This window comes from Phyllobacterium sp. TAF24 (assembly GCF_052113785.1).
Taxonomy (GTDB): domain Bacteria; phylum Pseudomonadota; class Alphaproteobacteria; order Rhizobiales; family Rhizobiaceae; genus Phyllobacterium.
Genome location: NZ_JBFRDN010000035.1, coordinates 1 through 53,519, shown reverse-complemented (window position 1 = coordinate 53,519; position 53,519 = coordinate 1). Strand labels below are relative to the sequence as shown.

The window sequence follows — 53,519 nt, the reverse complement described above, 5'->3', positions numbered from 1 at the left end:
CCACCCATCTCCCTCATGGTGAGCCTGTCGAACCACGAACCAATAGTATTGCAGCCCAATTTTACCGAAAAACACACCACCAAAGTCTAGTGTTGCAATCGCGCCGCACCCGTTCTCCAAAAACGCTTGCACAAAAAACAGGCGCTTGGCGATCGGACACGATTCACCTATAGCTCGACGTTCCGGCAATCATGCCCGGGAGGTTTAGAATGGCAGCTTTTTCAATGTCCCCTCGGGGCGGCGTCCGTTCCTGACATGTGATGATGAAAAGCCCTGATGGCTTTTCAATTGACTTCACCGGTCAAGAACTATCATCGCCGACCTTGGCCTTTCCTGTATTCAGGCAAGTCGCCAAACCAAATATGCCGTATTGAGTCCCTGATACCGTTACGCGGCATTCTCGTCTGAAATTTATTATGAGGCCGGTGTGTTTTGCACCGGACGATTGTCATGGCATTTTTACGTATAGCCTTGCGCGGCGGAGCTTTCCGCAGCGTTCTCGGATTCACTTGGGTTCACTGGCAAAAACAGCCGGTGCGCGTGGCCCTTATTCTTGGTGCAGTGTTGATTTCGACGCTGGCCGACGTGTTGACACCGCTCTATTCCGGGCGGCTGGTTGACGCGGTGGTCAATGGCGCGGCAACGGAAACCGTTGTCTGGGATGCCGCAATGGCGGCGTTCTCGACCCTCATTGCCTTGTCACTGGGGGCGATCATCCTGCGGCACATCACCTTCATGGCGATCGTTCAGCTGACGTTGAAAATGATGTCGGAAATCGCATCGGACGCGTTTTTCCGCGTTCAGCGGTTCTCGACGGACTGGCACGCCAACAGCTTTGCCGGTTCGACCGTGCGCAAGATCACGCGTGGCATGTGGGCGCTTGATCTGCTCAACGATACGCTGCTTCTGGCGCTGTTTCCGTCTGTCGTCATGCTTGTCGGCTCGACTGTGCTGATGGCCTGGTACTGGCCCATGATGGGCGTCATTATCGGTCTGGGCTCGCTTGTTTTCGTCGGTGTCACGGTCATGATGTCGCTTGGCTATGTCGCGCCGATGGCAAGCCTTGCCAATCGCTGGGACACAAAGCTTGGCGGTTCGTTGGCTGATGCGGTCAGCTGCAACATGGTGGTGAAGGGCTTCGGTGCGGAAAAGCGCGAGGATGCACGGTTGCTGAAAGTCTTGTCGAAGTGGCAGGACCGGACACGGCGGACGTGGATTCGCGGCACGCGCAACGGCACCACACAGGGCTCGATGCTGCTCATTCTGCGGGCGGCGGTTATCGGCTTTGCCCTGTGGCTGTGGTCGAAGGGGCAGGCCAGTGCGGGTGATATTACCTTCGTGCTGACATCGTTCTTCATCCTGCAGGGCTACCTGCGCGAAGTCGGTATGCACATCCGCAATTTGCAGCGTTCGATCAACGACATGGAAGAGCTGGTTGACATCCAGAGTCAGCCGCTTGGCATTGATGACCGGTCCGACGCAAAGCCGATCCAAATCACCAATGGTAAGATCGTCTTCGACAATGTGACGTTCCACTACGGGGCACATCGGGCACCGCTTTATGACCGGTTCTCGGTAACGATCCGGGCAGGCGAGCGGGTTGGTCTTGTCGGCCATTCCGGCTCGGGCAAGACGACGTTCGTCAAGCTGATCCAGCGTCTGCACGACGTGAAGGCAGGGCAAATCCTGATCGACGGTCAGGACATTGCTTCTGTCACACAGGCATCCCTGCGCCAGCAGATTGCCATCGTGCAGCAGGAGCCGATCCTGTTCCACCGGACGCTGGCCGAGAACATCGCCTATGCGCGGCCATCAGCCACACAAAGCGAGATCGAGGAAGCGGCTCGGCAGGCCAGTGCGCATGACTTCATTATGGCTTTGCCAAAGGGGTATGGCACATTGGTGGGCGAACGCGGTGTCAAACTCTCCGGTGGTGAACGCCAGCGTGTGGCCATTGCCCGGGCTTTCCTTGCGGATGCTCCGGTTCTGATTCTGGACGAGGCAACGTCGAGCCTTGATTCCGAATCGGAAGTGCTGATCCAGCAAGCCATGGAACGGCTGATGCTGGGCCGGACGACATTGGTGATTGCTCACCGACTGTCCACGGTGCGGGCGCTCGACCGGCTGCTGGTGTTCAGCCACGGCCAGATCGCGGAAGAGGGCAACCATGAAGCGCTGATCCGCCTGAATGGCGGCATCTACCGCAGCCTGTTCGAACGGCAGGCTCTGGAGTTGACCAAGGGCCTTGTTCTGGCGGATGACTGATAGAGTGGTTTCTCCTCGCCGGGTTTTAACTCGGCGGGRAGGTTGTAAAAGATGTGTGGTGCGTGGTTCGTGGTTCGTGGTTCGACAAGCTCACCATGAGGGAGAGGGGTGATGAAAGGGAGCCAAGTTCTGCAAGCTTTGTGATCTGCGATCTTTGCGATTATCGTTGCATCCACCCAAGCCCCTCATGGTGAGCTTGTCGAACCACGAACCATGAACCACCACCCAAGAACCACACACGATAGTCCCGCAACGACCCCATTCAATTTGAACATATTGATCTTCACGCCTCGTTCCGATATGCCCGAGGCATGACCATTACCGTCCGTTTTGCACCATCTCCGACCGGCTATATTCACATTGGCAACACGCGCACAGCCCTGTTCAACTGGCTGTTTGCGTTGAAGAACAATGGCCAATTGATCCTGCGTTTTGACGATACCGACGTGGAGCGTTCAAAGACTGAATATGCCGAAGCTACAGCTGCTGACATTGCATGGCTGGGTATCAAGCCTGTTCGGGTCGAGTACCAGTCAAAACGCTTTGCCTTTTACGATGCTGCCGTCGAGAAGATGAAGGCGTCGGGCGTGCTTTACCCCTGCTACGAGACAGCGGAAGAGCTGGAACGCAAGCGCAAGCTGCGCCTCGCACGCCGTTTGCCACCTGTCTATGGCCGAGATGCGCTGAAGCTGACGGCGGAAGACCGGGCGAAGCTGGAAGCGGAAGGGCATCGCCCGCACTGGCGTTTTCTCCTGCCGAACTTCAAAAGCGATCCGTTTGCGCCTGAGCGTACCATTGTCGAATGGGACGACATTGTGCGCGGGCCTGAGCATGTTGATCTCTCATCGCTTTCCGATCCGGTGCTGATCCGTGAGGATGGCACCTATCTCTATACGCTGACCTCGGTTGTCGATGATATCGACATGGGTATCACGCACATCATTCGCGGCGATGATCATGTCACCAATAGCGGTGTGCAAATCTCGATTTTCGAAGCGCTGGGCGCGAAGGCGCCAGAACTTGGCCATCACAATCTGCTGACCACCGTTTCGGGCGAGGGGCTTTCCAAGCGAACTGGCGCTTTGTCCGTTGGCAGTCTGCGCCGCGATGGATACGAGCCAATGGCTGTCGTTAGCCTTGCCGTTTTGACCGGCACTTCCGAAAATGTGGTGGCGATGCCCGATATGGCAGCGCTTGCCGCAATATTCGATCCGAAAGCCACGTCGAAATCATCCTCGAAATTTGATCCGGCGGAACTTGATACGCTCAACCGCACGATCATCCATGCGATGCCATTTGAAGTCGCAAAGGACCGTCTGCAGGAGATGGGTATCACCGGCGATAAGGCTGAAGCTTTCTGGCTGGCGGTGCGCGGCAACCTTACCCGTGTTGCCGATGCGGCACTCTGGTGGAAGATCGTTCAGGAAGGCCCTGTTGGTGACGAGCCTCTGGCCGCAGAGGATCGCGACTTTGTTGTTGCCGCGTTCGATCTCCTGCCACAGGAGCCGTGGAGCCGCGAGACCTGGAAAGAGTGGACCGAAGCCGTGAAGGCGCAGAGTGGGCGCAAGGGCAAGCCTTTGTTCATGCCGCTGCGTATTGCCCTTACTGGGCTGGCTTCTGGCCCGGAACTCGCAGATTTATTGCCCCTTCTTGGTCGGGAAGGAACGTTGGCCCGACGACCCTGACTTTGCGGTTGGGGTCAATTGGCTTGTCCGGCGTCAGTGGTTTTGGCTGTTCCGCTTCGACTTTCGGTACCGCCGGTTCTCCAAGCTGAATAATTGATGACGGCTTTTTCTCTGTTGCCACCGGTGCCGGAGCTGGTTCGACCTTGGTTTCAATTGGCTTGACCGGTTGCGCAGGTTCAACTTTTGTCCGTACCGGCGCTGCAGGCTTGGTTGGCTCGGTTGTATTGCCCGCAGGCGGCAGCGGTTCAGCCGTCACAGGGGCGACGGGCTTGATTGGTTCGGCTGGCGCGAGGGTTCCTGCCGGTTGAGTAGGCTCGCCGGGTTGTGCAGGTTCAGCCGTTGGCGCTGTCAGCACTTGCGGCGCCGGTTTGGCCGGTTGCTTGGCAATGTCCTTCGGATTTCCCAAGGTGGTGTAGTTTCCCGCTGTTCGCTGGCAGGTGCATTGCGGGGTGCCGTTCGCGCCGACTTTGCGGAATTTGAAAGCGTAAGGCATATCCGTATAGGCCTGCCCCTGCAGGGAGGTCATCTGGTCGACAGTTTCGCCGCGTGTTGAGTGATAGAACAGTTTTGCACCGGGGCACTGCGCCTGACATTGTGCTTCGTCGCGACCAAAGTTTTCGGCACCGGTCGCATAGGAAATGGGGAAATAGTAGCCGTCACAGGTGCGCACGCACAGTGTCTGGTACTGTCCGCCATAAACGGGTGCGTTGCTTTCCTCAGGCTCGGACTGTTCCGGTTGTTCATTGCCGAGGATTTCGTAAGGCCGCCGCCGCGGTTCCTGTTCGTGTGGCCGGATAACGCGGTCATAGTCTTCGGATGATGGGCAATTATTGGCATCCATTGCTGCTTCCACCCGGTCGCGGCGCAGGCTCACCTCATATTCATCGCTAACAAAATCATTGTTGATTTCACGCAGCCGCTGCTCCATGCGGGCGCAAGCGTCCGATTGAGCCGCCGCAAACTGCGGCGTCAGCAGAAGTGCGCCTATGGCCAACGCCGCAAATTGTATGAACCGTTTCATATGGTGCCCAAGCCCTGCAAGATCATGCGCAGCCAAACTGGCTGATTGCGCATGAACCATCCATGAACGTGCGGCAGCAATAAGACGGCAGCGCGCTATTCGACGCGCTGCGAAGCCTCAACCACCGCCAGAGCCGTCATGTTGACGATACCGCGCGATGTCACCGATGGCGTCAGGATATGCGCCGGTTTGGCCGCACCAAGCAGAATTGGCCCGACATGCAGCGCATCCGTGACTGACTTCACCACGTTGAGCGTAATGTTGGCCGCATCGAGATTGGGGAAAACCAAAAGATTGGCTTCACCGCTCAGGCGGGAATGCGGCAGAACACGCTCGCGCAGCATTTCCGACAAAGCGGAGTCGCCATGCATTTCGCCGTCCTGTTCCAGATCCGGCGCCTTTGCCCGCAGGATTTCCGAGGCGGCGCGCATCTTGGCGGCACTGTCGGAATCGCGCGAGCCAAAATTGGAGTGCGAGAGCAGGGCGGCCTTAGGCTCGATGCCGAAACGGCGGATTTCATTGGCGGCAAGCACTGTCTTTTCCGCAATCTCTTCCGCCGTCGGATCGATGCTGACATAGGTGTCTGTCAGGAACAGAATGCCGCGCTGGGAGATCAGCAGGCTGAGGGCCGAGAAATTGCGGATACCCTCCAGCTTGCCGATGATCTGGTCAACATTACGCAAATGACGTTCGAAACGACCTTCGAGGCCGCAGATCATCGCATCAGCCTCGCCGCGAACAAGGGCGAGTGCCGCAATCACCGTACCGCTGGCGCGGACCATGGTACGGGCAACTTCCGGTGTCGTACCGCGGCGACCGGTCAGGTTAACCAGCAAATCCACATAATCGCGATAGCGCGGATCGTCTTCCGGATTGATGATGTCGAAATCGGTGCCGAGCTTGATTTTGAGACCATAGCGCTTCAGGCGCGTTTCGATAACCTGCGGGCGGCCGATCAATGTCGGGATTGCCGTGCCTTCTTCAAGCACCACCTGAGCGGCGCGCAGAACGCGTTCGTCTTCACCATCCGCATAGATAACCCGCTTCTTCTCGGCTGTGCGTGCTGCGGTGAAGATCGGCTTCATGATGAGGCCGGAGCGGAAGACAAAGCGGTTCAGCTTGTCGAGATAGGCGTCGAAATCCTCGATGGGACGATCAGCGACGCCGGTTTCCATGGCGGCTTTGGCCACAGCCGGAGCGATACGCAGGATCAGGCGCGGGTCGAACGGCGAGGGAATGAGATAGTTGGGTCCGAAGGTCGGCGTTTCGCCTGAGTAGGCACGTGCGGCGACATCAGATGGCTCTTCGCGAGCCAGCGAAGCGATGGCCTTGACAGCCGCCATCTTCATTTCTTCGTTGATCGCCCGCGCACCGCAATCAAGCGCGCCGCGGAAAATATAGGGGAAGCACAGAACGTTGTTGACCTGGTTGGGGAAATCAGACCGTCCGGTGCAGATCATCGCGTCAGGGCGGGCGGCGCGCGCCTCATCGGGCATGATCTCAGGATTGGGATTGGCTAGCGCCATGATCAGCGGGTTCGCCGCCATCTGCTTGAGCAGTTCGGGCTTTAGAACTCCGGCAGCTGATAGGCCGAGGAACACGTCGGCACCGCCAATGACATCGGCCAGCACACGTGCATCGGTCTTCTGGGCGTAGACGGACTTCCAGCGGTCCATCAATGTGTTGCGGCCATCATAGACCACGCCGTCAAGATCGCAGACCCAGATGTTCTTGCGGTCAGCACCGAGCTTGACGAGAAGATTGAGGCAGGCAAGCGCTGCGGCACCCGCGCCTGATGCAACGATCTTGACCTTCGATAAGTCTTTGCCTGCCAGTTCCATGCCGTTGAGAATGGCCGCAGCGACGATGATGGCTGTGCCGTGCTGGTCATCATGGAAGACGGGGATATTCATCTTGGCACGGAGGATTTCCTCCACATCAAAGCATTCCGGCGCCTTGATGTCTTCGAGGTTGATGCCGCCGAAGGTGGGTTCGAGCGCGGCAACGACGTCAACGATCTTGTTGATTTCCTGCGCATCGATTTCGATATCGAATACGTCAATATCGGCGAACTTCTTGAACAGAACAGCCTTGCCTTCCATGACGGGCTTGGAAGCGAGCGGGCCAATATTACCGAGGCCAAGAACCGCAGTGCCGTTGGATATAACCGCTACGAGGTTGGCGCGGCTGGTATAGTCGGCTGCTGTCGCCGGGTCGGCGTGAATGGCAAGGCAAGGTGCAGCGACACCGGGGGAATAGGCAAGGGCAAGGTCGCGCTGATTTCCAAGCGGCTTGGTCGCCTGGATTTCCAACTTACCCGGCTGGGGAAAGCGATGGTAAAACAGGGCGCTTTCGTCAAGGTCAGATAGGTCGGGCGTGGTATCCTTGGCCATAGATCATATCCTCCGGAAAATTGGCTTGTCGCATCTTGGGATTTGCGATTCAATCTTTTTAGCATGCATAAATGACATGAAGAGCCATAAATGAAGTGCATTTTGTTACAAGTGTTTATCTTTAGAAATCATATACTTTTTACCTACGTCATAAGACTGTGACATGAATCAGGTTTCTGTCAGACCAAAGGTACCCTCGTGTACCGGTGCTGAACGGAGATCAGCCTCATGGATGAGCCAGAGACACGTAAGTTTCGCACGCTCTTTTTGTCCGATGTGCATCTTGGTTCCAAAGGCGCCAAGGCGAACTTCCTGTTGGACTTTCTGAAGTACCACGATGCCGACACCATCTATCTCGTCGGTGATATTGTTGATGGATGGCGTCTGCGCCGCAGCTGGCACTGGCCGCAAGAGCACAATGATATCGTGCAGAAGCTTTTGCGCAAGAGCCGCAAGGGCGCACGTATCCTTTACATTGCCGGTAACCACGACGAGTTTCTGCGCGACTTTCAGGGTACGCATTTCGGCGGCATCGAGGTTATGGACCGCACGATGCACGAAACGGCCGATGGCCGCAAATTTCTGGTGATCCATGGCGATCAGTTCGACGTTGTTGTGCGCAATGCGCGCCATATCGCCTATCTCGGCGACTGGGCCTATGACGCGGCACTGGCGATCAACACTGTCATGAACAAGGTCCGGCGCATGCTTGGCCTGCGCTATTGGTCATTCTCCGCCTGGGCAAAGTTCCGGGTGAAGAAGGCCGTCAACTTCATCGGCTCGTTCCAGACTGTCGTTTCCGAGGAAGCCCGGCGCATTGGTGCGGATGGGGTTATCTGCGGCCATATCCACCACGCAACGATCGAGCAGATCGACGGCATTGAATATATCAACACGGGCGACTGGGTTGAAAGCTGCACGGCCATTGTTGAACATAATGACGGCAAGATGGAGCTTATCTCCTGGACGCACCTGATTGGCGAGAATGCGGGCTTTGCACCAGTGGTCAAACTTGAAGACAAGCGCCCGAAGGCGGCGAATGCAGCCTAAGTGGATTTCCGCACAGGGATTGATCCAATGAAAAGGCTCGTTATCGTTTCGGACGCCTGGCATCCGCAGGTCAATGGCGTGGTGCGCACCCTGACCAAATTGCGCGAACAGATGGAAGCGCGCGGTGTCGAGGTGACTATTATCTCGCCCGCCGACTACCGCTCTGCACCGTGTCCGACCTATCCGGAAATCCGTTTGGCACTGACCCATCCAGCTGCGGTCAAGGCTCGGATTGAGGCATTACAGCCCGCCTTCGTGCATATCGCCACCGAAGGCCCACTCGGTATCATGGCGCGGCGCGCCTGCCTGAAGAACAAATGGCGCTTCACCACCAGCTTTCACACGCGCTTTCCCGAGTACTTACGTGAGCGCCTGCCTGTTCCGCTTGGCTGGACCTATGGTTTTCTGCGCCGCTTCCACAATGCCGCCGAAACCTGTCTCGTTCCGACGCAATCGATCTATGATGAACTGACCGAGCGCGGTTTCGATACTTTGCGGGTGTGGACACGCGGCGTTGATCGCGACCTGTTCCGCCCGCAAGCGGATGTTGATCTCGGCCTCGCGCATCCGATCTTTCTCTGCGTGGGCCGCGTTGCACCGGAAAAGAACCTTGAAGCGTTCCTTTCGCTCGATCTGCCGGGAACCAAGCTCATTGTCGGCGATGGTCCTGATATGGAAGCGCTGAAACAAAAGTTTCCCGCCGCTGTCTTTGTCGGCAAGAAAGAAGGCGAGGAACTTGCCCGCCACTATGCGGGGGCCGATGTTTTTGTCTTTCCGAGCCGCACCGATACGTTCGGTCTGGTGCTGCTTGAAGCCATTGCCTGCGGGCTTCCGGTTGCCGCCTATCCGGTTGCCGGACCAAAGGACGTGATCGGCGCAACAGGTGCCGGGGTTCTGTCAACCGATCTGCAGGAGGCAGCGCTTGGCGCGCTTGCCATGGGCCGCGTCGATCCTGATACCACGCTGGAAGGTTTCAGCTGGGAAGCATGCGCCGACATTTTTGAGGAAATCCTCACGGCAATTGTCGGCGCCAAGCAACAGATCAGCCACCAGGCGACGGCAACGCGGGCGGTATCTGCGCGCTAGGGTCTTCAGGCCCCGTCCGGATCACTGCTGTTCCAGCCAAGCGGTCATAGATGGGGTCGCGTTTCTGGGAAACTGAGATAGTGATCCAGATAAGCCATGCGATGCTGATGGCGGCCGCAATAACCAAGGGAAGGATCAATCCTGAAGCGCTGGGATCGGATCGCGTGCTTTCGGCATAAACGAGCCCCCAGACGACCAAAGCCGGTATGAAACCAATCCACATGGCCAAGTTCCGTATAAGGGCCTTACGGAAGGGCAGACCCGTCTGAGAAACATTATCCCTATCGATGCACCGTATTTTTACGGCGCGCTTTCCATAGGTGGAGCCGGTACGATGTTCCATGAAAACAAGATAGGCCAACAATAACAAGTTAGCCGGAATGTCCGTTGAAAATGCAGACCGAGCCTGACCCTCTGGCGAGAGTGAATAAGTCAACTCGAAGATCGTTGACGCCGATCCGTCCTGGGTGCGTTTGCCTGCCGTCAACGTTCGGGCCATGTTAAAACCAAGCACGCCAACATTGCATTGCTTGAATGTATTGAAACCAGCGGATAGCGGCGGATCAAGGATCATGCCTTCCGGCAAAACAGGCACGTCCTGACAAACATTGGTCGTAAATCCGAAGGTTCCCTGAACCGCGCCATTGGTTTGCGCGTAGAGCACGATAACCAGTATTTGTAGTGGCAGGAAGACGATTGCGCTGTCGAAGAATAATGCCCAGACGCGCCGCCAGAAACCGGCCCGTCTCGTTTGAGTATCTTCATGCATATCGGTCATTTGTGATCTTGCCCCCGCTTGATCGAATTGATTTGATCCTGACGGGCTCACGCAAGAAATACAATTCGACCAAAGTATATAATTGTGCATCAACCCCATTTGTCAGTCGTTGATGGCAATGCGCTTGAGATGGAGACTAAAATCAGCCCTGCAATGGTTTGATCACAAGAAAAACCCCTTATGTTTCTAGGCAGTTGGGGCAAATCATGATATTTGGGGAGACGGCTAGTTGATATATTAGTGCGCCGTTCCTCGATCTTCCGAAAGTCCCTCCATGACAGCCGCTACAGCGGACACTTTTCAGGACAATCCGTCTCGTTTCGAGGTGCGGCTTGCACTGGCTTATTTTGCGATATTCATCTCAAGCGGTCTGCATCTGCCATATTTTCCGCTGTGGCTGGAGTTTCGCTCGCTATCGCCGACGGAAATATCAATCGTTCTGTCCATGCCATTGTTTGTGCGCGTTATCGCAGCGCCGCTCGTTTCCATTCTCGCCGATCAGTCGAATGACCGGGCGCATATTCTGACGATTGCCACCATTCTTGCTGTGATCGTGGCGGCGTTTTACTTTCTGCCATTCAATTTTTTCGGCATTCTTATGGTGTCGCTGCTGCTCGCCGCGCCATGGACGGCACAGGTGCCGCTGGCTGATACGATTGCGCTCTCAGGCGTGCGCCGCTATGGCGCTGATTTTGCCAAGATGCGCGTCTGGGGATCGATTGCCTTTCTGCTGGCGTCTTTTGCTGGCGGTGTCCTGATCCAGCACACGGGTGAATGGATCATCCCGACGGTTCTGCTCGGCGCGCTGGTTGCGGCGTGCGGCATGAGTTTTGTCGTACCACGTATCGGCAAGCCGCGCCGCCTGTCGCCACTGTCGGATATCGACATGGCCAATGCGGGCAGGGCACTGCGCCGTCCTGCTTTCGTGACCTTCCTGATTGCCACGGGGATAACGCAGGCAAGCCATGCCTATGGTTACAGCTTTTCAGCCATCTACTGGAAATCCATCGGCATTGAAGAGACGGTGATCGGCGCGCTCTGGTCCATCGCTGTTGTGGCCGAAGTGATCATGTTCACCTGCTTTCGCCGGGTTTTCGGGCGGTTGCACCCGGCAAGAGTGCTGATGATCGGCTCAGCGGTCGCAATATTCCGCTGGACGGTGTTTCCGCTGATCGTACCGGCTGGCCTTGGCGTCATCGGCTTTTTCGTCGTTCAGAGCCTGCATTCCTTCTCGTTTGCCCTGTCATTCCTCGGCATGCAGAAGATGATCGCCATGACTATTCCCGAGGAGAAGGGCGGTACGGCTCAAGGCATCTCGACATTCTTCATCGGCACGTCGCTGGCCATTGTCACCATGGTTTCCGGGCCGCTTTACAGCGCGACCGGCATATATGGGTTCTATGCCATGGTGGTGCTTGCGGCTGTCGGGCTTGTGCTCGCCAATGTTTCCCTGAAGCTGGAACAGCGCGAGCACAAGGTGGTTTAGCCCCAGAGTTGCGGCTCTGGCGGTGATACGAGGCTGCCTTCAAAGACAAGGCCGGGACTGCGGTCTTCTTTCAGAATCAGCGGACCGTCAAGGTCAACAAAGTCCGCATCCTGTGCCACCAGAACAGCCGGTGCCATTGCCAGCGATGTGCCGACCATGCAGCCAACCATGATACCGAAGCCAAGGTCACGCGCGCGTTTCTGCATGCGCAGCGCCTCGGTGAGGCCGCCTGTCTTGTCGAGCTTGATGTTGATGCTGTCATAGCGGCCAAGCAGATTATGCAGATCATCCGTGCCATGGGCGCTTTCGTCGGCGCAAATGGGCACAGGGTGGGGGATGGTCGAAAGGATGGCGTCCTTTCCCGCTGGCAGAGGCTGCTCGATCAGCACAATTCCGGCTTTTGCCGCCGCCAGCATGTGCCTGACAATATTCGCGTCGGTCCAGCCTTCATTGGCGTCAAGAATGATGCGGCTCTTGGGCGCAGCTTCGGCAACTGCGAAAATACGCTCTTCATCGCCCTCGCCGCCAACCTTGACCTTGATCACAGGGCGGTCAGCCATGGCGCGGGCGGATGCAGCCATGGTTGCTGCATCGCCGAAGGAAACGGTGACAGCTGTTGTAAGTGTTTTGAGGGGTGGAAGGTTTAAAAGGTCAGCGACCCGCTTGCCGCTGCGTTTGGCCTCCAGATCCCACAAGGCACAGTCGACAGCATTGCGGGCAGCGCCTTCGCCGATCAAACCAGGCAAATCCTCCCGCGTTGCGCCTGCGGCGAGAGCGTCACGCAGCTTTTCGATTTCAGCGCAAACGGTTTCGAGGCTTTCGCCATAGCGTGCATAGGGCACGCATTCGCCGCGGCCGGTATGGATGCCATCGCGCAATGTGCAAAGCACAACGGCTGCTTCGGTCTTGGAACCCCRTGAGATCGTGAACGTTCCAGCAATGGGCCAACGTTCGACGGTTATCTCTAAAATAGTCATGATATGCGCCTTAATTGCTACAGTGACATCAAGTCAGAGACTCGATATGTGTTGGGGATGTTGACCGATAGAGCAAACAATTCAAGTGCTTCTGTGGTTATGGTACGTCTTGTCGATCTCAACGCGGATGATGATCGCAGGCGAATGAAGTTCAGGGACGTCCGAAGCGAATGAATTCGACAGATACCGGCCAGAACAACGACCAGAAAACCGGCGATGTGCTCCTTTCCGTCAAGGATGTGAGCGTGTCTTTCGGCCGCTCCTCCGTGCTTGAACACCTCGATCTTGATGTCTATCGCGGCGAGATTCTGGGATTTGTCGGAGCATCCGGTACGGGCAAGTCAGTCCTTATGCGGACCATCCTTGGTCTCAATCAGAAACAGCACGGCAAGATCAGCATTTTTGGCCACGATATCGACCATGCGAGCGATCAGGAAAAACTTAGTGTGGACATGCGCATGGGCGTGCTGTTTCAGCATGGTGCGCTGTTTTCGTCCCTGACCGTTCTGGAGAATATTCAGGTGCCGATGCGCGAATATCTCGATATTCCGCATAGTCTTATGGACGAACTGGCGCGTCTCAAGATCGATCTTGTCGGGCTGAAGCCGGATACGGCAGAGAAATTTCCCTCGGAACTCTCCGGTGGCATGATCAAACGCGCGGCTCTGGCACGCGCCCTGTCGCTTGATCCGGAGATTGTTTTCCTTGACGAGCCGACATCAGGCCTTGATCCTATTGGCGCAGCGGATTTCGATGAACTCATTGCAAATTTGCGCGATACGATGGGTTTGACCGTGTATATGGTCACCCATGATCTCGACAGCCTGTTCGCCGTTTGCGACCGAATCGCGGTATTAGGTCAGAAAAGGGTTCTTGTGGAAGGAACCATTGACGACATGCTGGCGTTTGAGGACCCGTGGGTTCAGGAATATTTTCATGGCAAGCGTGCGCGCCAGATTGTGCCTAATGGCAGCAACCGGCGAAAGCCCGATCGTGAGCAAATTGCCGGACTGGCGCTGAAGGGACAGGGTTAGGTGGAATAATCGATGGAGACCAAAGCCAACTACGTTCTGGTCGGGATATTTACGCTTGCGGTGTGCTTTGCTGCGTTCATTTTCGTGTACTGGATTGCCCGTTATGGCGACCGGCAAGAGATGACGACGCTGGAAATCCGCATTGCGGGTTCCGTGACGGGTCTCTCCCAAGGCAGCCAGATTCTGTTCAACGGTATCAAGGTCGGCACCATCCGCCGGTTGAATATCGACAAGACCAATCCTGATGCGGTTATTGCGATATCTGAAATTGACAGCACCACGCCGATCACCCGTTCGACCCAGGCAACTCTCGGCTTTACCGGTCTGACCGGTCAGGCCTTTGTGGAGCTCAAGGGCGGCAAGGCCTATGAGCCCAATCTGCTTGAAGAAGCGGATAAGGATGGCGCTGTTGCGCGTATCGACGCCGATCCATCCGTGGTGAACAACCTTTTGCAGAAGGCGCAGGATATTCTGGAGCGCGTCAATACGGCCATGAGTTCGATTGAGAGCTTCATTACTGAGGTGAAGGGGCCGCTGGTTGATACGGTCAATAATACCAAGAAGTTCACCGATGCGCTGGCCAAGAACTCCGATGTGATCGACAAGTTCAGCCAGAGCGCCGAAGATGTGCAGTCTGTGGTGCGCGAAGCCCGCGAAATGATGACACGGCTTAATGCGGCATCGGTTCGGGTGGATGGTGTGCTGGCAAAGGTCGACAGGCTGGTCTCCGACGATAAGGGCAGCGTTGTTGCCGAAGCACGTCAGACGCTGGAATCCTATCGCGCCGTTGCCGACAATCTGAACACGAAGCTCGGGCCTATCACCGACAATCTCAACCGCTTCTCCGGTCAGGGTTTGCGTGATGTGCAGGCACTCGTCACCGAGAGCCGTCAGTCGGTACAGCGTATTGAACGGGCGATCAGCGACCTTGAGAAGAACCCGCAGCGGGTGATTTTCGGGGGCGGCGGCAATGTCCCTGAGTATGATGGCAGGACACGCCGTTGACTTTGGCAAAACTGCATCGCATGAAGGTTAATGAATCGTGAAGCGTTGCGTGACAGGGAAGAGACCATTGGTGAATTCAAGAACGACAATTGCCGCTCTGCTGATGGCCTTGTCCGTTTCCGCATGCGCGGGAGCCAAGAAGCTTGATACATTTGATCTTTCCAGCCCGTCCCTGTCAGACAGTGCATCCAGAAAGCATGGCAGCCGCCAGATTCTGATCGCTGCTCCGTCTGCTCTCAAGGCGCTTGATGGCGAGAATGTCGTTGTCCGCTCCGGGCCCAATGCGATTTCGTTCCTCAAGGGCGCGCAATGGTCGGATCGCCTGCCGAATATTGTGCAGACACGGCTGGTGCAGGCATTTGAAAGCTCTGGCCGTTTTGGCGGTGTGGGGCGTCCCGGCGAGGGGCTGGCAATCGATTATCAGGTTATCAGCAATATTCGCACGTTCGATATCGATGCCTCGGGCAAGGAAACCGCCGTCGTCGAGATCGCCATCAAGATTCTCAACGACAAGAACGGCACGGTTCGCGCAACGCGCGTGTTCCGCTCAACTTCACCAGTGAGTGGCGGGCAGGGCAACGCGGCCTATATCAAGGCGCTCGATAGTGCGTTTGACAGCGCCGCAAGCGATATCGTCACCTGGACGCTGTCTGTTATTTAAGGTCTACGCGACTTTTTTGAGCGCGCCAGCTTCCGGACCAGTGGCGAAGGGTAGTTCTTCATCAGCCCAGCCGGTTATGCCGCCGATCATGATCTTTACCGGACGGCCAAGTTTCGCCAGCTTTAACGCGGCTTGATCCGCGCCATTGCAATGCGGCCCGGCGCAATAGGCGATAAACAGCGTATCATCAGGCCATTTAGCCATGCGCTCGGCCGATATTTCCCGGTGCGGCAGGTGAATGGCACCTGGTACGTGACGGCGTTCATAGGCTGCGGGTGTACCCACCACATGCAGAAGCACAAAATCCTGTTCACCTGTTTTGAAAGCAGCGGCGACATCCGCGCAATCGGTTTCTAGCGAAAGAAGCCGGGAAAAATGCTCGATGGCGATCTGTGCAGAGGCGGCTGGCGTTTCCGTGACATAGCTCATGGGGGCTCTCCTGTTTTGACGTCAAATCAATAGGACAGGCAACTGGGCACTGGTAGTTGGCAAGATTGCCATATATCGTCGATATCATGTCAAACGCATCTGCTACCGCTCGCCTTGAAAATCCGCTGGTTGTTGCCGTCGCCTATGATGGGCTCTGCACATTCGAATTTGGCCTTGTCGTGGAAATGTTCGGGCTGCCACGCCCGGAGATGGGCGACGATTGGTACAGGTTTGCCGTCGCCAGCATTGAGGTGGGCGAGCTGCGCGCAACTGGCGGTGTTCGCATCATCGCCGATGGCGGGCTTGATCTTTTTGAGCAGGCCGGAACCATTATCATGCCCGGCTGGCGCGGCGTCGAGCATTCGGTGCCTGAGCCGTTGTCGGAGGCACTGAGAAAGGCACATGCTAATGGCGCACGCATTCTTTCCATTTGCTCCGGTGTGTTTGTGCTGGCGTCAGCGGGGCTTTTGTCCGGGCGCAAGGCAACGACGCATTGGCGCTATGCCGACCTTCTGGCTGAACGTTATCCCGATATCGCGGTTGAACCAAATGTCCTTTATGTGGATGAAGGCAGTGTTCTGACCTCGGCCGGCAGTGCGGCAGGGATTGATCTCTGCTTACATTTGATCCGGCGCGATTTCGGCACAGAAGCCGCCAACAAGGTGGCGCGCCGTCTTGTCGTGGCACCGCACCGCGAGGGCGGGCAGGCACAATTTGTCGAACGCGCTGTGCCGCCTGCTCATGAGGGCATTCGTCTGTCCCCGCTGCTGGAGCGAATGCGCAATGAACTTACGACAGATTTTTCCATCGCGTCATTGGCCAAGGCGGCGGGTATGAGCCCGCGCACATTCCTGCGCCGTTTCGAGGCGGCGACAGGCACGACACCAGCCAAATGGCTGTTGTCAGAACGTTTGGCCAAGGCGAGGGAACTGCTGGAGCAGTCCGTGCTTTCGGTGGAGATGATTGCTGAGTCTACCGGTTTTGGCACTGCCGCCACTCTCAGGCACCACTTTCGCCAACAGTTGGCTACGACACCAACTGCTTACCGGGAGATGTTTGGGCGGCAGATGGCTGATTGAGGGTTGGGTTTGATAAGTGGTTTGTGAGTGGTTCGACAGGCTCACCATGAGGGAGAGGGGTGATGAAAGGGAGTCAAGTTCTGCAACATTGGTGATCTGCAACGTTGACGATTATCGTTGCATCCACCCTCTCCCTCATGGTGAGCCTGTCGAACCACAAACCACACCCCCAATGAAAAACGCGGCTCAAAGGCCGCGTTTTTCAGTTCAGAGCGTTCTCAGATCAGCGCAGGCGGTTACTCGCATGCGCAAGCATGGTGTAGACCTTGCCTGTATCCGATGTGAGGTAATTCTGCGTGACGACATTGTCGCGATCGTTACGGGCGACGTCTTCGAGCAGGCGCTCGAAATCGTCCATATAACGGTCAACCGCACGGCGGAACTCGGCATCAGCCTGATATTTGCGCTTGATCTCGTCAAAGGTCTGCTGGCCCTTCAGCGTGTAGAGACGGCGGGTGAACACATTGCGTTCACCGGCGCGATAACGCTGCCAGAGTTCAACAGAAGCCTCATGATCGATCGCACGGGTGATGTCGACTGAAAGTGAGTTCAGCGATTCAACCACCTGACCGGGTGAGCGGGCTTCGGGCGCCTTTGCCTTGGGTTCAGCCGGTGCTTCGTCGCTTGAAGCGCGGCGGAGCAGGTCAGACACCCAGCCATTGCCCTGCTTTGGCTGTTCGGCATTGCCGCGGGCATCGAGACTGCCACGCATGGCCGGTGCCGGTGCAGCCTGAGCAGGAGCTGCTGCGCGAGGAGCGGCGACAGGTTCACTGCGCGGCTGCGGAGCCGGAGCGGCTGCCGCTGCCACGCGGGCAGGTGCTGGTGCGCGGGCTGCCCGTGCTTCGCCAACATCTGTCAGACGTCCGGATTTCTGAACGATTTCCGACAGTTCCTTCAAGGCGTTGATCTGCTCGGAAACCGCCTTGCGCATCTGTGCGGTGGACTGCTTGGCTTCTTCAGGCATGTCCATAACACCGCGCTGCAGTTCCGAACGGGTCTCTTCAAGTTCCGCGCGGATGGCAGCTGAGGAGCGGCGGATTTCATCCGTCGCATTGGCGAACTTCTGCGATGCCTGTTCGACAACTTCCGAGATCGAATTGCGGATCTGTTCGGTTGTCTGAGTGGCACGGCCTTCTGCGCGGTCGAAAGCGGAGGAGACGAGGGATTCGAACGACCGCATGGTCTTTTCGACGCTCTCGGATTTCTCCACAAGACCTGCTGCCAGATTTTGCAAGGCAACCTGACGGTCATCAAAGGTCGATGCGAGGTTCGACTGGGACGAGTTGATCAGTTCGGAGGCGGCACCCAGCATCTTGCCGTGTTCGTCAAAACGCTTGGCGATGGAGGCAATGTCCACAAGTGTCACGTTGGACAGCTGCGAGAGCTTGCCGATATTGCCATCGATGAGGCGTGTCGAGGTCTCGAAGGACTCGGCAGCACGCGTTGCGTTCTCGGCAAAGGTTGTTGTCGTGTCGAGCAGACGTCCGTCAATGTCACCGAGGTTCTTGGTGGCCATATCGATCAGTTCGCCCAGCTTCGCATTGGAAGAGGAAAGGCGGTCGATCAGGTTGCTCACGTCATCGGTGAGGCCTGCCTTGGCCTGCTGAACGGCGGTGATGGTTTCCGCAGTCCGGCTGGCAATGGCATTGATCAGGGCCGCATTTTCCACACGCAGGCGTTCCGTGGCTGCTGTGGTGGCTTCAACAAGCTGTGAAGCCAGTGTGCGGCCATTATCAGCAAGGCTCTCAACCAGCGGCTGTGCCGTGTTGTCGAGAATGCTGATGATTTCCTGCGAGCGGGCAGAAAGCACTTCGTTGAGTTCGCGCGTGCTTTCGGCAAGCTTCGATGCTGTGGAATCCGTGGCGGCCGTGAAGCGGGCTTCCAGAGCTTCCAGATTAGCGGCAGCTTCGGTTGCACGATGACCAAGACGCTTTTCGGTTTCGGCAAGGCTTTCGTTCATGCGCAGGCTGAATGCCTCGCCATGACCGTCAAGCGCTTCACCGGCCTTCTGTGCTTCACCTGTAAGAGTGGAAGCGGCTTCGGTGATCTTTTCGCGCAGGGTGCGGGCAACAACCGAGGCGCTCTGTTCAAGCGACTTGCGGACATTGTCGACACCCATGGCGAGCGCGCTCTGCATGGTTGTGGTGCGTTCGTCGATGGTGCCGCCATGGTTTTCAAAGGCCTTGGCGAGTACATCAGCGCTGTCCTGCAGAACGGCCTGCAAGGCAACAGTGCGATCGGTGATCGCCCCTGCCTGACCGTCGAGGGTCTGGCTGATGATCGCATTGCCCTGTTCCATGGCTGCGCGAATATTGCTGATACGGTCATCCAATACGCTGGCATGGCTGTTCAGCGTATCGCCAATACGGGCATCCGTGTCGGCAAGGGTCGCTGCAATCACCGCTGCACGCTCATCAATCGTGTTGATATGTGCCGCAAGCGTGTCGCTGATACCGGTATTGCTATCGGCAATCGTTGCCTGAATTGCTGCCGCGCGCTCGTCGAGCGTGTTGACATGCGATGCGAGCGTATTGCCGATCTTGGCGTTGCTGTTGGCAAGCGCTGCCGTGACGGCCGCTGCCCGTTCGTCAATCGCACCAACATGCGTAGCAAGTGTATCGCCAATCTGGGCACTGCTGTCATTGAGGGTTGCCCGCAGTGCTGCTGCGCGTTCATCAATGGCGGTAACGTGCGAGGTGAGCACGCTGCCGATCTGCGCATTGCTGCTGTCGAGGACAGAACGGATACCCGCTGTGCGTTCATCGATAACCGAGGCATGACCGGCAAGGGTCTGGCCGATTTGCGCGTGGGTGTTTTCAAGCGCTGCCTGAATGGCTGCCGTGCGCTCATCCAATGCCGAGGCATGGGAGGAAAGCGTATTGCCGATGCGTGTATCGCTATTGGCAAGCGCCTGTTCGATACCCGCTGTGCGGTCCTCAATGGCACTGGCATGGGATGCCAGAACATTGCTGATGCGCTCATCGCTGCCGGTCAATGCGCTTTCGATGCGGCTTGTACGGCCATCAACGGATTCGATGAAGCCGTTGAGCGTGCCATCAATGCGCGCACCGCTGTTGAGCAGGGTTGACTGTATTTCCGCATTGCGGGCGTCGATGGCCTGCGTGTGGGCAGCCAGTGTTTCGTCAAGCTTGGCATCGCTGCCAGCCAGAGCCAGCTGGATGTCCTGATTGCGCTCATCAAGGCTCTTGGCGTGATGGTCAAGAGTCTGGGCAATCTTGGCGTGCGTGTCGACAAAGGCGGCGCGCATACCGGATGTGCGATCATCGATGATCTTGGCATGGGCGTCGAGCGTCTGGCCGATGCGGGCATCGCCAGCCAGGATCGCTGCTTCAACACCTGCACTGCGGGCATCAATGCTGCGGGCATGCTCATCGAGCGTCTGGCGGATCTTTTCGTCCGTATCGGAGAATGCTGCATGCATGCCCGATGTGCGGTCTTCGATTGCCTTGGCGTGGGAATCAAGCGTTGCACCGATGCGGGCATCATTATCCGCAAGGGCAGAGCGCAGGCCAGCCGCACGGTCATCAATTGACGCCGTATGGCCATCAATGATCTGGCCGATGGCCGCCGTGCTGGTTTCGAGAGCGGAACGCAGGCTCGATGTATGATCGCCGAGCTGTCCGGCCTGATCGCGGATGATCGAGGCGGCACGTTCTGTTTCGCCCGACAGGGTTGCGGCGAGGGCATCGCGGCTTTCGGCCAGTTTGTCAGCAAAGGTCGAGGCATTGGCTGACAACAGGCTTCCAACCGATTCCGACAGGCTCGACAGATCATTGCCGATCTTGGCCTTTGTCTCATCGACAATACCGTCAATCGAAGCGCGGCCATCGGTGAAGGTCTTGGCGATGTCGCGGGTACGCTCGATCAGTTGCTCGTTGATCTGGCGCGCGCGGGCCTCGAGAGCCGAATTCAGGCGCTCGGTGCTTGCATCCAGCGACTGGGCGCGGGTTTCGAACTCTGCCAGCAGGGAGCGGCCACGGTCGTTGATCGTGGTGTCCAATCCGGCAAGGCGTGTATCAAATTCACCGACCAGCGTCTGGGTGGCGTTGCCGAGCAGCGAGAGCATGCTGTTGGTGCGGCCATCCAGTGTATCTGCCAGTTTCATCGTGACCGAGTCGGTCTGTTCGGAGAGAGCCGCAATGCGCATTTCCAGAAGATTTGCAAAGGCTTCGCCCGAAGTGGTGATCTTGGCTGAGATGTCGTCGGAACGTGAACCGATGGACTCGGCAATCGTGTGACCACTCTGGGTCAGACGATCAATAAGCGAGTCGCCCGACTGGCTGATCGACATGGTGAGGTTGGTCGAAGCATTAAGCAGATTGTCGCGCAGCGAATCGCCAGCGAGGGACAATTCATCCTTCAACTGCTCATGCGCGCTCGAAATTGAGGCACGAACCCGTTCGGCATGGCCGATCACTGATTCGCGTTCACCACCGAGGCGGTCAACAAGCGTACGGATGCGGTGTTCATTGTCCGTATAGACGCGTTCCAGCTGGTTTACTTCGGTCTGTACAAGCGTTTCCAGCTCGACGGCGCGGGCGAGAGTGCGTTCAACACCTTCGCTCATGGCGGCGACTTCACGGCGAACGGCTTGGCCCAGCGAGGCCACGCGGTCGGAAGAGAGCATTTCCGGCTCGGAGAGACGCATTGCAGCTTCGGCCATGGAACGTGCAGCGTATTGCATTTCCTGTGCGCGGCGGACCATCAGGGCAAAGGCCCAGAACAGCATGATCGGAACGATAATCGCGACCGCAAGCGCAATGGCGTGCGGCGCGGCAGCAAAATCGGCGAAGGAGCGAATCGACCATAGGGACGAGCCGTAAATGGCCTGACCGAGTGCGATAACCCCGGCAGCCCAAAGAATGCTGACGATAGCCGTAACGAGACCATAGGAGCGCGGCGCCTGAAGCGAACCTGTTGCGCGGATGGCTGATTGGGTGTTTTGCAGCAAATCATCATTTGCCGGCTTGAAGGTCTGCGGCGGCACAGCCGGTGCCTTTGGCGGCGCGGGCGGGGCGGCGGGAATCGGGTTGGCAGCCATGATCTGCGGCTTGGGGGCAGGCAGCGGAATCGTGTTCTGCGCGGCAAGGGTTTCCTTGATTTCCACGGGTTTCGCAGGTTCAGGCACCACCGGTGGCGTGTGTTTTTCCGCTGCCAGTTCCTGTGCGGCCTGGGATATCTGCGCTTCCAGATCGTTAAAAGAGATCAGATCGTCGTCGATCGGCGAAAGATCCATATCCATGCCGAGTGTCGACTCATCGAAATCAATTTCTAGAGCCTTTTCAAGAGCTTCACCGAGTTCATCTTCGGCTTTCGCTACTTTGTTCTTCGGGGCTGTGGCCATGTTTACCTCGCAATATTGGGCAGCGACCACATGTGGAGTCGACCGCGCCATACTCTTTACGCCTTAAGTCTATCGTACTGGCACATGGATTGGAAAGAAACAATGGATTCGGGAAATGCTTAAAAGTTTAAACACAAGGTTAATTTTTGAGGGCCAATCCAAATTTTGCCCGAATGCCTGAATTAACCGTTCGTTCACCACGTCAGGCCAATTCGGGGGGTAGCCGCCATGCTTTAACCCAGAATACCAGGCAAGTGATTAAACTTGTGCATTCATTCGAGTCTGTGTTCAGGAGAGTATAATGGCACTGCCACAACAAGCGTCAATGGCATTTGCGTTGCCGGGCGGCGAAACATCCAAACCATCACGCAAGCGACCTATCGATCTCGTACACCTTACCCGCGAAACATTTGGCAACAGGGCGCTTGAGACCGAAATCCTCAGCCTGTTTTCCCGGCAGATTTGCACGATCGTTGATCGGCTTGGTCAGGCAAATGTGGATGAACGCGTTCGTCTTGCCAAATCGCTCAAGGGTTCTGCGCGTGCCGTCGGTGCCTTCCGCGTTGCCGATATTGCCGAATCAATCGAACAATCTCCCGGCAATGCAAAGCTGGTGAACGAACTGCGTCCTGAAATTATCGATGTTCGGGACTATATAGCAGCGATCACGCGCTAGTTAGCAGCGATCACGCGCTAGTTAGCAGCGATTACGCGCTAGATAGCAGCGATCACACGCTAGCAGCCTGACCTTAGCAAGGTCTGGGCTGCGTCAGGGAGTGCAATTGACTTCCCTGTCCAAATCCCTATCTCAGCGGTAACTTTTCTGCTTGGGGCTTTTTTCATGGCAAAGATCACGTTTGTCACTTTCGACGGTGTCCGCTTTGATACGGACGCCGAAAACGGTTCGACAGTGATGGAAAGTGCCATCCGCAATGCGGTTCCGGGCATCGACGCCGAGTGCGGCGGTGCCTGTGCATGCGCCACATGCCACGTTTATATTGATGATGCGTGGAAAGATGTGACCGGCGAGCCTGAGGCCATGGAAGAAGACATGCTCGACTTTGCCTATGATGTACGCCCGAGCTCGCGCCTGTCCTGCCAGATCCGCGTTTCTGATGAACTGGACGGGCTCGTCGTCCACGTTCCGGAACGCCAGGCCTAATATTTAGGCTGATATTTTCTCATCGACCGATTAGAAATGCTCCATTCCCGACCGCAAGCCGGTGTGGAATAGTATGTTGGCATGTCATGAGGAAATATCGATGAGTGAAATGACGAAAACGGATGTTGTGATCATTGGCGCGGGGCCGGTTGGCCTGTTTGCCGTGTTTGAACTTGGCCTTTATGATCTCAAATGCCATCTCATTGATATTCTCGATCGCCCCGGCGGCCAATGTGCTGAACTTTATCCGGAAAAACCCATCTATGATATTCCCGCTTGGCCCGAAATCAGCGGGCAGGGGCTGACCGACAAGCTGATGGAGCAGATCAAGCCATTCGCGCCGCAGTTCCATTTCAACCGCATGGTGACCCGGCTGGAACGCCAGCCGGATGGTCAATTCCATGTGGAGACGGATGAAGGCGAGATTTTTGAAACAAAAGTGGTGGTGATTGCCGCCGGTGGTGGTTCATTCCAGCCGAAACGCCCGCCGGTTCCCGGTATTGAAGCCTTTGAGGGCAAGAGCGTTTTCTATTCGGTGCGCCGCATGGAGGAATTCCGTGATGAAGACGTGCTGATTGTCGGCGGCGGCGATTCGGCGCTGGACTGGGCGCTCAATCTGCAACCCATCGCCCGTAGTCTGACAGTGGTGCATCGCCGTGCCGAGTTTCGCGCAGCGCCCGATAGCGTCAAGAAAATGTTCGAGCTGGTCGAAAGCGGTAGCGTTCGTTTCGAGCTTGGGCAGATTTCAGGCCTGAAGGGTGAGGACGGTCAGCTTTCAAGCGCGACGATCAAGGCCGCCGAGGGCGAAACTGAAATTCCCGTCACACGTCTGCTGCCATTCTTCGGATTGACGATGAAACTCGGGCCTATTGCCGATTGGGGGCTCAATCTGCATGAAAATCTCGTTCCGGTTAATGTCGAGACATTTGAAACATCCGAACCGGGGATTTTCGCCATCGGCGATATCAACTGGTATCCGGGCAAGCTGAAACTGATTCTATCGGGCTTCCACGAGGCAGCGTTGATGACACAGGCGGCCAAGCGGATCGTCAGCCCCGGTGAGCGGGTGGTGTTCCAGTACACGACCTCATCCACAAGCCTGCAGAAAAAGCTTGGTGTGCACTCATAGAATTTGACAACGAACCGGCACAGATGTGCCGGTTCTTTCCTTGATCACTTCTTTTCCATTTGCCGTTGGAGCCGGAATACCAGAAGCCGCTCGAAACGGCGTTCAAAGTTCTTGCCTTCTACCCGGTCGAACTGGACCTGCGCTGCGTCCTGCTGTTGCATCAGCTTGGTCATCAGAGCCGCAGCGTCGTTTTTCATTTCGTCGCAGTTACTGCGCCAAGGCAGGGCTTTAAAGGCCCGCTCCATATCAAATGCCGCTGTGCGGGCGATAATGATATGGCTCTCCTCGTGGCGTTTAATGTCAGCTGAAAGCGTGTCCCAGATCAGCGCAAGGTCGGGCTTGGCCGATGCACGCTGCTTCCAGCGTGGCAGATGCACACGGGCATGGATGGTGATATCAGCCTCGACAACGCGGCAGCTTTTGGCGTCGGAACCATATTTGACTTTGGTATTGAAGCGCATCTGCGTCGCGCCGGGGTGACGCTGCCCTGTTTTGTGTATTTGCGGGCCGCGATGGCTGAGTTCGCGGTCGAGATCAGCAGCGGTTTTGCCCGACAGGGTAAAATACTCATATTTGCGCAGGACCACCGCTGCACTGGCACTTTGCGCCGCAAACAGACATACGAATGCGAAAGCCGCCATTCTCAAGATAGTCTTCATGGGGGATCGGTCCTTCGTTTCTGACGAGCCTGCCTGATCAAGCTTACAACACTCTAGGACCAAAAACGTTGCGGATGAATTGACGCGGCGATTGTTCTGTTCAAAAACAGTTTCTGCATTCATCAGAGGAGCATCCCTATGCAAAGAGAGTGGCGTCTGGCGCATGGACGATCCCTGACCCTCGGGCCAGTGTCCGTCATTATGGGTGTTCTTAACGTCACACCGGATTCCTTTTCCGATGGCGGCCTACATCTTGCACTTGATAAGGCAATTGAGGGCGCACGGGCGATGATTGCCGAGGGTGCTGCGATCATCGATGTCGGTGGTGAGTCGACCCGTCCGGGTGCCACCCGGGTGGATCCCAAAACGGAACAGTCGCGGGTACTTCCCGTCATTGAAGCATTGGCAAAAGAGACCGATGTCCTGATTTCGGTCGATACCTATCGCGAAGAAACCGCACGGCTGGCCGTTGCAGCCGGTGCGCATATCGTCAACGATGTGTGGGGTGTGCAGCGCGAACCGGCGATTGCCGATCTCGCCGCTAAGACGGGCGCCGGACTTGTCATCATGCACACGGGCCGCGAAAGGGAACGTGACCCTGACGTGATCGTCGATCAGTTCGCATTTCTCAACCGGTCACTGGAGATCGCCAAGCTTGCGGGTGTGGCGCATGACCAGATCGTACTCGATCCGGGGTTTGGTTTTGCCAAGGAAACCGAAGAGAATCTGGCGCTGATCCGGCGTTTCGGTGAACTCAAGGCTTTCGGTTATCCATTTCTGGCTGGCACGTCGCGCAAGCGCTTTCTTGGTGCCGTTACTGGACGGGAGGCGGATGAGCGGGATGCGGCAACCGCCGCCACCTCAGCTATTCTGCGATTGGCCGGAGCGGATGTTTTCCGGGTGCATGACGTCAAGACGAACCGGGATGCGCTTGTCATGACGGATGCAATCCTTCAACAGCGGAGCGCTGATTAATGACCATCAGATACAGAACGTGGCTTGGCCTTGGCGGCAATATCGGCGAACCCATACAGGCGATGGCGGAGGCCTTACAGGCGCTGCATGCGCGCGATGATACGCGTGTCGCCGCTGTTTCGCCTGTCTATCGCACCCCGCCATGGGGCAAAACCGATCAGGCATGGTTTCACAATGCCTGCGCGCAGGTGGAAACATCCATGCTGCCGGAGGATTTGCTGGCCGTCTGCCTCGATATTGAGCGCCACATGAAACGTGAACGGATTGAGCGCTGGGGCCCGCGTATCATCGATATTGATGTGCTCGTTTATGAAAACTGGAAACCCGTTGAAAGCCTGAAGCTCACGCTCCCCCATCCGCGCATGACCGAACGGGCCTTTGTGCTGGTGCCGCTCAGCGATATTGCGCCTGATCTTGTGGTCAATGGGAAACGCATCGCCGAGTGGGCAGCATTATGTGATCGCTCCGGCATAGAAAAAGCCCGCGAAGACGCGGGCTGGTGGCTTGAAAGCAGGGCCGAATAGTCAGTTCTTGACGATACTGCCGACGGCGGTGTTGTCGACGCGCTTCAGGGTCATGCCGACGACCGGGATCAGCGTATCCTCAAGCCGCACCGAAATGGTGACGTTCAGCTGGTTGTCACCGGTAAATTTGGCCAGCATGGCGCCTGTCAGCTGCTTGCGGGTGATGTTCAGCACCACGCGGTCGCCGGAGACGCTGCCACCGGTAATATCAAGGCCTTTGCCAGATGCGCCATCGAGGAACGTACCCTTGTAGGTGCCGCCGCTGCGGGCAATGGTTGCTTTCATCGGCTGGTTGAAAATGCCAACGCGGCAATTGCCATCAAGCGTCATGCCAGCGGTCTCGTCAGGCGTTGAGCCATCGAGCGTACAGGTAAATTTCGTACCCTTGTACTTGCCCGCGACGATCTCGCCGGGGCCGACCCACTGGCCTTCCACAGTCTGGAAGAATTCTGCGTCTTTATCCTTGGCTTGTGCTGAAAACGCGAAGAGCGCGCAGGCGAACAAAGACAGGGTAGCGGCAGCTGCGCGTGTTTTCATTGGGGATATACTCAACACAAATCATTGAAATGAYGATRACCGATCATCGGTTGGAATGGTTAACGGATGGTTGCCATTCCTGCCGAAATTGCAACCCCGTCCACAGGATTATTCTTTTTTTGTACCGCCAATGCGGGCGAGGTCCCCGATAAAATCGCCAATTCCCGGCCGCTTTTCCGCATTGAACGGGAAGGGGCGGACCAGATCCATCGCCGAAATGCCGATGCGTGCCGTCATCATCCCGTTGATGACGCCTTCACCCAGACGCGCCGACAGTTTTGCTGCAAGACCATGACCAACAAGCTGCTGGATAATGCTGTCGCCCATGGCAACAGTGCCGGTGACCGCAAGATGGGCAATTACATTGCGGGTCAACTTGAGGAAACCCAGCGTTCCCGGACGTCCGCCGTAAAGTTCCGACAGGCGGCGAATCAGGCGTGCGGATTCAAACATGACATAGCCGATATCAACCAGCGCGCGTGGACTAACGGCAGTAACAACCGAAACGCGTTTGGATGCGGCGAGGATCATTTCGCGCGCCTGTCGGTCGAGCGGGCGCAGCAGCTCGGTTTCCGTCAGTCGGATGAGATCGCGTCCGTCGATCACATCATCGCGCAAATCATGCAGCAGGGCGCGGCCTTTCGCCGTGGCGGGCATGGTTTCGGCGATTGTCACCAGCCGGGCGACGGCGGCCTTGGCCTGCCTTGCATCATTGTCGGTGGCTGCTTTTGCCGCTTCATCGCGCAACGACTGCACGGATGCCAGACGGCGCAGCGCAAGGCCTTCCCGGATAATGATAGCCAGAAGCGAGAGCGCGGCGACAATACCAACGGCAAGCGCTACCCAGCCAAGCCATGGTGCGCGCTCGAACAATGTGCGGATGAGATTGTCGGCCCAAAGGCCAACAGCAAGGGAGACGAGGACACCCAGCGCGCCCGTCAGCACGGAAGCAAAGGAGAGGCGCTTTTTGCGTGGCAAAGCCGGTGGCGGGGTCAAGGCGTCGAGTTCGCCTGCCGCGTCAGTGTCCAGATCGAAGACATCAACCGGCGCTGGCGTAATGACGGCGATATCCTTTATCGCTGTTGGCTTGCGGGCCTCGGGCTTTGGCGCCGCTTCAGTCTTTGCGCGCTGGTTTACAACAGGCGGGTCAATGCGGAAGGCGGCGGGTTTGCGTGGGTTGCTGTCGGTCATGCGAGACGATCTCCGATCAGGAACTGAAGCGCCCGGTCAAGCCGGATATGCGGCAGCGAAAGTGTAAACCCTTCCGCGGTTTTTTCGAGGCTTGGCGGACGGAAGCGGACAAAGCGAATAGCCGGGTCTTCAGAAACTGATTCCGGTCCTTCGAAAATTGAGTCCGGTTTTTCCGGTAAGTCACCGGGAAATATCGCAGTTTCTGTCTTGCCGTCGAAGCGTTCGCCGTCGATGGTTTCGCCTTTCAGCGGTGTTCCGATGATAACGGGCAGGATTTCCTTGCCCTGCGTGACCGTCGCTTCGCGCGTGGTGCGCACGGCTGCCATGGCAAGCACATCAACATTTGCGCCGGAAAAATCGGTACGGCTGACAGCGCGGTCGACGAGACGGCGAACGATCGCCTGCAACCGGTCGTGGCTTTCATGGTGCAGATGATCGGCCTTGGTGGCAGCAATCAGAATGCGGCTGATACGCCGCTGCACAAGCCCGGTGAGAAAATTGGTACTTCCGGGGCGAAAGCAGGAAAGGATTTCCGTCAGGGCGCGTTCAAGATCGGCAATGGCTGATGTTCCGGCATTCATTGCCTGCATGGCATCGACAAGCACGATCTGGCGGTCCAGCCGCGCAATGTGTTCGCGAAAGAACGGTTTGACCACATGGGTTTTGTACGCCTCGTAACGGCGTTCCATCATGGCGGCCAGCGAGCCTGAACGATGTTTGGCTGATCCAAGATCGGGCAATGGTGCAAAGGTGAGAGCGGGCGAGCCATCAAGATCGCCGGGCATCAGGAAGCGACCGGGTGGCAATGTCGAGAGCGCGCGCTCGTCTGCCTTGCCAGCTCTGAGATAACCGGTGAAACTACGGGCGAGGCGTTGGGCCGTCACCTCATCCGCCTGCGCGTCGGGACTGATACTGTCTGCCTCCGCTAGCCATTCGCTTGCCAACTCACGCCGGTTTTCAAGGCGGGCGAGTTCAAATGAGTCCCTGGAGAATTCAGCAAAGCTCTTGTTGAGCAGCGGCAGATCAAGCAGCCATTCGCCGGGATAGTCGACAATATCGACCGAGAGTTTGCCGCCGGAGAACATGCGGTTCCACATCGAGGCGGATTCGTATTCGATGGTCAGCCGCAACTCGGAAATTGCCCGCGTTGAGTCAGGCCAGACACGGTCCTCGATCAGTGCTTTGAGGTGATCCTCATACTGAAAACGCGGTACCGCATCATCTGGCTGTTCTTCGAGATAGGCTTTGGCGATGCGTCCCGACTTCTGCGCTTCGAACAATGGCAACCGGCCACCATGGATGAGATTGTGAACCAGTGCCGTGATGAAAACTGTCTTGCCTGCCCGGGAAAGGCCAGTGACCCCAAGCCGCAGCGAGGGGGAAACCAGCGCCGTGGTGCGATCCGCCAGCGTATCGAGCGCGATCTTTGCTTCGTCGGTCAGTGTGGTCAGTGTTCCCAAGTCAATCGTCCTGCGCTTTCGCCCTGTTACCAATGCAAGTCTGTGGCCGGATATAGGGGCCACATGTCTAATGACAAGAAGTTGGCTTTTTTCAGAGGTGTTCGGAAGGTGAAAGAAACGTCGCCAGCGTGCCAGTTCCCGGACGGATTTCCGCCAATGGACTATCAAAATTGATCACGGCCAGCCCAGCCGTTGGAAAACCGGCGGCAAAGGTGGGGTGGGCAGGCGGATCGCCGCGCCCGGCAAGGGCAATGGCCACATCTTCCATCATCGGATTATGGCCGACCAGCATAACAGAGCCGGCACTTTCATGCTCTAGACCAGCCATGCGGATGGCCATCAGGTAATTGTCTGCCGTGCCGGAATAGAGTTTTTCCAGTTCTTCCTGAACCAGACGCGCTTTCAAATTGATATGTTCGAGTGTCTGACGGGCGCGCACCGCCGTTGAGCAGATAATGATATCCGGCTTCAATCCGGCCCGCTTCATCTCTTCGCCGAGAACTGTTGCCGATTCAACACCTGATGAATCCAGCGTCCGGTCAAAGTCTTTCTGTCCCGGAGATGGCCAGACTGCTTTGGCATGTCGGAGTAAATAGACCTGGCTCATCTTTAACTCCAAGGTGTCGTTATTCCTTTTAGGACACAAATAACGGATAAACCTCTGCGACAAATGACGCAATTCTCAAATAATTGTGCAAAACCGGCCTGTCTTATTTATGGGCGGGCTGCATTTCTGTGAGGCAATAGCCAAATTGCGTCATGCGGGTCGGGCCATTAAAACTGCGGATTAGGGGTGATTTCGGCGCAATTTCCGCTTTTTTGCGTTCAAAGACACTGTATTTGGCAAATTATTTGCCGATTATTTAAGCAAAATGACGTTATTCGAATCCCGCTCTTGCCTGTCGTTTTGTAGTTGTGCCGCCTTGTGACACAACCTATATAGGCCTCCTCGCGTCTCATAGGTGCAGGGTGATTCAAAGATGAATAAACTTATCGATCTTGACTACAAGCCCACGGATGACGAGCCTTTCATGAGTGATCGGCAGAAATCCTATTTTCGTGAAAAACTAATCAACTGGAAGAGTGACATTCTGCGGGAGGCGCGCGAAACGCTTGAAATCCTGCAGCAGGAAAATGCGAACCTGCCAGATATCGCTGATCGTGCGTCGTCAGAAACTGACCGTGCTATCGAATTGCGGGCGCGTGATCGCCAGCGCAAGCTGATTTCAAAGATAGACRCGGCCTTGCAGCGCCTTGACGACGGAACATACGGGTTTTGCGAGGAGACCGGTGATCCGATCAGTTTAAAGCGTCTGGATGCACGTCCAATTGCTACACTTTCCATTGAGGCGCAGGAACGTCACGAGCGACGCGAGAAAGTTTACAAAGACGATTGATGCGACCTTGATGAACCAATTAAAAAAGCCCGGAACACTTCCGGGCTTTTTTATTTGTGATTGATAACCAATCAGCGTTTCTCAGGCTTGGAGAGGTCGTCGAGCAGACGTTCCATTTCGTCCTCGATATTACCGGGCTCCTTGCGGGGCTCTTCATCGGGCGTGACATGCAGTTCGCCTTCCAGATCGGATTCGAATGCATCGTCGAAATTGAGGTCAGCCAGATTGATCTCGGGCTCTTCCGGTTTCGCTGGTCCAAGGATATCCAGCGATGCCTCGTCCTGAGCAGGCTTGAGGTTCTGCACGGAGAACGGAAAAGCTGCGGCTGTGGTCGTTCTGGTTTCCGCCGATGTTACCGGTTCCGGACGCGTCTCTTCGAAATGGGGAAGTGCATCTATATGCGGTTCGCTGCGCTGGGCCGTACCGAACGAAGGTGACGCCGTGCGCTGCCAGCCATTGTCCCTTTGCGGTGCGCCCAGAGATGGAGCTTCTGCCGGTTCCTGTGCGGCTGGGGCAGATACGACCGCCGCCGCAGCGGCAACAACGGGCGGGATGGGCTGCATGGGCGGAATAGGCGGTAGTGGTACTGCCGCTGCAATCGGACGCTGATGCTCCGGCTGCGGTGTTTCACGCGGCGGAACTGGAGGCTGAACGGGAGCCGCCGGGCGAACAGGAATATGCGGTGCGGCAGCCTGTGCAGGGGCGGCGGGCCTGACAACGGGTGTAATGGGCGGTGAAACACGCGCGGGAGCGACGGGTAGCGGGCGAGACGCTTCAACTGGCTTTGTCTCGGCCTTTGGCTCTGCTTCTGCCGGAGTGATGGTCGCTGCAGGTTCGACACGCGACTGGGGTTTGGCAAACTGCCGGATGTTCTGTTCGATGACGAGATCGCTCGGGCCACCGATCATGATCAGATGTTCCACATCGTCGCGGCGCACCAGAACGAGCCGGCGCCGGTTATCGACAGCAGCGGCATCAGTGACAGAAAGGCGGACCTGCCGGTTGCGCCCGCCTGACACGAAGGTTCCGCCGGTTACCCGCCGCAGGACTGCGAAGACCAGCAGCAACAGGACGATGACCAAAGCGAAAAGCAGGACGAACCCGACAATCGGGGCAGCGGTTTCGCCGACAATACCGACCAGCCAGTTATTCATGACAAACTCTCCTTTACAGACTCCAGTCCAAAACGCACGTCCCCCGACATGGAACCCGGAGTATAATTTTGTGCGACACTAATGCCAGCTTTTGCTTGCTGCAACCCTGATGCATGGTCACGCCTGTGGCTATCGGTTCACCCCGGCCGATCTCACGCCGCAATTGCTTCGCGAAATCGTGGAATAATAGTCACTTCTGCAAGCTTGGGGTTTATACGGCATCAAAGATATGATCCAAACGAATCGGAACCGGCATTGATCATACGGATCTCAGCCGGTTCAGAATATTGTGGCCTGCCCGGGCAGCTTCCGCGATGAAAAGAAGGGGTTTGAGACGCATGTCTCAAGAGACGAACAACGATCTTTATCCAGAGCCGATCATCGCCAATACCAAGTCGACCAAAGCCGCCTTGCGTCTTGTCATCCTTGGCGTGCTGCTGGTGGGCGTTTCCATCCTCTATTTCATCTATCGCGATCAGTTGGGCCAGCAATTCCTGCTTGGGCTTCTTGGCACACTCGCCATGACCGGCGTGTTTTATCTGTTCGGCTCGGCCATCAATGTCATCCAGTTTACCCCGCGCGGCACAAGCGATGAGCTGACACGGGCGTTTGTGGATACGTTCCCTGAAGGAACCGTTGTTACCGACCAGAAGGGCCGCATTGTTTATGCCAACCGGGCCTATGCCCAGCTGACGGGCGTTACCAATTCAAGCGATGTTCAGGCGATTGAGCATATTCTTTCCAGCGAAAGCGCAGCTTCCGATCCCATTTACCGGCTTGCCAATGCGGTGCGGGACGGTGTTTCCGGTCAGGAGGAGCTGCGTCTGTCGCGTCCGCTCGATCCGGCGCGCGAGCCTGTTCCGACCTGGTACCGGGTGAAAGCCCGCGCTGTTGCGGGCATTCCGGGCCAGACGGCCCCGGTTTTTGCCTGGCAGATCGCTGATATTTCCACCGAGCGCGCCGAGCAGGAACGCTATTTTCAGGATATTCAGGAAGCAATCGATCACCTCGACCACGCTCCGGCTGGTTTCTTCTCGGCTGATCCCGATGGGCGCATTATCTACATCAATGCCACCCTTGCCGAATGGCTCGGGGTTGATCTGACCAAATTTACGCCGGGTTCAATGACTGTCCGTGATATTGTTGCCGGGAATGGCATGGCGCTGATCAATGCCGTGAAGACAGAGCCGGGCACCAGCCGCAATACGGTCATCGACCTTGATCTTGCCAAGGCGAACGGCCAAAGCCTCGCGGTGCGCTTCTATCACCGCGTACAGGCCCAGCGCGATGGCAAGCGCGGTCCGACCCGTACCATCGTGCTGAACCGCGCCGAGGGCGAAGACAATTCCGCTGCATTGCGCGCCGCCGAAGTGCGCTTTACCCGCTTTTTCAACTCCGCTTCCATGGCGATTGCCGCGGTGGACGCCTCAGGCAAGATCCTGCGCACCAATGCGCGTTTCCTTGGTCTGTTCTCACCCGTTGTTGACCGCGATGCGATTGATCGGCGCACGCCGCTTGAAACCGTCGTGCATGAGCGCGACCGCGAGGCTTTCGACCGGGCGCTTGCCGCCGCCTTTGCCGGCAAGGCCGAGATATCACCTGTCGATACGGTCATTCCCGGCCATGAGGAACGCCATCTGCGCTTCTATATCAGCCCGGTCTTTGACGCGGGTTCCGAAGAGGGCGCCGAGGAAGCTGCAATTGTTTCCGTGGTTGAAACCACCGAGCAGAAAGCGCTTGAAGCCACCATGGCCCAGAGCCAGAAAATGCAGGCTGTCGGCCAGCTTGCAGGCGGTATCGCGCACGACTTCAACAATGTTCTGACCGCCATCATCATGTCATCAGACCTGTTGCTGACCAATCACCGGGCGTCCGATCCGTCTTTTGCCGACATTATGAACATCAAGCAGAATGCCAACCGTGCCGCATCGCTGGTGCGGCAGTTGCTGGCCTTCTCCCGCCGCCAGACTTTGCGGCCGGAGGTGCTTGATCTCACCGACGTCATTGCCGATGTGCGCATGCTGCTGACGCGGCTTGCGGGCACGCAGGTCAACCTCAAGATCGAACATGGCCGCGATTTGTGGCCGGTGCGTGCCGATCTCGGCCAGTTCGAGCAGGTGGTGGTCAATCTCACCGTCAATGCGCGCGATGCGATGCCGGAGGGCGGCGATCTCATCATCCGCACGCGCAACATGAACGAAAGCGAAAGCGCCGGGCTGAATTACCGCGATCTTGTTCCGGGCGATTATGTTCTGGTCGAGGTGCAGGACAGCGGCACGGGTATGCCGCCCGAGGTTATTGAAAAGATTTTCGAACCGTTCTTCACCACCAAGGAAGTTGGCAAGGGCACGGGCCTTGGCCTTTCCATGGTCTACGGCATCATCAAACAAACTGGCGGTTCGATCCATTGCGAATCCGAACTCGGCAAGGGCACGACATTCCGCATCTTCCTGCCGCGCCACGTCGAAGCACCTGTCCTCAACGAGGCGGGCGAAGTCGTTGCCGTTGAAGCACCGAAGAAGGAAAAGAAAGCCGAGAAGGCCACTGATCTTTCCGGTTCCGCAACGGTGCTTCTCGTCGAGGACGAGGATGCCGTGCGCATGGGCGGTGTTCGCGCGCTGCAATCGCGTGGCTATACGGTGCACGAGGCTTCCAGTGGTGTTGAAGCGCTTGAGGTGATGAAGGAACTCGACGGCAAGGTCGATATCGTCGTTTCCGACGTGGTCATGCCCGAAATGGACGGCCCGACGCTGCTGCGCGAACTGCGCAAGGAATACGGGGATATCAAGTTCATCTTCGTCTCCGGTTATGCGGAAGACGCCTTTGCCCGCAATTTGCCTGAGGATGCCAAGTTCGGCTTCCTGCCAAAACCGTTCTCGCTGAAGCAGTTGGCGACGTCGGTCAAGGAAATGCTGGAAAGCGAATAGCGGGCACGCTTTGCTTTTTGTCAGGAGCGCTTGATAGTTCGAGCGTTTTCGAAGCATTCTGGCCGTGGATGCACCAGAATTTGTGGGAAGCAACCACGGAAGAGTGCCATGTCGAACAATGCAAGATTTGCCGAAATCGCTGCGCTGGCCGGAGATCCCGGCCGCGCCAGCATGTTAACCGGCCTGATGGATGGTCGGGCATTGACCGCCAGTGAACTTGCGCATCTCGCCGGTATCACCGCCCAGACCGCCAGCAGCCACTTGATGCGCATGACCGAGGCCGGGCTCCTACAGGTGGAAAAGCAGGGCAGGCATCGCTATCACCGGCTGGCATCACCCGCAGTTGCGCAGATGATCGAAAGCATCATGCAGGTTGCAACGCCCGCTACGAGTACCAAAATTGTACGAACCGGGCCAAAGGATGCAGCCTTGCGGGCAGGGCGCACCTGTTACGATCATCTGGCGGGAAAGCTCGGCGTTTCCATCACCGATGCGCTTGTCGGGGCAGGACATCTTGATCTTGGGCTTGATGCGGGTGAACTGACGGATACCGGCATGTCGCTGTTTGACCGGCTGGGAATGGATGTCAGCGCAATCACCCAGAAGAAGGGGCGCATATTGTGCCGCCCTTGTCTCGACTGGAGCGAGCGGCGCCCGCATCTGGCCGGTGCCATTGGTGCCGCGCTGTGCAGCCATTGTTTTGACAAGGACTGGATCAGACGCGTGGAGGGCACCCGCGCGGTGTCAGTGACGCCCAATGGCCAGAGGCATTTGCGTGAGTCCCTTGGTGTCAATTTTATATAGATTAAGGGACGGAGTGTGTGGTTGTGGTTCGTGGTTCGTGGTTCGACAAGCTCACCATGAGGGAGAGGGGTGATGCAACGATAATCGCCAAGATTACGGATCAAAAAGGTTCCAGATCACAAAGATTGCAGATTATAACGGTGCAGTGCAAAGGCTGCAGAACCTGGCTCCCTTTCATCCACACTCTCCCTCATGGTGAGCTTGTCGAACCACGAACCACACCCTCAACGCACGCACAGTGATGGGCAGCACTCTCCAATGCTGCCCAAACCATCGCTTAAACGTGTTTGGTGATACCGCCATCGACGCGGATATTTTGGCCCGTGATATACCCTGCATCGTCTGAAAGCAGGAACGCCGTTGTCTTGGCGATTTCATTCATGGTTCCCAGACGCTTCATCGGGATACCGGTTTCCGTACCGGGCTTGTGCTCAAGACTGTCAATGAAGCCCGGAAGCAGCGCGTTCATGCGGATATTGTCGGCGGCATAACGATCCGCATAGAGCTTGGTATAGGCACCGACAGCAGCGCGATAGGCGCAGGATACCGGGAAGATGAGGCTTGGCTCAAACGCCGCGAACGTGGTGATGTTGACCCACGAGCCCTTGCCCTGTTTCAACATGTAAGGCGTGACCAGACGCGCCATGCGTACGACGCTGAGCACCATCAGATCATTGCCAATGGCCCATTTCTCGTCAGTGATATCGATCAGATCGCCCTTGGGCGGATGGCCGGTGTGGTTGACCACCGCATCGATACGCCCATAGGCTTCAACCGTCTTTTCAACCAGCGTCTCCAGATCTTTGGCTTCCCCGGCTGATCCCTTGATGCCGATAGCGCCAAGTTCTGTTGCCAGCTCGATGGCGCTGCCCGAGGGCGACATCAGGCCAAGGCGATAGCCCCGCGCGTGCAGTTCGCGGGCAATGCCTGCGCCCATGCCACGTCCGCCGCCGGTGATGATTGCTACGGGTGCTTGTGAAGTGTCGGTCATGCGAAATCCTATTCTATCGTTTAACTGCCGCGGAGCATCTTTGATTAACAGGCGGGGCGCAAACGAATTTCGCCGGGCGTATCGGTCAAAATTTTTGAACCGGGATGATGTTTTGAATCCGGCCACCCCTTGAAATCATTGATATTGTGGTGAAAGATACTGCCCATGATCAACCGTTCGACCATCGTGATGCTGTGCACCTCACTCCTTTTCAGGGGTGGTGGAGAGCTATTGCGCTAAAGTCGACGCGATCTTTCACCAGACCCTGCCAATGAGGCGAGCAGGGTCTGACCGTTGCTCTCCTCGATCAAATGGAGAGCGATATGAACGACCAGAACCCACCACCACTTGAACACAACGGATTTTCGATCCGCGCCACGCGTCCCGGCGATTTCGAACAGATCAATGTCCTGACCAGCTTACCCGGCTTTCGTGCCGGCACGTTGCGTCTGCCATTTCAGAGTGTTGAAGTGACACGCAGATGGCTGGAGAACCTGGCTCCCGGCGCACTCAACATTGCTGCTGAAACAGGCGGACAGATTGTTGGTCATGCGGGCCTGCAACCATCATCGGGACGGCGTGCCCATGCGGCAGGTATTGGCATCGGCGTGCATGATGATTTCACGGGAAGGGGTATCGGCAAGGCGCTGCTGCATGCCCTGATTGATGCGGCCGATAACTGGCTCAATATCCGGCGGCTCGAACTGACCGTTTATACGGACAATTCCAGAGCCATCAGCCTCTATGAAAAATGCGGCTTTGAGCGCGAGGGAATTCACCGCGATTACGCCTTCAAGGACGGGCGGTTTGTCGATGCTCTGGCCATGGCGCGGATACGGGCGATTTAGCCCGTATTCTTTCCATATTTTGCCGTATTCGTTGGTATATTTTCCCGCATTTCCAACGGGGTACTGATTCTATGATCAAGAAGTTTGCCATCGGCTGTCTTGCCGCGACGTTCTTGGCCGGTTGCACCACGACCGATCCATATACGGGTGAGCAGAAAATATCGAATACGGCTGGCGGTGCTGCCATTGGCGCAGCAGTTGGCGCGCTGGGCGGTCTTGCCGTTGGCGGGGGTGGCAAGTCCGGTCGCAACGCAGCGCTGATCGGCGCCGGTATCGGCGCGCTGGCGGGTGGTGCGGTCGGCAATTATATGGATCGGCAGGAATCAGAATTGCGGGCCCAGTTGCAGGGTACCGGGGTATCCGTGACCCGCGTTGGCGACAAGATTATCCTGAACATGCCATCGAACATTACGTTCTCGACGGATCAGGATGCGGTGAAGCCGCAATTCTACGCAACACTCAATTCCGTTGCGGTTGTCTTGCGCAAGTTCGACCGGAGCATCATCGATGTCTACGGCCATACGGACAATGTCGGCGGCGAGCAGTACAATCAACTGCTGTCTGAACGCCGCGCGCTTTCCGTTTCAAACTATCTGACCCAGCAGGGCATCGACAACCGGCGCTTTGCAGTGCGCGGCTTTGGCATGAGCCAGCCCGTCGCTTCCAACAAGTCGGAAGCTGGCCGGTCGCAAAACCGCCGCGTCGAGCTGCAGATTTCGCCGCTTAGCTAACCAGCGCAACAGCAATGCGTGCCGCAAGGCGTGCATTGTTTTCCACCAGCGCGATATTCGCCTTCAGGCTTTCGCCCTTGGTGATATCAAGAATTTCCGACAGCAGATATGGCGTTACGGCTTTGCCCGTAATGCCATTTCTTGTGGCACGCGCCAGCGCTTCGCTTATGTAGCCGCCCATGATTTCAGCCGGAATTTCACTCTCCGCCGGAATTGGATTGGCAATCAACATGCCGCCATTGACGCCAATGGCGCTGCGCGTTGCCTGAAATTTTGCGATGGCGTCAGGTGTGTCGAGGCGTAGCGGCGCTTTGATGGGCGACTGACGCGACCAGAAGGCTGGCAGGACATCAGAGCCATAGACCACAACCGGAACACCTTTGGTTTCAAGCACTTCCAGCGTCTTTTCAATATCCAGAATCGCTTTGGCCCCCGCTGAAACAACGATGACAGGCGTACGGCCCAGTTCTTCCAGATCAGCTGAGATGTCGAAGCTGGTTTCGGCGCCCTTATGCACGCCGCCTATGCCGCCCGTTGCAAACACCTTGATGCCTGCAAGATGTGCGGCGAGCATTGTTGCTGCAACCGTGGTGCCGCCGGTGCGGCCTTCCGACAGCGCAAAGGCAAGATCGGCGCGCGATAGTTTCATGGCGCCTTTGACCTGTGCCAATGCCTCGCGCTCCTCGGCTGAAATGCCGATCTTCAACCGGCCATCAATAATGGCGATGGTAGCAGGAACGGCACCACTCTCACGGATGATGGTTTCGACATCGGCCGCCATGCGGCTGTTGTCAGGGTAGGGCATGCCGTGGGTGATGATCGTGCTTTCCAGCGCCACGACAGGCTGCCCGGCATCAAGCGCCTTCTGCACTTCCGGAGCAATATCGGTGAACGGGTTGAGGGCTGAAATGGTCATGGTTCTTCCTTTATATGATCGTATCCGGCAAAGCTGCTCATTAGAGCGGGCTTGGTGCCGGGATATGTGCAAGTGCCGTATCAAAAATTTTGGCGGTGAAGACAGGGGTTGCGGAGTGCGTTTGCAGGGTTAGCGCCGAGGCGGCAAAGCCTTCGCGCACGGCATCCTCAAGGGGACGCCCGCGCATCAGCGCGGCAATGGTGCCTCCCGCCAGCGCATCACCAGCGCCGGTTACATCGGCAATCCCTGATATCTCAGGGGGAAGCAAAGAGAATGCGCGCGCACCGGAATAGACAAGTGCAGCATCGCCGCCATTGCTGACGACAGCCGCGCGCAGACCTTCGGCCTTTAAAGCCTTGTGAAGATCAGGCAGGCCTGCATCTGCGCCCAGCCCCGTCAGCGCAAACGCCTCGCGCCGGTTGAGAAACAGGCAGGCAAGATCGCCAAGCACTGGTTTTAATCGCACAGCCTTGGCCGGAGAAATCGCCAGCGCATAGAGCGGCTTGTCTCCGGCAAGGCCCGCCAGCCGTTGCAAACCTTCCGAAGGAAGATTGGCATCGCCAAAAACCGCATCGGCTGCTTCAATGGAATCGCGCACCTTGCGCCGGCGTAATTGCCGGGGCAAAGCGAGTTCATACAGCGCCATATCGGCGATAGCGGCAACCACATCGCCACGTTCATCCAGAATGGCCGTGTAACTTGGCGTTGTCCGGTCGATGAACACGGCGGAACTGTCTTTGATTCCGGCAGCTTCAAACGCCGCGCTGATCACATCGCCGACCCGGTCGCCGCCGCGTACCGACAACATCTCTGCCTTGACGCCGCGCCTGACCGCGAGGCGCAGCGCATTGAACACGCCGCCGCCCGGTTCCTCGCGCATCACGCCGGGGTTCGAAGCGCCCGCTATAAAGGGCACACTGCTTTGGCCGCGCCGGTCCATATGGGCGCCGCCGACAGCAAAAAGCAGCGGGATTTGGTCCTGGGTCATAGTGAAGGCTTTTGCTGAACAAAATGATCGGTTGCAAGACACTTGGTCTGGCTCCTCTCTAAATTGCTCCGTTGCCTTACGCAATCATCAGAACGATTCGAATTTACAATGGGCTGTTTCGGCATTTGCGGCAGTTCGCGCCAAGGAATATGTGGACAAGGGATTGGCATCGCCTACAAGAACGTTTTAAGAACATTTTTGAGTTATCATTATTTTTCAATTGGTTATGCATATTGCCAAATGAGAACAAAACAGATACAAATATCTTCATAGACCGGAGCGTCCGGACTTCATGGATAGTACAGGGGTAGTGTATTATGGCTCAAAATTCTTTGCGGTTAGTTGAGGGTAATTCGGTGGATAAAACGAAAGCGCTGGATGCGGCATTGTCCCAGATCGAGAGGGCCTTTGGTAAGGGCTCGATCATGCGGCTGGGACGCAATGAGCAGGTTGTGGAAATTGAAACGGTTTCGACCGGATCGCTTTCGCTTGATATAGCCCTTGGCGTCGGTGGTTTGCCGAAAGGCCGTATTGTCGAGATTTACGGGCCTGAAAGTTCCGGTAAGACGACACTTGCGCTGCATACGATTGCCGAGGCCCAGAAGAAAGGCGGTATCTGCGCCTTTGTTGACGCGGAACATGCGCTTGATCCTGTCTATGCCCGTAAGCTGGGTGTGGACCTTGAAAACCTCCTGATTTCGCAGCCTGATACCGGCGAGCAGGCGCTCGAAATCACCGATACGCTGGTGCGGTCCGGTGCGATCGATGTTCTGGTGGTCGACTCCGTGGCGGCTTTGACCCCGCGTGCGGAAATTGAAGGTGAGATGGGCGATTCTCTCCCCGGCCTGCAGGCACGCCTGATGAGCCAGGCACTGCGCAAGCTGACCGCTTCGATTTCGCGCTCCAATTGCATGGTTATCTTCATCAACCAGATTCGCATGAAGATCGGCGTGATGTTCGGTTCGCCCGAAACCACGACAGGCGGTAATGCGCTGAAATTCTACGCTTCGGTTCGTCTGGATATTCGCCGTATCGGCGCCTTGAAAGAGCGTGACGAAGTGGTCGGTAACCAGACCCGCGTCAAGGTTGTGAAGAACAAGCTGGCACCGCCCTTCAAGCAGGTCGAATTCGACATCATGTATGGCGAAGGCGTTTCCAAGACGGGCGAACTGGTTGATCTCGGCGTCAAGGCTGGCATCGTTGAAAAATCCGGCTCGTGGTTCTCCTACAATTCCCAGCGTCTGGGGCAGGGCCGCGACAACGCGAAAATCTTCCTCAAGGACAATCCTGAGGTGGCCAATGAGATTGAGCTGGTTCTGCGCCAGAACGCCGGTCTCATCGCCGAGCAGATGCTCGACAAGGGCCCTGACGATATTGAAGACACGGATGGCCCCGAGGCCGCCGAAGGCTGATCTCCCGGGACAGGCTGTTTCTGGTCTGTGATGTGAAACCCGTATCCAGCTGTGGATACGGGTTTTTCTTTTTTTGGCATGGTTTGTGGTGCGCACTTCCTGCTCGCCACGTCTAAGATATCTCTCCCCGTCATCCTCGGGCTTGACCCGAGGACCCACAATTTAAAAGCGCTGAATAGCCGGGTTCGTTCGACTGCTTAGCAGTGGATCCTCGGGTCAAACCCGAGGATGACGGGCAGAGGCATGTTCGAAGAGGAGTTCAGCACTGAACTCAACACCCGTTGATGTTTGAGCCCCCAACTCTCCCGGATTTTCTGGACAGGCAGCGGTGGCCTCGCTACAAGCGTTGCGTTCTGCCCCTTTGATGCAATAAGGGGTTATTCCGCTTTGGTTTAAGACAAGTCAGAAGGCAATGCACATGAGTGGCGTCAACGAGATCCGGTCGACATTTCTGAACTATTTCAAGAAGAACGGCCATGAGATCGTGGCGTCGAGCCCGCTTGTCCCGCGCAATGACCCGACGCTGATGTTCACCAATGCCGGCATGGTGCAGTTCAAGAATGTTTTCACCGGTCTGGAGCAGCGCCCTTATAGCCGCGCCACCACATCGCAGAAATGCGTGCGCGCCGGTGGCAAGCACAATGATCTGGATAATGTGGGTTATACCGCCCGCCACCACACTTTTTTTGAAATGCTCGGCAATTTCTCCTTTGGCGATTATTTTAAGGAAGAGGCGATTAACCTTGCCTGGAACCTGATCACCAAAGAATTTGGTCTCGACAAGAACAAGCTGCTGGTCACCGTCTACCATACGGATGACGCGGCGGCTGGTTTCTGGAAAAAAATTGCCGGTCTCCCTGAAGACCGCATCATCCGCATCGCCACCAGCGACAACTTTTGGGCCATGGGTGACACCGGTCCTTGCGGTCCGTGTTCGGAAATTTTCTACGACCATGGCGAAGATATTTGGGGCGGCCCTCCCGGCAGCGCCGATGAGGACGGCGACCGCTTTATCGAAATCTGGAATCTGGTGTTCATGCAGTTCGAGCAGATCACCAAGGAACAGCGCATTGAATTGCCGCGCCCGTCGATCGATACCGGCATGGGGCTGGAGCGTTTGGCTGCGGTGCTGCAGGGTGAGCATGACAATTACGATATTGACCTCTTCCGTGCGCTCATTCGCGCGTCGGAAGATGCAACTGGCGTCAAGGCGGAAGGCAAATTCCGCGCCAGCCACCGGGTGATTGCCGATCATCTGCGCTCGTCAAGCTTCCTCATTGCTGACGGCGTGCTGCCATCCAATGAAGGCCGTGGCTATGTGCTGCGCCGGATTATGCGCCGCGCCATGCGCCATGCGCAGTTGCTTGGTGCGAAGGAGCCGCTGATGTGGCGCCTGCTGCCCGCGCTGATCCGCGAGATGGGTCAGGCCTATCCGGAGTTGATCCGTGCTGAAGCCCTGATTTCCGAAACATTGAAGCTTGAGGAAACCCGCTTCCGCAAGACGCTGGATCGCGGCCTTGGCCTGCTCAGCGATGCGACGGAAGGTCTGGGCGAAGGTGATCGTCTTGACGGCGAAACCGCGTTCAAGCTCTACGACACATTCGGCTTCCCGCTTGATTTGACACAGGACGCCCTGCGCCAGCGCGGCATTGCTGTTGATACCGACGCTTTTGCTGCTGCCATGGAACGCCAGAAGGCGGAGGCGCGCGCCCATTGGTCCGGTTCGGGCGATGCTGCCACAGAAACGGTCTGGTTCGCGGTGCGCGACAAGGTCGGTGCGACCGAGTTCCTCGGCTATGAAACGGAGAAGGCCGAAGGCGTTGTGACTGCACTGGTGCGTGATGGTGTGCAGATTGAAAGTGCCGGAGAAGGCGAGAATGTTGCCATCGTGGTCAACCAGACGCCATTCTATGGCGAATCCGGTGGCCAGCAGGGCGATATGGGCGTCATTTCCGGTGATGGCTTTACGGTTGTCGTCACCGATACGCAAAAGAAGAATGACGGCGTGTTCGTGCATCTCGGCAAGGTCGTCAAGGGCACAGTGAAACTGGATGCGCCAGTTGAGCTGGTGGTTGATAGCGCACGCCGCACGCGTATCCGCTCCAACCATTCGGCCACGCACCTTCTGCACGAAGCACTGCGCGAAACGCTCGGCACCCATGTGGCGCAAAAAGGTTCACTTGTTGCACCGGATCGGCTGCGGTTCGATTTCTCGCATCCGAAGCCGATTTCCGACAAGGAACTCGCTGTTATCGAAGATCTCGCCAACGAAATCGTCCTGCAGAATGCACCTGTCAGCACCCGCCTGATGGCGGTGGATGACGCTATTGCCGAAGGCGCCATGGCGCTGTTCGGCGAAAAATATGGCGATGAGGTTCGTGTTGTCTCCATGGGCACGGCCCTGCATGGCGAAAAAACAGGCAAGAGCTATTCAACCGAGCTTTGCGGCGGCACGCATGTGCGTGCAACCGGCGATATCGGCCTGATCCGTATTGTCTCGGAAAGCGCTGTTGCTGCCGGTGTTCGCCGCATGGAAGCGCTGACAGGCGAGGCGGCCCGCCGCTATCTCGAAGAGCAGGATGAACGCGTCAAGGCTATTGCCAGCGCGCTCAAATCTTCACCCGCCGATGCATTGTCGAGGGTGACCGCGCTAATGGATGAACGCCGCAAGCTGGAACGGGAATTGACTGAAGCCCGCAAGCAACTAGCACTTGGCGGGTCCAGCACTGGCGGTGCGCAGTCCGAAACCGTCAACGGCGTCGGCTTCATCGGCAAGGTTGTCACTGGCGTCAGTCCGCGCGACCTGAAGCCGTTGGCCGATGACGCCAAGAAGACTGTCGGCTCCGGCATCGTGACCTTTATCGGCGTCTCGGAAGACGGCAAGGCCAGTGCTGTTGTTGGCGTCACCGATGATCTCGTCAGCAAATTCAGCGCCGTCGATCTGGTCAAGATCGCATCAGCGGCACTTGGCGGTGCCGGTGGTGGTGGCCGTCCTGACATGGCGCAGGCTGGCGGTCCCGATGGCTCCAAGGCCGAGGCTGCTATTACCGCCGTGCGCGACGCTTTGGCGGGTTAACGCAGCTCACTATTTGAGCGCCTCTTTTCGTATCGTCAGGCGGATCGGCAGCGGGATTGGACTGGTTCTGTCTACCCAAAGCCACCTGTCGGTAGGCCGTGCGCGACGCTTCGGCGGGTTAACACAGCTCACTATTAGAGCAGCCTCTTTTTATTGGCGGCGGGATTGGACTGGTTCTGCCGACCCAAAGCCACGTGTCGGTAGGCCGTGCGCGACGCTTTGGCGGGTTAACTCAGCTCACAATTAGAGCAGCTTCTTTTCGTATCGTCAGGCGGATTGGATTGGCGGCGGGATTGGACTTGGTTCGGTTTTGGACTGGTTCAGTCTGCCCAAAGCCACCTGTCAGTAGGCCGCCTCTCGGCAGTTGCCGAGAATTGCCGAATGTGGCCGTTGCCGAATGCCGCTTGTCGGGACGCCGCACGCGCTGTCGACGTACGCGCTGGCGCTAGCGGGGGTATGATAGCGCGCGCGCCGGTGGCGTGTGGTTAGTCGTATGATCTCCTGGCGGCGTATGGCCTATTGCGAACGATGCTGGCGCCGTGAACCAACGCGCGTGAAAACCATCCCGGCAGATTCGGCAGTACAATCCGCTCCCGTAGAGATGCCCTCAAGAACATGGTCCATGTGCAACCAAGAAGATGGTCCATGTGCAACGCGGAGGTTCGCAGGAACAGTCGTCCGCAGGAAGCATGACGGCACTATTGAGACGTCGAGCTTGAGCTATCAACCCTTGATCCCTTGGTCTGCTATCCTATCGCCTACGCATCTGGCCATCATCCACACATCTGGAATCCACGCCATACACTGCTCACCTTTCACACGCAGATCTCTACGGCGAGCCACACAGCCCGTTCATTTCGCATCAAACGCTTATAGCCCCAACAATGCGCTTTGTGTTTCAGGGCATTTCAGGCGGTACTTTGATGCGGTCGAGGACATAGATCTTGATACGGCCTGGATCTTAATCTTGTTTCCTCATTCGTCACTTGAGCTTGAATATACAGGGTGCGGAATTCATGATCAATTATACTATGGTCTAATTTAAATCTCATTCTATTTTTGGTATGTTTTTACAATGCTTCGATGGATGTGTTGTGCGCAGATACGTTGTGCGTGGATAGTAGTTTGTAGGTAAATGCGTGCAGTTTTTTGGTATGCAGTTTTGGTAAATGAGTTCGAGAGCGTATTCCTCGACGTGTTGAGTATCTGTTTTAATTATTGATTTTGTGAGCTGCTGTGAAAGCTGTTCTGGCTCTTTTATTTGCCGCGGTGATGCTTGTTGCTTGTCAGACATCGACGGTGGTCAAAGATATCCATATGGCAAGTGATACTGCCTATGGACCTGATGTCATGGCTTACTACGCTGTGTTCACGTCGCTGAGTGCCCAGCCGTTTTACTCGACCACGGTGGGTTATGGTTTCAAGACACGCTATGTGGGGCCGAGCAAAAGTATGATTTCGCAAGCGTGGAGTTATGGTAAGCAACTGCAGTTTAGCGGCGGATTAAGCGCCAAGGTGCCTTGTTATCTCCTGCCGTGTTCGCCGACGCGGGAAGACACGGGCGTGGTTTCGATGGACGAGGCGGACTTTGTCGCAGCCGCTACGAAGGGATTTGATTTTGAACTGGCAGGGAAAGCCGGGAAAATTGTCGGTAGGATACCAGCCCATGCATTTCGCCGGGTGCTCGATCTGAAATTGACGATGAAACTGCCACGATGCCCGGTCATCTGTTCTACGGCGGCAAAGCCGAACAGGCTACCGAGTGGAAAGGAGGGATTTGATCAAGCAAAGGCGGAATCTGACCAAGAGATGGAAACTGATGCCGAGGGGGAAATTCCCCTGCAAATGTGATTTGACCGGGATGTGCTGGGCGCGCTCGGACGGTGGGCACCCCTTGAAATGCGTCCGGTCAGTTCATTTGTAAATAGTCCGGTCAAGTCCATCATCCGTTCAAGTCCATCATACTATGGCGGCTGAGGTGCGATGTTCGTTAAAGTCGGCTAATCGCAACGATGGCTAATGGCAACGATGGGCAACCTCAAACCTAGGCAATATTAAATGCTGGCAATGTTAAATTTTTAAGCTGCAAACAGCCCGCTGCAAGCCCAAATGCAGCCCAAAGCGGCAATCAGTTTAAAGCTACAAGAAGCAACAAATGGCGAAGTAGCAAATGGCCAAGCCAAAATAACCAACCAAATGGTTAGCCACCAGATACCCAGAGCCAGATATCCCGAGTCAAATAACCAAGCCCAAAATACCGACGGGGAGACAGCGCAACCCAAAGAAAAAGCCCCATCTTTCGAGAGGGCTTTTCAATTCTGAAATGCTTGACTGATCAGACGGTCATGGCCTTCTTGATCATCAATCCTTGTATGCGATGAATTCCACGCCGCCGTCATGCAGTTTGAAGAAGCCATTTTGCGGGACAGGCAATTCAAGCATTTCGCGCATAGGCAATCCAAGGTACAGGCCTCGTATAAGCCGTCCTGTTAACCCGTGCGATATTGCAATTGTGCACACGGATAGGTCAGACAGCCACGCTTTCACACGGACACACGCAGAATCGAATGTTTCGCCATCCGGAGATCGAAAATACCAGTCAAAAGCATCTGCGCCGGTGAGCAGGCCGGGATATTCGGTATCTATCTCATAGTGCGTCATTCCATCCCATGATCCCAGGGTTACCTCGGAAATTCGCGGTTCTTCACGGCTGGGTAAATCGACATGTCTCGTAAGGATAGAAGCAGTTTCTCTGGCGCGTCCCAACGGACTTATGTGAATATTGATGGGAAACGAATGGTCTTTGATTTCCTGGGCTAAAATCGTCCCCACTTGCTCAGCCTGTTCAATTCCACGTTGTGTCAATGCAGAATTCAACTGTCCTTGAAAACGTCCCACACTGTTCCAGACAGTTTCCCCGTGGCGAACCAGATATATGGATTTGTTGCGAAATGATTTCATTGTCTCGAAATGTCCTTTTGCGAAATGACAATCATTTCACATGCAACATTCTGAATATTCAAATCTTTTCTGTTCTGTTCGCATTGGCCGAAACTCGATCCCTATCGGAAACGTGATGTTGGGATCAAAAGTGCGATTGTTTGTTTCTTGAGCAGAGCAAGAAAAAAGCCCCATCTTTCGACAGGGCTTTTCCATTTCGAAATGATTGCCTGATCAGGCAGCCATGGCTTTCTGCAGGTTTTCGTCGATCTTGTCGAGGAAGCCTGTGGTTGAGAGCCAAGGCTGATCCGGGCCGATCAGCAGCGCCAGATCCTTGGTCATGAAGCCGGATTCAACCGTGTCCACGCAGACCTTTTCCAGTGTCAGGCTGAAGCGTTCCAGCTCCTTGTTGCCGTCAAGCTTGGCGCGGTGGGCGAGGCCACGCGTCCAGGCGAAGATCGAGGCGATGGAGTTGGTCGAGGTTTCTTCGCCCTTCTGATGCTGGCGGTAGTGACGCGTCACCGTGCCGTGGGCGGCTTCCGCTTCCACCGTCTTGCCATCCGGTGTCATCAGCACTGAAGTCATCAGGCCGAGCGAGCCAAAGCCCTGTGCCACGATGTCGGACTGGACGTCGCCATCGTAGTTCTTGCAGGCCCAGACATAACCACCGGACCACTTCAATGCGGATGCGACCATGTCATCAATCAGGCGATGCTCATAGGTGATCTTCTTTTCGGCAAACTTGTCCTTGAATTCGGCATCGAACACTTCCTGGAAAATATCCTTGAAGCGGCCGTCATAGGCCTTGAGGATGGTGTTCTTGGTCGAGAGATAGCAGGGAACGCCGCGGTTGTAGGCATAGTTGAATGAGGCGTGCGCAAAATCACGGATGGAATCATCCAGATTGTACATGGCCATGGCGACGCCCGCGCCCGGTGCGTCATAGACTTCATGTTCGATGGTCTTGCCATCTTCGCCGACAAACTTGATCGACAGCTTGCCCTTGCCGGGGAATTTGAAATCGGTGGCGCGGTACTGATCGCCGAAAGCATGGCGGCCGACGATGATCGGCTGTGTCCAGCCCGGAACCAGACGGGGAACGTTCTTGGCAATGATCGGTTCGCGGAAGATAACGCCGCCGAGAATGTTGCGGATGGTGCCGTTGGGCGACTTCCACATCTTCTTGAGGCCGAATTCCTCAACGCGCTGTTCATCCGGGGTGATGGTGGCGCATTTGACGCCGACGCCATACTGCTTGATCGCATTGGCGGCATCAATGGTCACCTGATCATCGGTTGCATCGCGGTGCTCGACGCCCAGATCATAATATTTCAGATCGATGTCGAGATAAGGATGGATCAGCTTTTCTTTGATGTACTGCCAGATGATGCGGGTCATCTCGTCGCCGTCAAGCTCGACAACCGGGTTTGCAACTTTGATCTTTGCCATGAATAGTCAGCCTCTTTTTTGCTGGTCTGGGAATGCCAGCATCGGTTTTCATTGAGGGTTCGCGCCCCTATAGCACTCGCAAACGAGAACGCAAAGACAGGCTTTAACGCTTTGATGGCAATCCATGCGGAATAATGCGGGTGAGAGCTTTTGAGGGGGGAAAAGTGGAGGGCTGGTGCGTGGTTCGTGGTTCGTGGTTCGACAAGCTCACCATGAGGGAGAGGGATGATGAAAGGGAGCCATATTCTGCAGCCCTTGTGATCCGTAATCTGTTTGATCTGCAATCTCTAAGAATAGCCTTTCATCCTCACTCTCCCTCATGGTGAGCTTGTCGAACCACGAACCACGAACCAAGCACAATCAAAACACCGCATTGCCCCGTGAAAAAGCGCGTTGTATGAGGGCGGCGTTCACAATGGATTGATCATGGCAGGTACAGACAGACAGCGCACGCTCATCGCCGAAGGACCGGCAATCATACTGGTTGAGCCGCAATTGCCCGAAAATATCGGCATGGTGGCGCGGGCCATGGCGAATTTCGGTCTGGCGGAATTACGCCTCGTTAAACCACGCGAGGAATTCCCCAATGACAAGGCGCGCTCCGCTGCCAGCCGGGCCGACCACATCATCGATGCCGCCAAGGTCTATGACGATCTGCCATCGGCCATCGAGGACCTGCATTTTGTTTATGCCACCACGGCGCGCGAGCGTGATGCGTTCAAGCAGGTGCGCGGACCAGTTGAAGCCGGGCAGACATTGCGCCAGCGCTTTAACCGGGGTGAGAAAACAGGAATTCTTTTTGGCCGCGAGCGTTTTGGCCTCAATAATGACGAAGTCAGCCTCGCCGATGAGCTGGTGACATTTCCGGTCAATCCGGCATTTTCGTCGTTGAATATCGCACAGGCGGTTTTGCTCATGTCCTATGAGTGGATGAAATCCGGGTTGGAAAAGGAAACGGACACGGCGTTCCGTGGTCCCGAGCTTGAGCCTGCGCCGAAAGAACAGCTGCAGGGCTTTTTCAACCATCTGGAAGATGCTTTGCAAGCGCGCGGATATTTCCGCCCCATGGCGCGCAAGGAAATCATGGTCAACAATCTGCGCGGTGTGTTGACCCGCGCCGGATTTTCCGATTCGGAATTGAAGTTGCTGCGCGGCGTTGTCGTCTCGCTCGATTATTTCAGCCCGAAGACGCCACGCGGCTCCGGCGCGCCGGAAGGGCGCAAGCGGGAAAAGCCGGTGGCGAAAAAGATTATCGCTCCCGAGGAGGACACGTCAGGCGATGAGTGAAACAGCCGATCGGCCAATCATTGCATTTGATAGCGGCATTGGCGGTTTGACCGTGCTGCGCGAGGCGAGGGTGCTCATCCCCAACAGGCGCTTTGTCTATATCGCCGATGATGCCGGTTTCCCCTATGGCGACTGGGAAGAAGAACCGTTGCGTGAGCGCATTGTCGGGTTGTTCGAGGGGTTTATTGCGAAATATGATCCCGAGATCGTCATCATCCCCTGCAACACGGCATCAACACTGGTGCTGGATGATCTGCGCCTGACCTTTCCATCGGTGCCTTTCGTCGGCACAGTCCCTGCGATCAAACCGGCTGCCGAGCGCACATCATCGGGCCTCATCTCGGTGCTGGCAACGCCCGGCACCGTGAAGCGCGCCTATACCCGCGATCTCATTCAGTCCTTTGCCACGAAATGCCATGTGCGGCTTGTTGGCAGCCAGAATCTGGCCCGCATGGCCGAAGCGCATATTCGCGGCGATCATATTGATGATGTCGACATATTGGCTGAGATTGCCCCGTGTTTTGTCGAGATGGATGGCAAGCGCACCGATATTGTCGTGCTCGCCTGCACGCATTACCCGTTTTTGGCCAATGTGTTTCGCCGGCTGGCGCCATGGCCTGTGGACTGGCTTGATCCGGCTGAGGCGATTGCTCGCCGCACTTTATCGCTGCTCAAGCCCAATGGTACGGGTATCGAGCCTGAGCATGGCGACGATATTGCTGTGTTCACATCGGGCGACCCCGATTTTTCAACACGGCGGCTGATGCAGGGCTTTGGGCTCGCCATGGCCTGATAATGGCGGGACCGAAGCGCCGCCATTTTCAGTCTTTCATACCAATGCTGCTTCGGCCTTCACTGACTGACTGAGTTCCTTGCGGATGACAGGGGCAACCTTGGTTCCATATAGCTCAATGGCCTTCAGCGTGTTCTTGTGCGGCAGGCTGCCAAGATCGATCTGCAGCATGAAACGATCATGCTTGAAGTAGGTATGCTGCAGCATGATCTTGTCGATGACCTCCTGCGGTGATCCCACAAGAAGTGCACCGCGCGGCGTGCGGCCCGCTTCAAACTGCGCCCGGTTGCTCGCCGGCCAGCCGCGTTCGCGCCCGATCTTGTTCATCACCACCTCATAGGACGGCCAATAGCCATCCGCTGCGGCCTGCGATGTCTCGGCGACATAGCCATGCGAATTGATGCTAACCTTCAGCACTTCAGGCGCATGGCCAGCCTTTGCTCCGGCCTCGCGGTAAAGTTCAACCAGTGGTGCAAAGCGGTGTGGCTCACCGCCGATGATTGCAACCGCAAGCGGCAGACCAAGTGTACCGGCCCGAATGACCGAAGCGGGTGTGCCGCCAACAGCAATCCATACGGGCAGGGGATTTTGCACCGGACGCGGATAGACGCCGAGATTGTTGATCGGCGCGCGCAGATTGCCTTTCCACGTCACACGTTCGCTGGCCCGCAGTTTCAGCAGCAGGTCGAGCTTTTCGGTGAACAACTCGTCATAATCGTTGAGGTCATAACCGAACAGCGGAAAGGATTCGATGAACGAACCGCGCCCGGCCATGATTTCCGCGCGGCCCGACGAGATGAGATCGAGCGTCGCATATTCCTGAAACACGCGAACCGGATCTTCGGAGCTTAAAACCGTGACGGCGCTGGTCAGGCGAATGTTCTTGGTACGCGCCGCACCCGCGGCCAGAACCACAGCGGGCGTTGAAATGACGAAATCCGGCCGGTGATGTTCGCCAATGCCAAAAACATCAAGACCGACCTGATCGGCCAGTTCCATCTCTTCGAGCAGATTCAGCATGCGCTGATGCGCATCAATGGCAACACCGGTTGCCGGGTCAGGGCTCATGCCTGCAAATGTATAGATGCCGAGTTCCATGATCTTCACCTTCGAATTTCCGTTGCGGCTTAGTTAAGCATGGGGTGGAGGCTTGTGAAGAACGCACATTCCGGTTGCCAAGGCACCAAAAGGAAACCGGGGTGGGAGGCGTTTGTTGGGCGGGTGAATGCCGCCGTGGTTCGTGGTTCGCCCTTCGACAGGGTCAGGAGGCTCACCATGAGGGACTTGGGTGGATGCAACGATAATTTCAGAGATTTTACATCATCAATGTTGCACTTCACAAAGGTTGCAGAACTTGGCTCCCCGCAATCCTCTCTCTCTCCCTCATGGTGAGCTTGTCGAACCACGCGCTATGTTACTGCAACAATCTTTTCAAAGAAAAATCATGCCAACTTATCCAACACCATCCCACATGGCTTATTCTGATGGTGTCCTTTCCGGCGGGAATGCTCCGGAAACTTTCGAAGTCAGGAAAGGATCGGTGATTTCACCTGCGGGGAGAACCCAACCGCAGGGGAAGCGGTTTTATCTCACAAGGGTAAAACCAGTCATCGGGACGGGTGATCCGGTTATTTTCTTGGCTCAAACAGGAAAATCTCCGGGGAACGCACTGACTACACTACCAATAAAGACACCCGCGTTCCCCTTTGGATCGCCCGTCTTTCCCACCTTTTCAATAGCCAGACGCAAAAGCGGGCGTGGTGATGGGAGAGGTATGTTCTGCAACTGCAATGTTGGTGGATGTATTCACCCCCCTCTGTCCTGTCGGACATCTCCCCCACAAGGGGGGAGATCA

General features: G+C 56.5%; 42 protein-coding genes. 24 read left to right on the top strand and 18 right to left on the bottom strand.

The genetic code is table 11. The features are described from left to right. Positions 1-450 precede the first annotated feature (450 nt). Both AB4Y96_RS22720 and gltX read left to right on the top strand, forming a co-directional pair. Positions 451-2,265, top strand: a complete 1,815-nt coding sequence (locus tag AB4Y96_RS22720; RefSeq protein WP_441920083.1) for an ABC transporter ATP-binding protein — start codon at positions 451-453, stop codon at positions 2,263-2,265. 311 nt (positions 2,266-2,576) lie between these two features. Continuing rightward, entirely contained in the window at positions 2,577-3,950 is a 1,374-nt protein-coding gene (gltX, locus tag AB4Y96_RS22715; RefSeq protein ID WP_441920081.1) for a glutamate--tRNA ligase, read from the top strand. Here gltX and AB4Y96_RS22710 read toward each other — a convergent pair. Both AB4Y96_RS22710 and AB4Y96_RS22705 read right to left on the bottom strand, forming a co-directional pair. Continuing rightward, positions 3,868-4,971, bottom strand: a complete 1,104-nt coding sequence (locus tag AB4Y96_RS22710) for a DUF2865 domain-containing protein (protein ID WP_441920080.1) — start codon at positions 4,969-4,971, stop codon at positions 3,868-3,870. The genes gltX and AB4Y96_RS22710 overlap by 83 nt on opposite strands. Positions 4,972-5,066: 95 nt before the next feature. Further along, entirely contained in the window at positions 5,067-7,364 is a 2,298-nt protein-coding gene (locus AB4Y96_RS22705) for an NADP-dependent malic enzyme (protein ID WP_091877614.1), read from the bottom strand. Positions 7,365-7,592: 228 nt separating this feature from the next. Here AB4Y96_RS22705 and AB4Y96_RS22700 point away from each other — a divergent pair, with 228 nt between their 5' ends. Next, positions 7,593-8,414 carry a UDP-2,3-diacylglucosamine diphosphatase gene (locus AB4Y96_RS22700; RefSeq protein ID WP_091877612.1) on the top strand — a complete coding sequence of 274 codons (822 nt, stop codon included), beginning with the start codon at positions 7,593-7,595 and terminating at the stop codon, positions 8,412-8,414. A gap of 27 nt (positions 8,415-8,441) precedes the next feature. Further along, entirely contained in the window at positions 8,442-9,500 is a 1,059-nt protein-coding gene (locus AB4Y96_RS22695) for a glycosyltransferase family 4 protein (RefSeq protein WP_441920078.1), read from the top strand. On the opposite strand, the gene AB4Y96_RS22690 is transcribed toward AB4Y96_RS22695, so the two are convergent. Then, positions 9,457-10,278: an RDD family protein gene (locus tag AB4Y96_RS22690; protein ID WP_441920076.1), complete on the bottom strand. Its 822-nt coding sequence runs from the start codon at positions 10,276-10,278 to the stop codon at positions 9,457-9,459. The genes AB4Y96_RS22695 and AB4Y96_RS22690 overlap by 44 nt on opposite strands. 274 nt (positions 10,279-10,552) lie before the next feature. Here AB4Y96_RS22690 and AB4Y96_RS22685 point away from each other — a divergent pair, with 274 nt between their 5' ends. Continuing rightward, complete coding sequence (locus AB4Y96_RS22685) at positions 10,553-11,764, top strand: MFS transporter (protein ID WP_441920074.1); 1,212 nt, start codon at positions 10,553-10,555, stop codon at positions 11,762-11,764. On the opposite strand, the gene dgcA is transcribed toward AB4Y96_RS22685, so the two are convergent. Beyond that, the gene (dgcA, locus tag AB4Y96_RS22680) at positions 11,761-12,744 is read right to left on the bottom strand and encodes an N-acetyl-D-Glu racemase DgcA (protein ID WP_441920085.1); all 984 of its coding nucleotides are present in this window, start codon (positions 12,742-12,744) and stop codon (positions 11,761-11,763) included. The two genes, AB4Y96_RS22685 and dgcA, sit on opposite strands and share 4 nt — an antisense overlap. A 167-nt stretch (positions 12,745-12,911) precedes the next feature. Here dgcA and AB4Y96_RS22675 point away from each other — a divergent pair, with 167 nt between their 5' ends. The 3 genes from AB4Y96_RS22675 (at position 12,912) to AB4Y96_RS22665 (ending at position 15,441) form a co-directional block, all read left to right on the top strand. Then, positions 12,912-13,775: an ABC transporter ATP-binding protein gene (locus AB4Y96_RS22675; protein WP_441920072.1), complete on the top strand. Its 864-nt coding sequence runs from the start codon at positions 12,912-12,914 to the stop codon at positions 13,773-13,775. A gap of 12 nt (positions 13,776-13,787) precedes the next feature. Further along, the gene (locus AB4Y96_RS22670) at positions 13,788-14,780 is read left to right on the top strand and encodes an MlaD family protein (protein ID WP_091877605.1); all 993 of its coding nucleotides are present in this window, start codon (positions 13,788-13,790) and stop codon (positions 14,778-14,780) included. A 103-nt stretch (positions 14,781-14,883) separates the two neighbouring features. Next, a complete protein-coding gene (locus tag AB4Y96_RS22665) occupies positions 14,884-15,441 on the top strand; it encodes an ABC-type transport auxiliary lipoprotein family protein (RefSeq protein WP_091878431.1) in 558 nt (185 codons plus the stop codon). 3 nt (positions 15,442-15,444) lie between these two features. Here AB4Y96_RS22665 and AB4Y96_RS22660 read toward each other — a convergent pair whose 3' ends face one another. Then, a complete protein-coding gene (locus AB4Y96_RS22660) occupies positions 15,445-15,870 on the bottom strand; it encodes a rhodanese-like domain-containing protein (RefSeq protein WP_441920070.1) in 426 nt (141 codons plus the stop codon). 86 nt (positions 15,871-15,956) lie between these two features. Between AB4Y96_RS22660 and ftrA the strand changes: the two genes are divergently transcribed. After that, positions 15,957-16,949 (top strand): transcriptional regulator FtrA, encoded by a 993-nt coding sequence (gene ftrA / locus AB4Y96_RS22655; RefSeq protein WP_441920069.1) that lies wholly within the window; start codon positions 15,957-15,959, stop codon positions 16,947-16,949. A 223-nt stretch (positions 16,950-17,172) separates the two neighbouring features. Here ftrA and AB4Y96_RS22650 read toward each other — a convergent pair whose 3' ends face one another. Next, entirely contained in the window at positions 17,173-22,314 is a 5,142-nt protein-coding gene (locus tag AB4Y96_RS22650; RefSeq protein WP_441920067.1) for a kinesin, read from the bottom strand. Between the two features lie 301 nt (positions 22,315-22,615). Between AB4Y96_RS22650 and AB4Y96_RS22645 the strand changes: the two genes are divergently transcribed. From AB4Y96_RS22645 to AB4Y96_RS22635, 3 genes are all read left to right on the top strand, one after another. Continuing rightward, positions 22,616-22,990 carry an Hpt domain-containing protein gene (locus tag AB4Y96_RS22645; RefSeq protein WP_227986384.1) on the top strand — a complete coding sequence of 125 codons (375 nt, stop codon included), beginning with the start codon at positions 22,616-22,618 and terminating at the stop codon, positions 22,988-22,990. 165 nt (positions 22,991-23,155) lie between these two features. Then, positions 23,156-23,476, top strand: a complete 321-nt coding sequence (locus tag AB4Y96_RS22640) for a 2Fe-2S iron-sulfur cluster-binding protein (RefSeq protein WP_441920064.1) — start codon at positions 23,156-23,158, stop codon at positions 23,474-23,476. 100 nt (positions 23,477-23,576) lie between these two features. Beyond that, complete coding sequence (locus AB4Y96_RS22635; protein ID WP_441920062.1) at positions 23,577-24,605, top strand: NAD(P)/FAD-dependent oxidoreductase; 1,029 nt, start codon at positions 23,577-23,579, stop codon at positions 24,603-24,605. 44 nt (positions 24,606-24,649) lie between these two features. On the opposite strand, the gene AB4Y96_RS22630 is transcribed toward AB4Y96_RS22635, so the two are convergent. Continuing rightward, complete coding sequence (locus AB4Y96_RS22630) at positions 24,650-25,264, bottom strand: DUF922 domain-containing Zn-dependent protease (RefSeq protein ID WP_441920061.1); 615 nt, start codon at positions 25,262-25,264, stop codon at positions 24,650-24,652. A 138-nt stretch (positions 25,265-25,402) separates the two neighbouring features. Here AB4Y96_RS22630 and folP point away from each other — a divergent pair, with 138 nt between their 5' ends. Next, positions 25,403-26,239 carry a dihydropteroate synthase gene (folP, locus tag AB4Y96_RS22625; protein WP_441920059.1) on the top strand — a complete coding sequence of 279 codons (837 nt, stop codon included), beginning with the start codon at positions 25,403-25,405 and terminating at the stop codon, positions 26,237-26,239. Continuing rightward, positions 26,239-26,763 carry a 2-amino-4-hydroxy-6-hydroxymethyldihydropteridine diphosphokinase gene (folK, locus tag AB4Y96_RS22620; RefSeq protein ID WP_441920057.1) on the top strand — a complete coding sequence of 175 codons (525 nt, stop codon included), beginning with the start codon at positions 26,239-26,241 and terminating at the stop codon, positions 26,761-26,763. Before folP ends, folK begins: the two co-directional genes overlap by 1 nt. Here folK and AB4Y96_RS22615 read toward each other — a convergent pair whose 3' ends face one another. The 4 genes from AB4Y96_RS22615 to AB4Y96_RS22600 all read right to left on the bottom strand — a co-directional run bounded on the left by AB4Y96_RS22615 (position 26,764) and on the right by AB4Y96_RS22600 (position 30,558). Further along, positions 26,764-27,300: a hypothetical protein gene (locus AB4Y96_RS22615; protein ID WP_091877587.1), complete on the bottom strand. Its 537-nt coding sequence runs from the start codon at positions 27,298-27,300 to the stop codon at positions 26,764-26,766. A gap of 108 nt (positions 27,301-27,408) precedes the next feature. Then, positions 27,409-28,491, bottom strand: a complete 1,083-nt coding sequence (locus tag AB4Y96_RS22610) for a YcjF family protein (RefSeq protein WP_441920055.1) — start codon at positions 28,489-28,491, stop codon at positions 27,409-27,411. Beyond that, on the bottom strand, positions 28,488-29,951 hold the full coding sequence (locus tag AB4Y96_RS22605) for a YcjX family protein (protein WP_441920053.1): 1,464 nt from the start codon (positions 29,949-29,951) through the stop codon (positions 28,488-28,490). The genes AB4Y96_RS22610 and AB4Y96_RS22605 overlap by 4 nt, the downstream gene beginning before the upstream one ends. A 91-nt stretch (positions 29,952-30,042) precedes the next feature. Then, positions 30,043-30,558 (bottom strand): SixA phosphatase family protein, encoded by a 516-nt coding sequence (locus tag AB4Y96_RS22600; RefSeq protein WP_091877581.1) that lies wholly within the window; start codon positions 30,556-30,558, stop codon positions 30,043-30,045. 373 nt (positions 30,559-30,931) lie between these two features. Between AB4Y96_RS22600 and dksA the strand changes: the two genes are divergently transcribed. Then, on the top strand, positions 30,932-31,348 hold the full coding sequence (gene dksA, locus AB4Y96_RS22595) for an RNA polymerase-binding protein DksA (RefSeq protein ID WP_441920051.1): 417 nt from the start codon (positions 30,932-30,934) through the stop codon (positions 31,346-31,348). Positions 31,349-31,419: 71 nt separating this feature from the next. Here the strand turns inward: dksA and AB4Y96_RS22590 are convergent, their stop codons facing one another. Further along, positions 31,420-32,502 (bottom strand): hypothetical protein, encoded by a 1,083-nt coding sequence (locus AB4Y96_RS22590; protein ID WP_441920050.1) that lies wholly within the window; start codon positions 32,500-32,502, stop codon positions 31,420-31,422. 338 nt (positions 32,503-32,840) lie between these two features. On the opposite strand from AB4Y96_RS22590, the gene cckA reads away from it, so the two are divergent. Continuing rightward, positions 32,841-35,429, top strand: coding sequence for a cell cycle histidine kinase CckA (cckA, locus tag AB4Y96_RS22585; protein ID WP_441920048.1), 2,589 nt, complete (start codon positions 32,841-32,843; stop codon positions 35,427-35,429). Positions 35,430-35,537: 108 nt separating this feature from the next. Further along, positions 35,538-36,233, top strand: coding sequence for an ArsR/SmtB family transcription factor (locus AB4Y96_RS22580; protein WP_441920047.1), 696 nt, complete (start codon positions 35,538-35,540; stop codon positions 36,231-36,233). Between the two features lie 277 nt (positions 36,234-36,510). Here the strand turns inward: AB4Y96_RS22580 and AB4Y96_RS22575 are convergent, their stop codons facing one another. Continuing rightward, positions 36,511-37,224, bottom strand: coding sequence for an SDR family oxidoreductase (locus AB4Y96_RS22575; protein WP_441920045.1), 714 nt, complete (start codon positions 37,222-37,224; stop codon positions 36,511-36,513). A gap of 323 nt (positions 37,225-37,547) precedes the next feature. On the opposite strand from AB4Y96_RS22575, the gene AB4Y96_RS22570 reads away from it, so the two are divergent. Continuing rightward, positions 37,548-38,072, top strand: a complete 525-nt coding sequence (locus tag AB4Y96_RS22570; protein WP_441920044.1) for a GNAT family N-acetyltransferase — start codon at positions 37,548-37,550, stop codon at positions 38,070-38,072. A 71-nt stretch (positions 38,073-38,143) separates the two neighbouring features. Beyond that, on the top strand, positions 38,144-38,803 hold the full coding sequence (locus AB4Y96_RS22565) for an OmpA family protein (protein WP_441920043.1): 660 nt from the start codon (positions 38,144-38,146) through the stop codon (positions 38,801-38,803). Here AB4Y96_RS22565 and AB4Y96_RS22560 read toward each other — a convergent pair. After that, the gene (locus AB4Y96_RS22560) at positions 38,796-39,719 is read right to left on the bottom strand and encodes a pseudouridine-5'-phosphate glycosidase (RefSeq protein WP_441920041.1); all 924 of its coding nucleotides are present in this window, start codon (positions 39,717-39,719) and stop codon (positions 38,796-38,798) included. The two genes, AB4Y96_RS22565 and AB4Y96_RS22560, sit on opposite strands and share 8 nt — an antisense overlap. A 40-nt stretch (positions 39,720-39,759) precedes the next feature. Further along, positions 39,760-40,707 carry a carbohydrate kinase family protein gene (locus AB4Y96_RS22555; protein WP_091877563.1) on the bottom strand — a complete coding sequence of 316 codons (948 nt, stop codon included), beginning with the start codon at positions 40,705-40,707 and terminating at the stop codon, positions 39,760-39,762. A gap of 317 nt (positions 40,708-41,024) precedes the next feature. On the opposite strand from AB4Y96_RS22555, the gene recA reads away from it, so the two are divergent. From recA to AB4Y96_RS22540, 3 genes are all read left to right on the top strand, one after another. Then, entirely contained in the window at positions 41,025-42,119 is a 1,095-nt protein-coding gene (gene recA, locus AB4Y96_RS22550; RefSeq protein ID WP_091877561.1) for a recombinase RecA, read from the top strand. A gap of 418 nt (positions 42,120-42,537) precedes the next feature. After that, positions 42,538-45,195 (top strand): alanine--tRNA ligase, encoded by a 2,658-nt coding sequence (gene alaS, locus AB4Y96_RS22545; protein WP_441920038.1) that lies wholly within the window; start codon positions 42,538-42,540, stop codon positions 45,193-45,195. 1,236 nt (positions 45,196-46,431) lie between these two features. Then, positions 46,432-47,046: a hypothetical protein gene (locus AB4Y96_RS22540; protein WP_441920037.1), complete on the top strand. Its 615-nt coding sequence runs from the start codon at positions 46,432-46,434 to the stop codon at positions 47,044-47,046. Between the two features lie 510 nt (positions 47,047-47,556). Here AB4Y96_RS22540 and AB4Y96_RS22535 read toward each other — a convergent pair. Continuing rightward, a complete protein-coding gene (locus AB4Y96_RS22535; RefSeq protein ID WP_441920036.1) occupies positions 47,557-48,156 on the bottom strand; it encodes a histidine phosphatase family protein in 600 nt (199 codons plus the stop codon). Between the two features lie 213 nt (positions 48,157-48,369). Next, on the bottom strand, positions 48,370-49,584 hold the full coding sequence (locus tag AB4Y96_RS22530; RefSeq protein ID WP_091877553.1) for an NADP-dependent isocitrate dehydrogenase: 1,215 nt from the start codon (positions 49,582-49,584) through the stop codon (positions 48,370-48,372). Positions 49,585-50,010: 426 nt separating this feature from the next. Between AB4Y96_RS22530 and AB4Y96_RS22525 the strand changes: the two genes are divergently transcribed. Continuing rightward, positions 50,011-50,871 (top strand): RNA methyltransferase, encoded by an 861-nt coding sequence (locus AB4Y96_RS22525; RefSeq protein WP_441920034.1) that lies wholly within the window; start codon positions 50,011-50,013, stop codon positions 50,869-50,871. Beyond that, entirely contained in the window at positions 50,864-51,664 is an 801-nt protein-coding gene (gene murI / locus AB4Y96_RS22520; RefSeq protein ID WP_441920032.1) for a glutamate racemase, read from the top strand. The genes AB4Y96_RS22525 and murI overlap by 8 nt, the downstream gene beginning before the upstream one ends. Positions 51,665-51,700: 36 nt before the next feature. On the opposite strand, the gene AB4Y96_RS22515 is transcribed toward murI, so the two are convergent. Continuing rightward, complete coding sequence (locus tag AB4Y96_RS22515; RefSeq protein WP_441920030.1) at positions 51,701-52,762, bottom strand: LLM class flavin-dependent oxidoreductase; 1,062 nt, start codon at positions 52,760-52,762, stop codon at positions 51,701-51,703. Positions 52,763-53,519: the final 757 nt, after the last annotated feature.

Coding starts and splice junctions, on each gene's coding strand:
- recA (WP_091877561.1), top strand. CDS start 41,025: ATGGCTCAAAATTCTTTGCGGTTAGTTGAGGGTAATTCGGTGGATAAA.
- AB4Y96_RS22650 (WP_441920067.1), bottom strand. CDS start 22,314: ATGGCCACAGCCCCGAAGAACAAAGTAGCGAAAGCCGAAGATGAACTC.
- AB4Y96_RS22565 (WP_441920043.1), top strand. CDS start 38,144: ATGATCAAGAAGTTTGCCATCGGCTGTCTTGCCGCGACGTTCTTGGCC.
- AB4Y96_RS22645 (WP_227986384.1), top strand. CDS start 22,616: ATGGCACTGCCACAACAAGCGTCAATGGCATTTGCGTTGCCGGGCGGC.
- AB4Y96_RS22690 (WP_441920076.1), bottom strand. CDS start 10,278: ATGACCGATATGCATGAAGATACTCAAACGAGACGGGCCGGTTTCTGG.
- AB4Y96_RS22525 (WP_441920034.1), top strand. CDS start 50,011: ATGGCAGGTACAGACAGACAGCGCACGCTCATCGCCGAAGGACCGGCA.
- AB4Y96_RS22575 (WP_441920045.1), bottom strand. CDS start 37,224: ATGACCGACACTTCACAAGCACCCGTAGCAATCATCACCGGCGGCGGA.
- ftrA (WP_441920069.1), top strand. CDS start 15,957: ATGTCAAACGCATCTGCTACCGCTCGCCTTGAAAATCCGCTGGTTGTT.
- AB4Y96_RS22630 (WP_441920061.1), bottom strand. CDS start 25,264: ATGAAGACTATCTTGAGAATGGCGGCTTTCGCATTCGTATGTCTGTTT.
- AB4Y96_RS22685 (WP_441920074.1), top strand. CDS start 10,553: ATGACAGCCGCTACAGCGGACACTTTTCAGGACAATCCGTCTCGTTTC.
- alaS (WP_441920038.1), top strand. CDS start 42,538: ATGAGTGGCGTCAACGAGATCCGGTCGACATTTCTGAACTATTTCAAG.
- AB4Y96_RS22705 (WP_091877614.1), bottom strand. CDS start 7,364: ATGGCCAAGGATACCACGCCCGACCTATCTGACCTTGACGAAAGCGCC.
- cckA (WP_441920048.1), top strand. CDS start 32,841: ATGTCTCAAGAGACGAACAACGATCTTTATCCAGAGCCGATCATCGCC.
- AB4Y96_RS22720 (WP_441920083.1), top strand. CDS start 451: ATGGCATTTTTACGTATAGCCTTGCGCGGCGGAGCTTTCCGCAGCGTT.
- AB4Y96_RS22535 (WP_441920036.1), bottom strand. CDS start 48,156: ATGAAATCATTTCGCAACAAATCCATATATCTGGTTCGCCACGGGGAA.
- AB4Y96_RS22555 (WP_091877563.1), bottom strand. CDS start 40,707: ATGACCCAGGACCAAATCCCGCTGCTTTTTGCTGTCGGCGGCGCCCAT.
- AB4Y96_RS22610 (WP_441920055.1), bottom strand. CDS start 28,491: ATGACCGACAGCAACCCACGCAAACCCGCCGCCTTCCGCATTGACCCG.
- gltX (WP_441920081.1), top strand. CDS start 2,577: ATGACCATTACCGTCCGTTTTGCACCATCTCCGACCGGCTATATTCAC.
- AB4Y96_RS22530 (WP_091877553.1), bottom strand. CDS start 49,584: ATGGCAAAGATCAAAGTTGCAAACCCGGTTGTCGAGCTTGACGGCGAC.
- AB4Y96_RS22700 (WP_091877612.1), top strand. CDS start 7,593: ATGGATGAGCCAGAGACACGTAAGTTTCGCACGCTCTTTTTGTCCGAT.
- AB4Y96_RS22695 (WP_441920078.1), top strand. CDS start 8,442: ATGAAAAGGCTCGTTATCGTTTCGGACGCCTGGCATCCGCAGGTCAAT.
- AB4Y96_RS22600 (WP_091877581.1), bottom strand. CDS start 30,558: ATGAGCCAGGTCTATTTACTCCGACATGCCAAAGCAGTCTGGCCATCT.
- AB4Y96_RS22580 (WP_441920047.1), top strand. CDS start 35,538: ATGTCGAACAATGCAAGATTTGCCGAAATCGCTGCGCTGGCCGGAGAT.
- folP (WP_441920059.1), top strand. CDS start 25,403: ATGCAAAGAGAGTGGCGTCTGGCGCATGGACGATCCCTGACCCTCGGG.
- AB4Y96_RS22635 (WP_441920062.1), top strand. CDS start 23,577: ATGAGTGAAATGACGAAAACGGATGTTGTGATCATTGGCGCGGGGCCG.
- AB4Y96_RS22670 (WP_091877605.1), top strand. CDS start 13,788: ATGGAGACCAAAGCCAACTACGTTCTGGTCGGGATATTTACGCTTGCG.
- AB4Y96_RS22560 (WP_441920041.1), bottom strand. CDS start 39,719: ATGACCATTTCAGCCCTCAACCCGTTCACCGATATTGCTCCGGAAGTG.
- AB4Y96_RS22675 (WP_441920072.1), top strand. CDS start 12,912: ATGAATTCGACAGATACCGGCCAGAACAACGACCAGAAAACCGGCGAT.
- folK (WP_441920057.1), top strand. CDS start 26,239: ATGACCATCAGATACAGAACGTGGCTTGGCCTTGGCGGCAATATCGGC.
- AB4Y96_RS22640 (WP_441920064.1), top strand. CDS start 23,156: ATGGCAAAGATCACGTTTGTCACTTTCGACGGTGTCCGCTTTGATACG.
- murI (WP_441920032.1), top strand. CDS start 50,864: ATGAGTGAAACAGCCGATCGGCCAATCATTGCATTTGATAGCGGCATT.
- AB4Y96_RS22590 (WP_441920050.1), bottom strand. CDS start 32,502: ATGAATAACTGGCTGGTCGGTATTGTCGGCGAAACCGCTGCCCCGATT.
- AB4Y96_RS22660 (WP_441920070.1), bottom strand. CDS start 15,870: ATGAGCTATGTCACGGAAACGCCAGCCGCCTCTGCACAGATCGCCATC.
- AB4Y96_RS22615 (WP_091877587.1), bottom strand. CDS start 27,300: ATGAAAACACGCGCAGCTGCCGCTACCCTGTCTTTGTTCGCCTGCGCG.
- AB4Y96_RS22710 (WP_441920080.1), bottom strand. CDS start 4,971: ATGAAACGGTTCATACAATTTGCGGCGTTGGCCATAGGCGCACTTCTG.
- AB4Y96_RS22515 (WP_441920030.1), bottom strand. CDS start 52,762: ATGGAACTCGGCATCTATACATTTGCAGGCATGAGCCCTGACCCGGCA.
- AB4Y96_RS22665 (WP_091878431.1), top strand. CDS start 14,884: ATGGCCTTGTCCGTTTCCGCATGCGCGGGAGCCAAGAAGCTTGATACA.
- AB4Y96_RS22570 (WP_441920044.1), top strand. CDS start 37,548: ATGAACGACCAGAACCCACCACCACTTGAACACAACGGATTTTCGATC.